A 57139-nucleotide genomic window follows, 5' to 3' on the forward strand; every position below is an offset into this window, starting at 1 on the left:
TGGATAAAAGAGTTTTTAAATTTAAGGTCTGTATTTTTAAAAGAGAAATTTGCTATTTTACAAATTTTAAAATTCCATTCACTCGCAAGAATTGACTACTAAAATTTGGCTTCGCTTACAGCTTAGCTCAAATTTTAGAGCCGAAATTACTCGCTCATGAAATTTTAAAATTTGCTTGAGTTTTAGATCGCATGCAGTACTTCGCATAAGTTTTAAATCAAAAATTCGCTATTTTTTGTAAATTTTTTAGACCCATCATTTGCATATAAAAGCTAAATTTCTTAAAATATGCCAAAAATTAGGAGCAAAAATGCTATCAGGTGAGCTACTTAAAAGCCATTTTGCTAAATTTGATCTAGTGGAAATGCTTAGTGGGTTTTTAGAGCAAAGTCATTTTGACAAAGAAAAATTTAAAGCACTTAAGCAAGACGGCTTTAAAAGCTTAGACAAGAGCCAAAGGGATGAGCTTCTTAAAATAGCAGGTTTTAAGGCGCATATTGACGCGAAATTTCAGGGCTTTTTACGTGAGCTGATGCAAAGCAAGTTCCTCGTTGTAAGCGGCGTGGAGTATAAATTTAGCGAGCTTGAAATTTACACCTGCTTTGATGCAAACACCTACAAAAGATCGTGCGAGGTGGGCGAAATTTACTTTCACAACTTTGGTTTTGACATCTCTTTTAAGAGCGAGCCAGCGCTTTATGGCGGCATTTTGGTAAGGAGTTTAAAGGCATTAAAAGAGCGAAATTTCATCTTTGGACCAAGAAAATGCGCCCTTTGCATTTTAAATGCAAAAGTTAAAAATTTAAATTTTGATCTAAAAGAGGCTGATTTTAGAGAGGATGAGGTCGCTTTTACGCCAAGGATTAGGTCGTTTAAAGATGAGAGCGAGCTTCAAAATGACGCTTTAAGGGCGGTTAGTGGCGAGTTTAGAGTGGCACTTGAAAGTGCAAAAGAGTATAAAAAAAGAGTTGAAAATGCCTATAAAAAGGGGTGAAATTTATCTTTTTATCGGCTTTGGGGCTGAGAAATTTAGCCCCAAAATGCTAGATAGAAAAGAGCGTAGAAGGCTTAAAAAATATCCAAATTTGGCAAATCAAAACTCATTTAAACTCTCTCGCTATTTAAAATTTAAAGCAAAAAAACGAGGCAAAATTTGCCTCTCTCACAAAGAAAATATCGCTGTTTTGGCTATCTCAAAAGAAAAAGTTGGCGTTGATGTGGAGGAGCTAAAAGAGCGAAATTTTGATGGCGTGGTCAAATTTTGCTTTAACAAAAAAGAGAGCGAAATTTACGCAAATTCCAAAGATAAAATGCAAAAATTTTATGAAATTTACACTGCAAAAGAGGCTGTTATAAAAGCCAAAAATTTAGCCTTTAGCGACCTTGCTAGCGTTAAATTTGACGAGATGAAGAGAAGATACTTGATTATTAATAATCTATTTATCATTTGCCTTGCATTTAAGCATTGCAAAGATATAATTGTTAAATTTTTATGATTATTAAACACTAAAAAGGTAAAAAGTGCTTGTAAAAAAGATAGCTATGATCCTTGCGGTAACGCTTCTAGCTCTTGGCTGTGCGAAGAAATTTGATGCGCCAAAGCTGGCGGATTTTAGCTTAAAGGCATTTGAGGTTAGTTCATCAAAAGGGCCACTAATGCTCTATGTACAAAATAGTGAGAATGAGTATAAATTTAGCCTTGTAAATGCACTTGGCGCACCAGAAGCCAGGCGAGTTTTAAAGGATGGCACGTTTGCAAATTTAGGCTTCCTGCCGCCAAATAGCGCCTACAACGAACTTTTTATCAAGGTTCTTGAGATGATAAAAGATGAAAAAAATGAGCAAAAATTTATGATATATGATCAAATTTATGAGGTAAAAAGCGTTGATATACGTTAGCAAGCCAGCCATTATCAGCGCCGCAGGTAGCAGTAGCGATGAAAATTTAAACTCGCTTTTAAGTGGCAAGAGATTTTTAGCTAAAAGCTGCGAATTTCACCCGCAAAATGAGTTTTTGGTGGGTAAATTTAATGGCGTTTTGCCTAGCTTTTTAAGCAAAACCAAAGAACACTTCAAAACTCGCACCAACGCCTTGCTTTTAAACACGATGCTAGAGTTGGGCGATGAGATAAAAAGAGCGATAAAAAAATATGGCAAAAGCCGAGTGGGAGTAGTTCTTGGCACTACAACAAGCGGCGTTGAGGAGAATTTTGAGCCATTTAAAGGCTATATCGCAACTGGATTTTTTGATAAAAGTAGGTTTGGCATAAACAGAAACTGCCTTGCAAACGTGGCTGAGTTTGTGAGCGACTTTTACGAGCTTAGCGGCCCAAGCTACTGCGTATCGACTGCGTGTACCTCGGGTGTTAAGGCGGTTATTGAGGCTAAAAGGCTCATTGAAAGCGAGCTTTGTGATGCGGTCATTTGTGGTGGCGTCGATAGCCTAAATACGCTTACAATAAATGGCTTTAACTCGCTTAGCATCCTAAGTAGCGCCCCAAGTCAGGCCTTTTCTAAAAATAGAGAGGGGATAAATATCGGCGAGGGAGCTGGGCTATTTTTACTAAGCCGCGATGAAATTTCAAACGTCGCAGTCGCCAGCTCAGCCTCAAACTGCGACGCTTTTCACATGACGCAGCCTGATTTTAGCGCTAAAATGGCGGTAAATTGCATAGAGGACGCGCTAAAAAGAGCTGGCATGTGTGGCGTGGACTATGTAAATTTACATGGCACCGGCACGCAGGCAAATGACAAAATGGAGGCAAAAGCTGTAAATTTAACACTTGGTGCCACCTTTGCAAGCACGATAAAACCACAGATCGGTCACACGCTTGGGGCTGCTGGAGCTATTGAGAGCGCCATTTGCACCATGCTTTGCATGGAGGAAAATAGCACCTTGCCACCGCACGTCTATGACGGCGAGTATGATGAGGAGCTAGAGCATATAAATTTAGTAAAAAGCGGCACGAAATTTGACGTTAAGGCGGCGATGTCGCTATCTTTTGCCTTTGGCGGAGACAATGCCGCGATAATATTTAAAAGAGTGAGATGATGATAAGTGATTATTTGCCGCACAGCAGCGCCATAACCTTGATCGATGAAATTTTAGAATTTATCCCTTGCGAGAGCATAAAAGTAAGAAGCGTGATAAATGAGCAAAATCCCTTTTTAGAAGAGGGGAGATTTCACACGCAAAAGGCGATAGAGATGATGGCTCAAAGTCTTGGCATCTACGACTCAAAGATGCGTGAGCTAAGGGGCGAGAAGGCGATATTTGGCTTTTTGCTTGGTAGTAGAAAATTTGAAATTTTTAGGCCATATTTTAAAGTGGGCGATGAGATAGTGATCGTCTCAAAGTGCTCGATCCAAGATGAGAGTGGATTTGGCGTTTATGACAGCGAGCTTTTTGTAAATGGCGAGCTTGGCGCAAGGGCGGTTTTAAACGTGATGAGTCCTGATGAAGAATTTGTAAAAAAGGCACTTAGTGAGTAAGAGAGTATTGATAACTGGATCAAGTAGAGGCATAGGAGCTAGCATCGCTAGGCGCCTTGCTGGTGAGTACGAGGTGGTGCTTCACGCAAGAAGTAAGAGTGATGAGCTTTTAAAGATGGCTAGTGAGCTTGGGGCTAAATTTATGACATTTGACGTGGCTGACACTGCCGCAGCCAAAGAGGTGATAGAGGCTGACATGGAGGCAAATGGCGTCTATTACGGCGTTATTTTAAATGCTGGCATAACAAGGGATAATACCTTTGTGGGGCTAAGTGATGAAGAGTGGTTTGACGTGATAGATGTAAATTTAAATGGCTTTTACAACGTCCTAAGACCAGCGCTAATGCCTATGATAAGGGCTAGAAAGCCAGCTAGGATAGTGACGCTAAGCTCTGTTTCAGGGGTTATTGGCAACAGAGGGCAGGTGAATTACTCAGCTAGCAAGGCAGGCATCATAGGAGCTAGCAAAGCCCTTGCAGTCGAGCTTGCCAGCAGGGGCATAACAGTAAACTGCGTGGCACCTGGGCTTATAAAGACAGATATGAGTGAAGAAATTTTAAATAGCGACTTCTTAGACGAAGTGCTAAAGGCCATACCTGCAAAAAGAGCTGGCGAGGCAGACGAGGTGGCTGGACTTGTTAAATTTCTACTAAGCGACGAGGCTAGCTACATCACAAGGCAGGTTATCGGCGTAAATGGAGGACTTTGCTAATGCGTGTATTTGTCACAGGTATCGGCGCAGTCAGTGCTTTTGGCAACAGCTGGGATGAGATGAGGGCTAAATTTCTTGCAGGCAAAAATGCCGTGAGATATATGAGCGAGTGGGAGGGCTATAAGGAGCTAAACACACGCCTAGCAGCACCTATCATAGACTACAAACACCCACAGGAGTGGGACAGAAAACAGCTAAGAAGCCTTGGCAAGGTCTCATGTTATAGCGTGCATGCGGCTGGACTTGCATTAAAAGATGCTGGTTTGCTAAATGGCGAAGAGTTGCAGGCTGCAAATTTAGACCCAAGCGTGCAAGATGGCAGAATGGGCGTGGCAAGTGGCTCAAGCACTGGTAGCACCGACTCTATCCTTGACATGGCAAAGCTAGTTTTGGACATGGATAGCGGCTTTAACGCAAATACCTACATAAAAATGATGCCTCACACCACAGCGGCAAATATCGCGCTATTTTACTCACTAAAAGGGCGCATCATCCCTACATCTTCGGCATGTACGAGCGGCTCACACGCCATTGGCTACGCTTATGAGAGCATAAAAAATGGCAGTATAGATATGATGCTAGCTGGTGGGGCTGAGGAGCTTTGCGTGAGCGAGGCGTACGTCTTTGACAAGCTCTACGCGACTAGTGTCAAAAACCACGCGCCAAATTTGACACCAACGCCGTTTGAAAAAGATAGGGATGGCTTGGTACTTGGCGAGGGGGCTGGATTTTTAGTGCTTGAAAGCGAAGAGAGCGCCTTAAAAAGAGGAGCTAAAATTTACGCTGAGGTCGTTGGTTTTGGCTCTACGTGTGACGGCACGCACATCACTAGACCACAAAGTGCTACGATGAAAGCGGCGATGAGCCTAGCACTCCGCGCGGCAAAACTAGAGCCAAAAAGCATAGGCTACGTAAATGCCCACGCCACCGCTACAAAACATGGCGATATAGCTGAAAGTATCGCTACAAACGAGCTTTTTGGAGATGACATCGCCATTAGCTCACTTAAAAGCTATCTTGGTCACACGCTTGGCGCTTGTGGCGGGCTGGAGGCGATAGCAAGCATAATGATGATGAGAGAAGAGCTATTTTTCCCAACTATAAATTTAAACGTAACTGATCCTGAGTGTGCAAAGCTAAACTACTTAAAGGAGCCAACGCCGATAAAGACGGACTTTGTGATGAGTAACAACTTTGCATTTGGCGGTGTAAATACATCTTTGATATTTAAAAGAGTAGATAACAAATTTTAAAAAGGATAGAAAATGAAAAGATTAGTTTCATTAGTTGCCGTTTTGGCATTTGCTTCAAGCCTTAGCGCTAGAGATGACGTGAAGTATCACTCACTAGACTTCTTAAATGGACCAAAGGCTAAAGAATTTTTGCTACCAAACATTAGCATCAGCTTTGGCACAGGATACACTGGCAAGGTGATCGTAAGAGATCTAACGTCAAACAAAAAGACAAATGGCTTTAACAAAAGCGACGAAGAGGCTTGCCAGATCGCACTTCTCTCTGCTCTAAAGTCATTTCAAGAAAGAGCGGTGAAAGAGGGCGGCACGAAGGTTGTAAATTTGACTGGATATTACAAAAAACAGCCATTTAACTCTAAAACTCAGTTTCAGTGCGGCAGCGGTTCTTTGATGTCTGGCGTCACACTAAGAGGCGACATCGCGAAATAATGAAATTTCAAGTTGATTTTTATGACGCTATAGCTTATGGTGAGATCAGCGAGGATCTAGCTATATACAAAAAAGAATTCGATCTAGCAAAGATCCCGCCCATGCAAAGAAGAAGGCTAAGTAGTGCTGCAAAGTGCGCTTTTAGCCTGCTTAGTAGTTTTGAGAGTATCGATATGCCAGTCATTTTTAGCTCTTATGAGGGTGAGATAAATCGCTGTTTTGAGCTAGAAACTGCGCTTGCAAAGGCTGAGCCAGTATCGCCAACGTCGTTTTCGCTCTCTGTGCATAACGCTATCTCGTCGCTTCTTAGCATCGAAGCTAAAAATCACAATGAAATTCTAGCCATCTCTTCATTTAGCCCAGTAGAAGACGCGCTGCAAGCTGCGTTTTTAAGGCTAAATGACGGATATGAAAAGGTGCTCATCCTTGCCTATCATGAGTCGATATCGCAGAGCTATTTTGATGAGAAAAAGCCATCATTTATGCTAGCACTTGTCGTCTCAAAGGCAAAAGATAAGAGAGTTTTAACTCTAAAAAGAGTGGAAAAAGAAGAAGAAATTTCAGAAAATTTACTGCAAAGCTTCATCATAAATTTTGACCCAAATTTGGCAAAAACGTGGCAAAGTAGCAGTCATTTCGCGTCTTGGAATTTTAGCTATGAGCCTTAAAATTTTAAGAGCTGGATTTTTATTTTTCTTTTTTGCGCTCATTTGCATAAGTGGCGATATGTTGCTAGTGCCAGTCGTGCTTTTGGGGCTAAATAAATTTAAATTTATGCAAAATTTATGCCGAGATCTTGTTAGAGTTTCTTGGGGATTTTTTATAAAAGTTACTAAAATTTGTGGGTATTTGGACTATAAATTTGATCTTACAAAGCTAAATGGCGGCTCAAATTTAGTCATCGCAAACCACCCTTCGCTGCTTGATGTGGTCTTTTTGGTCTCAAAATTTAAAAGGATAAACTGCATCGTAAAGGGTGAGCTTGGCAAAAATATATTTTTATTTGCGGCTATTAGGGCGTGCAACTACATACCAAACACAAATAACGAGGAATTTTTACAAAAAAGCGTAGATGTTTTAAAAAGCGGCGAAAATTTGCTCATTTTCCCAGAGGGCACGCGCACGAAAGAGGAGATCATCTTTCATAAAGCAGCCGCATATATGGGCATAAAAGGCGCGTCTAACGTGGTTTGCGTTGGTATAAATATGGCTCCAAGAAGCCTTAGAAAAAATGAGCCATGGTACAAAACGCCAGATGAAAAGATAAAGTACGTCTTCAAAGAGCTAAAGAAATTTGAAGTTAGTGAGTTTTTAAAAGATAGACCAAGCCCCGTAAGGGCGAGGGCACTACACGAAGAGATAAGTAAAATTTATAAGGAGGAATTTAGTGAAAGAACTAGTTAATGAGATAAAAGAGCTGATCATCACAAGCTTAAATTTAGAGGATATGAAGCCAAGCGATATCGACGAGAACGCACCGCTTTTTAGCGAGGGGCTCGGGCTTGACAGCGTCGATGCACTAGAGCTTGGGCTTGCTGTGCAGAAAAAATATGGCCTCGTACTTGACTCAAAGACAGCAAATTTAAAAGAGATATTCTTTAGCGTATCTTCTCTTGCAAAATACATTTATGAAAATAGGAAATAACGATGAGCGAAGTAGAAATTTTTGAAATTTTAAAGAAGGCTTTGATAGAGCTTTTTGAGATAGATGAGAGCAAGATAAAGCCTGAAACTAGGATATATGAGGACTTGCAGATAGATAGCATAGATGCTATTGATATGATTGATTACATCAAGCGCCAAACTGGTTATAGACTGATGCCAGAGGACTTTAAAAACGTAAAAACGCTTGATGATATCGTAAAAGCCGTAGCAAAGAAATTTGAAGCATAAGATAGTAAAAGTAGCGCTAGTTTTAGCAAGCATCGCCTACCCTTTGGTGCTATTTTTTTGGCAAAAGGGTGCAACTCTTATCTTTTGCGCTCTTTGCGCTATTTGGCTGGCTAGAGCTTATTTTGAAAGCGGTAAAACAAGGCAGGTTTGCTTAGCAGCTGGGCTATTTTTTGCCATTTGTGCTATTTTTAGAAGTGTAAATTTAGCGCTTTTATACCCAAGTATCGTAAGTCTTGGCTTTTTGGCGGTATTTTTTTACAGCTTAAAGGGCGAGGCGGTCATAACAAGGCTTGCTAGGCTAAAAGAGAAAAATATAGACGAAAAGGTCGTTAGCTACACAAGAGGGCTAACTAAAATTTGGTGCTGGTTTTTCGTTTTTAACGCTGCTTTTGCCTTTGTTTTGGCGCAGCTTGAGGATAAAATTTACTGGAGCATTTACTGCTCATTTGTATCTTATATCTTGATGGGGGTTTTGTTTTTTGGCGAAATTTTATATCGTAAAATTTTTATTTTAAAGAGGGAAAATGGATTTTAAAAAGTGTCTAAAGGCATTTAAATTTGTGGACATTAGCAAGGATCTTTACGAGTACGCGGCTACTTTTGGAGCAAATTTAAAAGAGAAAAATTTAAGCGAGATAGAAATTTATTTAAGCCAGAGCTTTGACTTTTGCGCAGCTTTTTTTGGAGCGCTTGGGGTTGGCGTAAAACCTATCTTGCTTGCAAAGCCGATATATAGTGGGGATAAATTTGTCATTAATGATGAAAATTTTGGTGATTTTTTAGACTTTAGCAAGAGCATGGAGCTAAAATTTGATCAAAATTCTACATTTTTTCTCCAGACATCAGGCTCAAGTGGAGCTAGTAAAAATATCCAAAAAAGCCTTGGCGCTATGATAGATGAGGGGCTATTTTTAAAAGATGAGCTGGGATTTGGCGAGGGGGATAAATTTTTTGCTAGCGTCTCGCACCAGCATATGTTTGGCCTTACATTTAAGATCTTTTTGCCGCTCATCTCTGGTGCAAAAGCCGTTAGCAAGGAGCTAAACTACCCAGAGGCAATCTTTGAGCTAGACCTTACAAATTTAACCTTCGTAACAAGCCCAGTCCTACTTCAAACGCTAGTTTCTAGCCCAAGAGCAGCTGAAATTTCAGGGCTAAAAAACATCATCTGCGCAGGCTCAGCACTAAAGAGCGAGCTAAGAGCAAAGATAGAAAGCTTAAGCAGCGCTAAGATAATTGAAATTTATGGCAGCACCGAAACTGGCATAGTTGCTAGAAATTTAGGCGATGAGCTTTTGCTTTTTAGCAAGGTAAAGGCTGGTCTTAGCGAGGACGAGGCGCTAAATGTGAGCTCGCCTTGGTGTGAGTTTTTCCAAACTAGCGACTGGGCGCAGATAGATGGTAGCAGGCTCACGCTAAAAGGCAGGATCGATAGGATCGTTAAGCTAAACGACAAAAGGGTCAATCTAATAAGTATCGAAAATAAGATGTTTGAAAGCGGCCTTTTAAAAGACTGCTACTGCGACACGCATCCTAAATTTAAGCGTCTAGCTGCGCTTTTGGAGCTTAGCGATGAGGGCGTGAAGCTCTTTAGAGATAGCGGCAAAAAGGGCGTCGTAGCAAGGCTAAATGAGCTTTTAAGGCCTGAGTTTAAAAATAGCGTTAGGTATTTCAAGATCGTTAGTTCGCTTTGTAAAAACGCTCAGGGCAAATTTTTAAAGGCAAATTTTAAAGCTCTTTTAGAAAAAAATGAAGAGCTTTCTTGGGAGAAAAGTAGCGAAGAAGGCGTTTATAAATTTAAGACAAAGCTTAGTCCTGCGCTTAGCATTTTTATGGAGCATTTTCCCAATTTACCGCTTTTGCCTGGCTTTGTGCAGCTTGATTTTGTGTTTAAATTTGCAAGAGAGCTTGGCGCAGAAATAGGCGATCAGTGCGTGGTGGAGAATTTGAAATTTTTAAAATTTGTAAGGCCAAATGACGAACTTTGCATAGAAATTTCGCAAAGAGATGAGAAGATTTACTTTGAGATATTTTGTAACGGCGCTAGAAGTGCTATTGGCAGGATAAAGCTGGGCTTATGAAGACGCTCTTTCTCATACCATTTTACAACCATCCAGAAAAGATAAAAGCCCTTTGCGAGGCGCTTGCAAGATATGATCTACACATTTTAATAGTTGATGATGGCTCAGATGAAGCTTCAAAAAAAGCTTTGCAAAGTTTGAGCGAATTTGGCGTAGAAATTTTAACTAGAGCACAAAATGGCGGCAAGGGAGCTGCACTAAAAGACGGCTTTAGATACGCTTTGCAAAACGGCTACACGCATGCATTTCAGATCGACGCTGACTTTCAGCACGACATAAGCTTGGTAGAGAAGTTTTTGGAGCTTAGCAAAAGATATCCAAATGACCTAATCATGGCTGATCCAATATACGGCGAAGACGCACCAAAGTCGAGGTTTTATGGCAGAAAGATCACAAATTTTTGGGTCAAGATCAACACTTTAAATTTTGACATCAAAGACGCGATGTGTGGCTTTAGAATTTATCCTCTAAAAGAGCTTGAGAGCGCAACCCTCCAAAGTAGCTCAAATAGGATGGAATTTGACATGGAGATCTTGGTAAATGCCATAAGATCTGGCGTAGAGATCAAGTGGATAGCGCTAAAAGTGAACTACGAAGCTGGCGGCGTTTCGCACTTTAAAATGCTAAAAGATAACGCGCTAATAAGCCTCATGCACGCAAGATATTTTTTTACTTTAGTGCCATTTTTGCTTGGCAAAGTCTTTAAAGGACAAAAATACGCATGGTGGCAAAAGGGCGAGAGATCAAACGAATTTTTCCTGCGAGTTAGCCTATTTTTAACTAGAAATTTGCCTATATTTCTCATAAAACCTATCGTTATCATCGTCGTTTGTTTTTACTATCTCTTTTCAAAAGTTGAGAGAGAAAATATAAGAGAATTTCTTTTAAATGTAGAGAAATTTAGCGGTAAAAAGCCGGCAACTGGCGTTTTTAGCAACTTTTATGACTTTGGCATAGCAATATGTGATAAATTTCGCATCTGGCAAAATGGCGTGCTTGAAAGCGAGCTAGAGCTTAGTAAATTTAACAGCATCAAAGATGAGTTTGAAGCTTCAAAGCGTGGTAGGATCGTGCTTACAAGCCATCTTGGAAATGTAGAAATTTGCAAGGCACTCTCGCTTAGATCGCCAAATTTTCGCATGATCATCTTGGTTTATAGCAAGGGTAGTGAGAATTTTTATAAAATTTTAGAGCAGATCAGCAAGGGTCAGATCAAACTAATAAGCGTTGAAAAGCTTGACGCGGCCGCGATGATGCAGCTAAAAGAGGCGGTTGAAGATGGCGTAAATATCGGCATAATGGGCGATAGGACGCCGCTTAATGGAGATAAATTTATAAGGCTTAGCTTTCTTGGTAAGGAGGCTAAATTTAACTACGGCCCATACTTGCTAGCTGGTATTTTGGGAGTAAAGATGAGCGCGCTTTGGTGCATAAAAAAGGGCGATAAATTTGACATCGAGCTAAGTGATATCGCTGATGAGATAAAGCTTAGCAGAGACCGCAAGACAAGCGTCCTGCCATACGTGCAAAGCTATGTAAGGCAGCTTGAAGCAAGAGCGTGCAAGAACCCGTCGCAGTGGTTTAACTTTTTTGATTTTTGGAGATGAGAGTGAAAATTTCACACGTTAGCACATTTAAAGTGGCATTTTTTGACGTTGATAGTATGGAGGTGATGTGGCATGGCAACTACGTCAAGTACCTAGAAATGGCGCGCTGTGAGCTACTTGACAAGCTAGGATACAACTACATCGCTATGAAAAAAGACGGTTACGCCTTTCCTATCGTAAAACTTGACGTAAAGTACGTGCGTCCAGCCTTTTTTAACGACATTATAAAGGTCACGACGACGCTTAGCGAGTGCGAAACGTTTTTGAAATTTCACTACCTTATAGAAAATGAAAAGGGCGAAAAACTAAGCGAGGCAAATACCGCGCAAGCCGTCATAGAGATGAAGAGCTTGCAAACTTGCTTTGAGATGCCAGAAGCCCTAAAAAAGGCGCTTAAAGCCTACAATGAAAAGGAGAAATGATGAGAAAAATAGCTCTTTTTTTAGCCATTTTTATATCTTGCTTTGGCTATGAGTTGGGTGAGCTTAAAAATATAGTAAAAACAGATGGAGTAAGCGGAAATTTCACGCAGACAAAGAGTCTGGCTGGCTTTAACAAAAGTATAAAAAGCTCGGGCGAGTTTAGGCTTGAAAAGGGTGGCCTTTACTGGGATACGCTTGAGCCTGTTACTTCAAAGGTTTTTATAAACAAAGATGGCATCTTTAAAAACGAAAATGGCAAGCTTGAAAAGACGAGTGCAAATTTTGATGAAAAGCTATTTTTGGCTATTATCAGCCTCGATGAGAGCGAGCTTAGGAAAGAATTTGATATAAAAACAAGTGGCAGCCTAAAAGAGTGGAGCATAGAGCTAAGCCCTAAAAATTTACTCTTTAAACAAATTTTTAAAACTATAAAGATAAGTGGCGACAAGGCGGTAAAAAGGATCGAGCTTGATGAGATAAGCGGCGATAAAACGCTAAATGAGTTTAGTATAAAATGAAAAAACTAGCCACGATCTTGGCTTTTATCTTTGTTTTTTTAGCCTCGCTTGGATATTCGCTTGCGAGCCTAAAAAACGTCCAAACTGATATCTTTTCACTGATAAATTTCAAAGACGCCAAAGAGGCAAAGGTGCTAAAAGAGGTGCAAGATGAGATGGCGTCAAATTTTTTGGTACTGGTAAATTCTAAAGAGCTAGCCAAAAACGTGCAAAGCTTGGCGCTTAAAAGCTCGCTTTTTAAGAGCTTTGAGGCGAACATCGACTTAAATTTAAATGATATAAAAAGTGACATCAATCGCTCAAAGATCGCTCTTTTAAGTAGGGGTGATTTGGAGCTTTTAAAGAGTGACAAAAACGCCTTTTTCAAAAAGCGCGCAGAGGAAATTTTTAACAGCTTTAGCTTTAGACTTTTAAATATAAATGATGATTTTTTCTCGCTAAGTAGCGGTTTTAGCGCAAAAAATGGCAATGTGAGCTTAAATTTAGCAGATCTCATGCTTGAGGTAAAGGACGGCAAAAAGAGCTTTTTCTTGCTAAAAGGCGAGCTAAAAAAGGGAGCTTCGAGCGAGGGGCTAATAAATTTTTATAACGAGCTAAATGCGCTAAAAGTTGGGCAAAACGAGCTTTTTGTGCATTCAAGTGCGCTTTATCAGGCATTTTCAAAGCAAAAAAACGAGAACGAGAGCCTTTATATGAGCGTGGTTTCGCTAAGCCTAACCGCTATATTTTTGATGCTTGCTTTTAGAAATTTGCGAATTTTTTATGTGATATTTATCGCCGCATTTGGCTTTAGCGTGGCATTTGCAGGCACTTTGCTCTGCCTAAATGAGCTAAATATCCTTACTATTTTAATAAGCACTAGCCTCATTGGCCTCATGTTTGACTACGTCTTGCACTGGCTTAGCAAAAACGAAGGCGAAGTGATCAGGGCTAGTAGCATAAAAAATATGCTAAAAATTTTCTTGCTAGGCCTACTTATCACGCTTAGTGGCTATCTGGCTTTTACTTTTTCTGATCTTAGGCTACTTAAAGAGGTGGCGCTATTTTCGGCATTTGCGCTAGTTGCTGCGTTTTTAGCTAGCTACTTTTTTATGCCTTTAGTCTTTGAAGGGGTGAAATTTTATAGATCAAAGATTTTTGACGCGTTTTTAACTAAATTTTGTGATCTCTCAGGCGCGGTTGCAAGGTATTTGGGGGTTAAATTTCTAGCTATCTCACTTATTTTGCTAGCTATTTTTCTTGTTTTTGATCTTAAAAATTTATCAAAAAGTGAAAATGTAAAAGACTACTCAAATATGCCAAAGAGCCTGTTAGCGGACTCTTCTTATATCTTAAGTCTAACTGGCAACAACCAAAATACGATGATAGTGACAAGATCAAGTGGAGACATTTTAGGAGGTGAAAAGAGCCTTTTAGATGAGCTAAAAAAGAGAAATTTGATAAAAGATGAGAGCTCACTAAGTGATATGTTTTTAAGTAAAAGCGAGCAGAGTGAGCTAAAAGAGGCCTTTAAAAAGGTGCTTGATGATGAGCAAATTTACGCGATTTATGAGAAATTTGGCTTTAGTAAAGATGAAGTGCGAAGTGAAATTTTAAAGGTTTTGGGCAAAAAAGAGCTTAGCGCGAATGAAATTTTAGCTCTAAAATCTATGAAGGATTTTAAGAAATTTATGCTTGATGAAAATGCAAGTGTGGCTTACGCGAGTGGCTTTGTAAAAGGGACGCAAAGTGATGAGCTGCTCGAGCGCTACAACGCTTTTAGTCTAAATTTCGCTAGCTCACTAAATGAGAGCCTAACTCAGGCAAAAGAGCTTGCTCTAAAACTAAAAATAGCAGCGCTTGTGGTCGCGTTTTTGCTGCTGTGGGTTTATTTTAGTGCGCTTATCTCGGCACTTGTGATGGGCGTCATCATCTTTGGCGTGCTTCTTACGCTCTTTATCTTTGCCGTTTTTGGCGTAAATTTAAGCATCTTTGGCGTCTTTGGGCTCATCCTTGCAAGCGCTGTGGGGATTGATTACATGATATTTGCGCTAAATGAGAGCCTTAGCGAAAAAGAGCGAATTTATGGGATATTTTGCGCATTTATCACGAGTTTTATCTCGTTTTTTACGCTCTCTTTTAGCCAGACCGCCGCTCTTAGCGTCTTTGGGCTAAGCGTTAGCCTTTGCGTGCTGATATATGGGCTATGTGCTAGCGTTTTATCTTGTAAAAATATAAAAATTTAGCTTTGTTTTCACGCCCCAAGCGTTTGGCTAGCTCGGGGCTTTGGTGATATTATTTTATGACGGCTAGTTTGCCTGTGCCTGCGTTTTGATTTACTTCGTTTTGGACGTTTGAGACTTCGAGGAGCTCAAATTTATATGGAGGCTCAAATGGCGGCTTAGTTAGCTTTTCGCAAACGCTGCCCTTTTTAGAAAGGTCTATGTTGCCACTTTCAAAAATGGTGCCTTTGTTGCACTTGTAGCTTATCTTGACGCCATTTGTAAAGTAGTTGTTTTGAGCGTATATTAGCGAGCCAAAGCGCACTCCAATGGCGTATTTTTGGTCATAAAAGCCATCTTTTGAGTCGTAAAAGTTGTTATAGACGTGCACCTTTGCATTGCGTGCCATAGGTAGGCGTTGCGCGCAGTTGTCAAAAATGTTATGAGCGACCGTTATAGTCCTTGTTTCGCTGCTGCCGTCTGAGTCTCTTGAGCCTATTAGCATCGTTTTGTCGTGGTTTTCAAAGATGTTGTGCGAGATCGTGATAGCCGCACTATCCCCCTTGATGTCGCATAGTCCGTCATAAGTTTGCCATTTAGTAAGCTCTCCGCCTGCTAAATGCACATGACCAAGCTCAACTGTGTCCTTAAAATGGCAGTGATCTACCCAGATGTTTTTGCTTGACTCTATGCTGACGCCGTCATATTGCGCATTAAAGCCGTCATTTTTTTGTATATCTGGAAATGGATCAAAAGCATCTAGGATATTCATGTTGCGGATCGCGATATTTTGGACATTTTTTAGCAAAAGTGAGCCACCTTTTATGCCTGAGTTTTCGCCTAGGCCGATTATTGTGGTGTTGCTAGCTACCGGCACTACGATGAGCTTTTTGTATTCGTTGGCTAAATTTTTGCGAAGCGCTGCTAGCTTTGGATCTTGCGAACCATCTAAAAATGCACGGCATGAAGCGCCGTAAGCCTGCATAAATTTGGCATAAGAGCTAAACTCGCCACCGCTAATCTCACTTATAAATTTATCCAGCCCCAAGCTATTGCCATTTTGCGGGATCTTGCCTTCGCTAAGGTCTATGAGCCCATCTATGTAGATGACGTAACCACCCATTTTGGCGTATTTTACGAGCTCTTGTCTATCTTTTACGGTGACTTCTTTACTCTCTTTGCCAGCGTATCCGCCAAAATTTTGCTCAGCTCCAATGCTAGCGTAACCAAAGGGCGAGTCGCTTGCTTTTATCTCGCCCGCTTGTGTATCAGCACCAAATGCAAATAACAAAGAAACAGCTAGAAACAATATCTTTTTAAACATCTTTAGCCTCCTAAATTTGGCTTTTTATTCTTGATATTTTATTGTAAATATCACCGCTGGATTTTATTTTAGCTCATTAAATTTAGTGTAAGCCTTTTATAAATTTTCAGTAAAGGCAAATTTTACGCGAAAAATATCTCGCTTTTTAGACGAAGCAAACATAGATAGGCACTTAGCACGCTTTGCTCTCTTACGTAGTTGCGCTCCCCTTTTAAAAGCAGCCTCTCAACCTCGATGTTGCCGTTTCTATCGCCAGCTGCGACATAGACCGTGCCAACTGGCTTGCTAGCTGTGCCCCCACCAGGTCCAGCTATACCGCTAATAGCAAGCGCAAAGTCCGCATTTGTCGTGCTTAGCGTGCCTTTTACCATTGCTTTTACGCAAGGTTCGCTCACGGCTCCGTAAGTATCTAAAATTTCATCCTCAACGCCCAGCCACTCGTGCTTTATGTGATTTGCATAAGTTACTAACGAGCCATCAAAGCTAGCTGAGATGCCGCCATATCTTGCAAATTTAGCCGCCGCAAGCCCAGCCGTGCAAGACTCAGCAAATGAAATTTTAAGCCCCTTTTGCATGAGCTTTTTTGCTACAAATTTGATCACATCTTTTTGTGGGATAAATTTTTGCGAAAATAGCGTTTTTACCCCTTGTAAAAAGCTCTCGATTTGGCCAAATTTATTGCTTTTTGCCCTTACTAGTATCAAATTTGGCAGGATCTGTGCAAGAGTGATATCGACCTCATAAGTTTTAGCAAGTGGTAGCATAAGGATCTTCGCGCTATCTGCGTCGATGTCTATTAGATGAAAGTAGCTAAAATCAGGCTCATAGTCGGTTAGAAACTCGCCCAGTTCTTCATTTGGATTAGCTTTTATGAGATTTATCTGAGCGTTATTTAGGCTGGCTAGAAAGCTATTTTTTGAGTAGTCTAAGCTATCTTTAAGTGCAAGGGTTGTGCTATCTTTTAGCTCAAGCGAGCCCCCAGTTAGCGTCGCTACGATCTTTGCAGCGATGGCAAAATTTTCATCCGAGCTAAAAATGCTTACAAAGTCGTAATCTTTTGATAAATTTTCGATGATAAAAGGTAGCTCTTTGCTATTTTTTGGAGCAAAACTGACCACTCCAAGCTCGCCAAAATGATCCTCGTAACTTTGAAAAATGTAGTTTAGAAATTCTCTATTTATCTCAAGATCTTCGCCTATTATCAAGATACTTTGTCTCATTCTTAAGCTCCTTTTTTTGCCTCATTATACTATTTTTCAGTGTGATTTAACCAGCACAGGTGTAAAATTAGCAAATTTTAAAATCAAGGTAAAAAATGGACTACAAAGAGACACTTTTACTCCCAGAGACAAATTTCCCGATGCGCGGAAATCTCCCACAAAATGAACCACAAAGACTAAAATCATGGTACGAAGAGCGCAAGGTTTATGAAAAAATGAAGAAAAATCGCCAAAATGCGGTTAAAAACTTCAACATCCACGACGGCCCTCCGTATGCAAACGGCCACCTACACATCGGCCATGCGTTAAATAAAATTTTAAAAGATATCATCACAAAAACGCACTATTTTTACGGCGAAAACGTCCGCTACGTGCCAGGCTGGGACTGCCACGGCTTGCCGATAGAGCAGCAAGTCGAAGTAAAGCTTGGCGATAAGAAAAAAGAGCTTAGCAAGGTCGAGATCAGGGAGCTTTGCAGGCAGCACGCGAGAGAATTTATAGACATTCAGCGAAATGAATTTAAAAGCCTTGGCATCATCGGTGATTTTGAAAATCCATACATGACGATGAAATTTGAGTTTGAGGCTGACATCTACAAAGCGCTTTGCGAGATCGCTAAAAAGGGGCTTTTAGTAGAGAGAAGCAAGCCAGTTTATTGGAGCTGGGCAGCTAGATCGGCGTTAGCTGAAGCTGAGGTCGAGTACGAGGAGAAAGAGGACTACTCTATTTACGTAGCATTTGAGCTTGATGGCGACGCGCTAGAAAAGCTTGGCGTAAAAGAGGCAAGCGCTGTCATCTGGACAACTACGCCTTGGACACTTCCAGCAAATCAAGCCATAAGCCTAAAACCAGATGAAATTTATGTGCTAACGGCTGAAAATTTGATCTTTGCAAAGCCACTACTTGAAAGCGTTGTGCAGAGTGGCCTAAGCAAGGGTGAGGTCAAAAAAGAGTTTAGATCAAGCCTGCTTGAAAACACCCACGCGATAAATCCACTAAACGGCAGAAAGTCTAAATTTTTACTAGGTGATCACGTTATGATGGACGGCGGTACTGGACTTGTTCATACAGCTCCAGGTCACGGCGAAGACGACTACTATGTCTGTTTGAAATATGGCTTTAGCGAAATTTTGATGCCAGTTGATGATGGTGGCTGCTACGATGAGAGCATAAAACATCACGGACTATTTAGAAGTGACATGGTAGATGAGTTTGTCGGTATGCACATCTTTAAAGCAAATGAGAAAATTTTAGAGCTACTTGGCAAAAGCTTGCTTAGCGTATCTAAATTTAGACACTCTTATCCGTTCTGCTGGAGAACGCACAAGCCAGTTATTTATAGAGCCACAAAGCAGTGGTTTATAGCTATGGACGAGGCTAAACTAGGCGGAAAAACACTTAGACAAACAGCGCTAAAAGAGCTTGAAAAGGTTAAATTTTACCCAAGCGTAGGCATAAAAAGAATAGGCTCGATGATAGAAAATCGCCCAGACTGGTGCATCTCTCGTCAGCGTGACTGGGGCGTACCTATCGCGTTTTTCAGAGATAAAGCGACAAAAGAAGTTATATTTGATAGTGAAATTTTAGACCACATCGTGGCTATCTTTAAAGAAAAAGGCGCTGATGCGTGGTGGGCGCTAAGTATAGACGAGCTTTTGCCAAAGGGCTCAAAATATAAGGCTGAAAATTTAGAAAAAGTGATGGACATCCTTGATGTTTGGTTTGATAGCGGCTCGACGTGGCACGCGGTCTTGCAAAGCGACAACTACGACGCTGGCAAATACCCTGCAAGCATGTATCTTGAGGGCTCAGATCAGCACCGCGGCTGGTTTCAAAGCTCGCTTCTAGTAAGCACAGCTATAAATTCTCACGCACCTTATGAGAGCATACTAACTCACGGCTTTACAGTCGATGCTAAGGGCGAGAAGATGAGCAAGAGTAAGGGCAACGTCATCGCTCCACAAGACGTGGCTAAGACGCACGGCGTGGAAATTTTACGCCTTTGGGTTGGCATGAGTGATTATTCAAGCGACCTAAAAATAAGCGAAGATATATTAAAACAAATAAGCGAGCAGTACCGCAAAATCCGCAACACTATCCGCTTCTTACTAGCAAACGTAAATGATCTAGAAAGCCTAAACACAGAGTTTAACATCCTTGATAAATGGATATTAGCACGCGCTAAAAAGGTCTTTGACGAGGCGAGCGCTTGCTTTAGAAACTATGACTTTTCAAAGGGATTTAACATCCTTTTAAATTTCTTATCAGCCGATCTTAGCGGCGTATATCTTGACGTTTGCAAAGATAGGCTCTACTGCGACGCAAAAGACGCTCCAAGAAGAAGATCAGCTCAAAGTGCGATGGCGATCATCACAAAGGCACTTTTGCCGCTCATCGCTCCAACGCTTACTTACACCGTTGATGAGGTGATGGACTACGCTCCAAAGATCATCAAAGGCGAGGCAAAAGACGCGTTTGATCTAGTCTATGAGCCAATAAAATTTGACCTTAGCTTTGAAGATGAGCTGCTTTTTGCCAGCAGGGAGAAATTTAACGAGATCGTGGACGTTCTTAAAAAGGACAAAAAGATAAAATCAACCCTAGAGCTAAGCCTAGAGACAACTAACCACAACATCACAGGCTACGACGAGCGCGAAGTGGCTGATCTTTACATGGTAAGCTCAGTTAGAGCTTATGATGATAGCGAGCCATTAGCTGAGTTTGAGCTTGAGGGCGATAAATTTAAGATCATAGCAAGCAATCTTCACAAATGCCCAAGATGCTGGAAATTTAACGCTAGCAAAGAAGATGCTCTATGCCCAAGATGTGAAGAGGTCATAAGTGCTAAGTGAGCCAGTAAGCGCAACTATCATAGTCGCAACGATCGCTGCGGTGGTCGTTGCTAGCTTGTTTGGCATATTTTTGGTTAATAAATTTAAAGGATAAAAATAGTGGTAACTTTAAAAGAAGCTTTGAAATTTTCAGCTGAAGAGATAAAAAATTTAAGAGCCGAGCTTGAGGCGAAGATCATAAAAGAAAAAGAGCTTGGCGCTTATGTCGAGCAGCTAGCAAATTTAGAGATCGCAAAACTAGGCGAGGGCGTGCCCATCGCTATAAAAGACAACATCCAAGTAAAAGGCTGGAATGTCACGTGCGCTTCTAAAATTTTACAAGGTTACGTAGCACCTTATAACGCAACCGTTATCGAGAAGCTGCTTAGTAAAAATTTAGCTCCATTTGGCCGCACAAATATGGACGAATTTGCGATGGGAAGCACGACTGAGAGCTCATTTTACGGCAAAACACTAAACCCACTAAACCACGCTCACGTCCCAGGTGGCAGTAGCGGCGGCTCAGCAGCAGCAGTCGCAGCTGGCCTTGCAGTAGCAGCACTTGGTAGCGACACTGGTGGCTCGATCCGTCAGCCAGCGGCATTTTGCGGATGCGTAGGGCTTAAGCCAACTTATGGCAGAGTGAGCAGATATGGCCTTGGCGCCTACTCAAGCAGCCTTGATCAGATAGGTCCGATCGCTCAAAACGTAGAAGATGCAGCCATTTTATATGACGCGATCGCTGGACACGATCCAAAAGATAGCACGAGCGCAGATGTGCCATTTGTGAGCGTTAGTGACAAGATAGACGGCAACAAAAAGCTAAAAATTTGCGTCATCAAAAACTACGTAGAAAACGCAAGCGAGCAGACAAAAGCTGCTTTAAATTTAGCCATAGAAAAGCTAAAATCACACGGACACAGCGTAACTTACACAAATTTTGAAGATTCAAAATATGACGTTGCTGCCTACTACATCATCGCAACCGCAGAGGCAAGCGCAAATTTAAGCCGCTACGATGGTGTGAGATACGGCAGACGCGCAGATGCTAAAAATTTAAAAGAGCTATATGTAAATTCACGCTCAGAAGGCTTTGGCGAAGAGGTAAAAAGAAGAATTTTGCTTGGTACATTTGTACTAAGTAGCGGATACTACGATGCTTACTACATCAAAGCGCAAAAAGCAAGAGCGCATATAAAAGCTCAGTACGAGAAAATTTTAGAAGAAAACGATCTTATTTTCATGCCAGTTGCTCCAAGCACAGCTTATAAATTTGGAGCACACAGCGATCCGCTTCAAGCCTATCTAAGCGACATTTACACGATCAGCGTAAATTTAGCAGGCCTACCAGCTATCTCTGTGCCAGTTGGCAAAGATGATCAAAATTTAAACGTGAGCGCCCAGCTCATCGCAAAAGCGTGGGACGAACAGACCTTGATAAATGGTGCTAAGAGCCTAGAAAATTTAATAAAAGGATAAAAATATGAAGATAGTAAAGAGAGCTTTAACATTTGAGGATGTGCTTCTTGTGCCGCAATACTCTGAAATTTTGCCAAAGCAAGTTGATGTAAAAACCAGGATCAGCAAAAATGTCACGTTAAATATCCCGATCGTCTCTGCTGCTATGGATACGGTGACTGAGCATAGAACTGCTATCATGATGGCAAGGCTCGGTGGTATCGGTGTCATCCACAAAAATATGGACGTCGAAAGCCAAGCAAAAGAGGTCAAACGCGTCAAAAAAAGCGAAAGTGGCGTCATCATCGATCCTATCTTTATAAATCCAGAAGCGACCGTGGCTGAAGCTCTAAGCCTTATGTCAGATCTTCATATTTCAGGCGTTCCAGTCATCGACAAAGACCGCAAACTAATAGGAATTTTAACAAACCGCGATTTAAGATTTGAGACAAATATGAGCACTTTGGTAAAAGACCGCATGACAAAAGCACCGCTTATCACTGCACCAAAGGGCTGCACGCTTGATGATGCGGAGAAAATTTTCTCTCAAAATAGAGTTGAGAAGCTACCTATCGTCGATAAAGACGGCAGACTTGACGGACTGATCACCATAAAAGATCTAAAAAAACGCAAAGAGTATCCAAACGCAAACAAAGATAGCTACGGCAGACTTCGCGTGGCTGCGGCTATTGGCGTGGGTCAGATAGACCGCGCTAAAGCACTTGTTGATGCTGGCGTAGATGTCATCGTCATCGACTCAGCTCACGGCCACTCAAAGGGCATCATCGACACTTTAAAAGAGGTAAAAGCAAATTTTAAAGTTGATGTCGTAGCTGGCAATATCGCAAATCCAGCAGCTGTAAAAGACCTAGCAGAAGCAGGAGCTGACGGCATAAAAGTGGGCATCGGACCAGGTTCGATTTGCACCACAAGGATCGTTGCTGGCGTTGGTGTGCCTCAAATTTCAGCGATTGACGACTGCGCAAGCGAAGCAGCAAAATACGGCATCCCAGTTATCGCTGACGGCGGTTTAAAATACTCAGGCGACGTGGCAAAAGCCCTTGCAGCAGGTGCAGCTTGCGTTATGGCAGGTAGCTTACTTGCAGGTTGCGAAGAGAGCCCAGGCGAGCTTATAACATTCCAAGGTCGCCAGTACAAAGTATATCGCGGTATGGGATCGATCGGCGCTATGACAAAGGGCAGTTCTGACCGCTACTTCCAAGAGGGCACCGCTCAAGACAAGCTTGTGCCTGAAGGTATCGAGGGCCGTGTGCCATTTGCTGGCAGCATAAAAGATGTGATCCATCAGCTAATAGGCGGCCTAAGAAGCGCTATGGGCTATGTTGGCGCAAAAGATATCCCAACTCTTCAAGAAAGAGCTGAATTTGTCGAGATAACAAGCGCAGGACTAAAAGAGAGCCACGTCCATGACGTAGTTATCACTCACGAGGCACCAAACTACAAAGTTAATTAGTGTTAAACCTGCAAACTAGAACTATTAAATTTAACGAGCCACTCTATCTTGAGAGTGGCCGTATGCTATCAAATTTCAAGCTTATTTACGAGACTTACGGCACGCTAAATGCTGATAAAAGCAACGTTATCGTGATCTGTCACGCCCTAACTGGCTCACACCACGCTGCTGGTACATACGCAGGCGATGAGAAAGCTGGCTGGTGGGACGGGCTAATAGGCAGCAAAAAGGCGGTCGATACGGATAAATTTTACGTTATTTGCGTAAATATCTTAGGCTCATGCTTTGGCTCGACCTCGCCGCTAAGCGTTGATCGAAGTAGCGGCAAAGAGTATAGGCTAAATTTCCCAGTCCTTGCCATAAGCGACGTGGTAAAGGCGCAGATGAGGCTATTTAGCGAGCTTGGCATCACGAGGGCAAGAGCCGTGATAGGCGGCAGTCTTGGCGGCATGCAGGCACTTTGCTACGCTATCGAGTTTCCAGAATTTGCGCAAGATATCATAATGCTTGCAAGCACCTATCAGACCAAGCCATGGGCGATAGCGTTTAATAAAATCGCCATTGAAGCCATTTTAAACGATGAAAATTTCAAAAACGGCGAATACGACGCGGAATTTATAAGAAAAAATGGGCTAAAAGGCATGGCTTATGGCAGGATGGCAGGGCACATCAGCTTTTTAAGCCCTTATAGCATGGATAAAAAATTTGGACGCAACTACGTCGAAACTGACGGCCTTTACGATCTTTTTGGACATTTTCAGGTGGACCGCTATATGGAGTACAACGGCTACAACTTCCCAAAGAGGTTTGACCCGCTAAGCTACCTATACATCGTAAAGATGATGAATATCTTTGACTGCACAAGGCACTACGATAGCCTAAAAGACGCCCTTGCGCCGATAAAAGCAAATTTGCATCTAGTCGCTTTCAAAGGCGATCTACTCTTTCCGCCAAGCTGCATGAGAGAAATTTATGACGCACTTTGCCAGATGGGCAGAGGCGCAAAGACAAATTTTGTAGAGATAGATAGCAACTACGGCCACGACGCCTTTTTGGTCGAGATAGAAAAATTTGATGGATATATAAAAAATATATTAAAAGGATAGAAAATGGAGCAAAAAGAGCAAAGTTTTGAAGAGAAATTAGCCCTTGCAGATAAAATTTTAAACGATCTAAATAAAGATGATGTGAGCTTAGAAAACAGCATAAAGCTGCACGAGCAGGGCAAAAAGCTCTTAAACGAGGCAAGAGAAATTTTAGAAAACGCAAAACTTAGCATAAAGCAGGTGGATGATGAGTAAAATTTGCGCCCTTCAGCTACCAACGCAGCCTTTAAGCGAGGCGAGGCTTGATTATTACCTTAAAATTTGCGCGGACGAAAACGCAAGGCTGGTTGTGCTTGGCGAATACGTGCTAAATAGCTTCTTTAAAGAGCTTGCCACCATGCCAAAAAGCCTCATAAAAGAGCAGAGCGAGCGCAAAAAAGAGGCGCTCTTTGCGATGGCAAAAAAGTATGATCTAAACATCATCGCGCCTATCATAAATTTAAAAGGCAAGGAGATTTTTAAGAGCCTAGCCAAATTTAGCCAAACTCAAGTAAAGCTATATGACCAGCAAATTCTCATGCCTTATGCACACTGGAACGAGGCGAAGTTTTTTAGCAATGCAAGCGAGGAGCTAAATTTACCTATCTTTACATACGATAAATTTAAGGTTGGTGTCATGTTTGGCTTCGAGGCGCACTTTGACGTGTGCTGGGCGTATATGAGCGCTAAAAAGGTCGATATCGTGCTTGTGCCAACGGCTTGCACGTTTTTTTCTCAGGCGCGCTGGGAGGAGCTTTTAAAGGTTAGAGCCTTTACAAACAACGTTTATGTGCTTCGCGTAAATCGCGTGGGAAGCCACAAGAGCGAGGATGAGCAGTGGAGTTTTTACGGCGACTCGATGCTTATTAGTCCGTTTGGCGAGGTTAAGAACAGGCTTGGCAAAAATGAAGAGATGATGATCGACGAGCTTAGCAAAAAGGAGCTTAGCGAGGCTAGAAGCACCTGGGGCTTTATGCAGATAGAGGCTAAATTTAAAAGATGAAGCGCTGCGCCTGGGCTGAGAAGAGCGAGTTTAGCAGGAGCTATCACGACTATGAGTGGGGCAGGGCGGTCAAAGATGATAAGAAATTCTTTGAAATGCTCATTTTAGAGGGCTTTCAAGCAGGGCTTAGCTGGGACTATGTGCTACGAAAAAGAGCTGGACTTGCTCAAATTTTAGACGGCTTTGACGCAAAAAAGATCGCTAGCTATGACGAGGCAAAGCTTCAAAGCCTTTTAAGCGACGATCGAGCGATCAAAAACCGCCTTAAAATTTACTCTCTGCCAAAAAATGCCAAGGCTTTTTTAGGGCTTTGCGCCGAGTTTGGCTCGTTTTATAACTACATCTATAAATTTACAAATGGCAAGCGCGTGATAAACGACATAAAAAGTGCCAAAGATATGCCAGCAAGCAGTGAGCTCTCAGAGTGCATCTCAAAAGATATGAAAAAGCGTGGCTTTAAATTTGTAGGCGCTGTGATCATCTACTCGCTTTTACAAGGCGTTGGCGTCATCGATGATCACGAAAATGAGTGCTTTTGTAAAGGAATTTCGGAGTGAAATTTGAAACGAAGTGACGTTGAAAAATATATAAAAGAGAAATTTGACATTTTAGGCGAGCAAATTTTTCCGAAGTATCCAAAATTTAGTGTCTTTAGTCACAAGAAAAACAAGAAGTGGTTTGCGCTACTTATGCAGTTAAGCGCTAGCAAGCTAGGTCTTGAAAGCGACGAGATGATCGAGGTTTTAAATCTAAAATGCAGCCCAGATCTAGCCATGGTGCTAGTTGATGAGCGGCAAATTTTTAAAGCATATCACATGAATAAAAAGCACTGGATAAGCGTAAATTTAAACTCCAAAATCTCGCAAAAAACAGTTTTTGACCTGATAGATGAGAGCTTTAGCTTAAGCAAATAAAAGCCATTTTCAGCCTTAAATTTAGTAGTTTTTGTTAAAATCACGAAAAACTTAAGGATAAAATTTGCAAGAGCTAAACAACGAGATCAGAAAAGTCCATTTCATAGGCATCGGCGGTATCGGCATCTCAGCCATCGCTAGATTTTTACACGAAAAAGGCCACAAGATAAGCGGCAGCGACATAAAAGAGAGCAAGACGACGCTTGAGCTAAAAGATGAAGGCATCGAGGTCATCACGCCGCACTGCAAAGAGGCGATAAAAGACCAAGACTTCGTGGTCTATTCAGCCGCGATAAAAGAGGACAACATCGAGCTAGTGGAGGCCAGACGAAAGGGCATAAAGTGCTTTTCAAGAAAAGAAATTTTGCCTTATGTGCTTGAAGATAAGTGTGTCTTTGCGGTAGCTGGCGCGCACGGCAAGAGTACTACTTCAGCGATGCTAGCAAGCCTTATTGAAGGCTCAGTCATCATCGGCGCCATCTCAAAGCAGTTTGGCTCAAATATGCGCTACGCAAAGAGCGACAACGTCGTATTTGAGGCTGATGAGAGCGATTCAAGCTTTCTAAACTCAAATCCATATCTAGCTATCGTCACAAACGCAGAGCCAGAGCACATGGAGCACTACGACTACGATCTAGCTAAATTTTACGCAGCTTACAAGGGCTTTTTGGAGCGCGCAAAGGTTAGAGTGATAAACGCTGAGGACGAGTTTTTAAACACTCTTAAGCTTGATGCGATTAGGCTTTATCCAAGCACCGATATCACGGAGCTTACGATGGTGGTAAGAGACTATCAGCCATACACTAGCTTCAACCTTAAAAATTTAGGCAAATTTGAAGCCTTTGGCATGGGCGAGCACATCGCTATAGACGCATCTTTGGCTATTCTAGCTGCGATGCACGAGACGCCGCTTAAAGATATAAGAGAAAATTTACTAAATTTTAAAGGCATCAAAAAGCGTTTTGACATACTTAGCGCAAACAAAAATTTCGTCCTAATAGACGACTACGCACACCATCCAACCGAGATAAAAGCGACGCTAAAATCAGTCTTTGAATACGCCAAAATTTTAGGTATAAAGAGCATCACAGCGATATTTCAGCCACACCGCTACACAAGACTTAGCACAAATTTACCTGGCTTCAAAGAGTGCTTTAAGGGCGTTGATGAGCTTGTCATCTTGCCAGTTTATGCAGCTGGAGAAAATCCGATCGAAGTTGATATGAAGAGCGAATTTAGCGAGTATAACCCGATCTTTACCGACAAGGTTGAGAGGGTTGAAGAGGGGATAGAATTTACAGATGAATTTGGCGTGAAAAACCGCCTAAGTGATGGCATCGTAGTTGGCTTTGGAGCGGGCGATATCAGCGTGCAACTAAGAGGCGGATATTAATGGATCTAAGCAACTTTAAACCCCAAGATGAAAATGAAATTTTAAAAGAGATAAAAGAAAAAGAGCTTAGTGAAGAAGAAATTTCAAGCCTTATAAATTTAGGCAAAAAAGATATCTTGATAGCCCTTGCAAGGTCACAAAAGCTAAGTAGCGTCCAGATAAAAGATATGCTGCCAAATGCTCCGTATCTAGCAGTTTGCTTGCTGGTTGAAAAGCAAGATATCAGCGAGGTTAGAGCTGAAATTTTAGAAAAGATCAAGCCTCATGCTGAGCTTTACAAAGAGCTCATCGCAAAATATAAAGGCGTGAAATGGTAAGAAATTTGATAATAATCGCTGGCGTGATGCTACTTTTTGGAGCGATCTGGGCGATAAAAGATGAAAAGATCAGCAAAGGCGTTAAGGCGCTCGTTAGCGCAGTGCTTGTAGCGATCCTTGTTTGCGTCTATTTTTACGAGCAAAATTTATCAAAAAATGAGGACACCATCTCAAAGCTAGTTAGCGATTTTAAACAAGGCAAAACACTAAAATGTGGCGAATACAACGTTAGCGCTGAGAAATTTAACTACGAATTTGGCACGGCGTCATTTTTGCCAAAGCGAGAATTTAGCGATCTTTCAGGCGTCATCGTGCCTATAAAAAGTTGTGAGCAATGACTGAAGAGATATTTTTAAAGCTAGATCTTGGCGAGTATCTGGATAAATTTAACTCCTTTTTAGCAAGGCAAAAACCGCTATTTTTACAAGGCGACAGCAAAATCCACTTTGAAAACATTAGTGAGCTTTCAAAGTATGATTTTAAGGCGCCTGATGAGATAAAAGAGCTTGATGACGCACTTATGAGGCTTAGCAAGCAAGCAGTGCTTCACATCAGCGAAATTTACGAGTTTGCAAAGATCATTAAGTATTTTTCATATCTAAAAAAGCAAAAATTTGAAGGCAGGCTTGGCGAGTGGATCGCAAAGGTTGAAATCCCCGAAGCGATGAGCCATATGGCAAACAGCTTTGATGAAAACGGCGAGTTTAGCGACAGCGTGGATGAGAGATTTGCTGCGATAAAGCAGGCGTTTAGCGAGAAAAAGCGCCAGATCGACGCTGAACTTAAAAAGCTTATCTACTCAAAGCACATCACGCCCTATCTAGTCGATACCCAGACGCACTACATCAACTCACAAGAGGCACTTTTGGTACGTGGTGGCTTTAATCACGCCCTAAAAGGCACCGTGATCGCTAGAAGCTCGGGCGGCTACTTCTACGTCGCACCTGCAAGCACCGAGCGCCTAAAAAAGGAGCAAAGCGAGCTACTTGATAGAAAAGAGGAGATCATTTTTGAGCACTGCAAGAAATTTAGCCTGCAGATGGGCAAGAGCCTGCTCTTTTTGAAATTTATAAATAATGCTTTTGATCAGTTTGACGCATACCAGGCTCGTGTAAATTTGGCTAGATCGCGTGACTATGAGTTTGTTTTGCCAAACAGCTCGCATGTTATCAAGCTTGAAAAGTTTGCCCACCCAGCGCTAAAAAATCCAAAGAGCGTGAGCGTGGATTTTAGTAAAAAGGTGCTTCTCATTACCGGTGTAAATGCTGGCGGTAAGTCGATGCTTTTAAAATCAATCATCTCAGCCACGCTTCTTGCAAAGTATCTGCTGCCTATGCGTATCGACGCAAACCACTCAAGCATCGGCTCTTTTAAAGAATTTGACGCGATCATAGAAGATCCGCAAAGTGTAAAAAACGACATCTCGACCTTTGCTGGTAGGATGGTGCATTTTGCAAGGCTTTTTACTAAAAAATCGATCATCATCGGTATCGACGAGATCGAGCTTGGCACCGACTTTGAGGAGGCTGCGAGCTTGTATGGCGTCATGATAGAGCGCCTCATCACTCAAGATATCAAAATGATCATCACGACCCACCACAAGCGCCTTGCGATGTTGCTAGCTAAAAATCCAGAGGTTGAGCTAGTGGCAGCACTTTACGACGAGGCGGCTCAAAGGCCTAAATTTGAGTTTTTAAAGGGCACGATCGGCAAGTCTTATGCCTTTGAAACGGCGGCAAGATACGGCATATCTCAAAATTTAGTGGCTCAGGCAAAGAAAATTTACGGCGAAGATAAAGAGAATTTAAACGAGATCATCACTAAGACGCTAAATTTACAAACCAAGCTTGATGAGGGGATAAAAGAGGTCACGGCAAAAGAGGAGCGGCTGGAGCGCTTGCTTGAGGAGCAAAAAGAGCTAAAAGAGAGAAATGAGATCAAGCTAAATGCGACTATTTCGCGCCTTGAAAAAGAGTATTATGAAGCGATAAATGCGGCAAAAGCTGTTATAAATTTCAAGGACATTAAAGACAAGCAAAGGGCGCTAAACGTGGCAAATGAGAAAAAAGCTGCCATCGTTAAGCCTAAAAAAACTGAGCGAGAGAGCCTAAAAGTAGGCGATAGAGTGAAGTATGAAAATATAAAAGGCACGGTTTTAAGCATCTCTAAAAATGACGCTATGATCGAGTCAAATGGCATAAATCTGCGCGTGCCACTCGAGCTTTTAAGAAAAAATGGCAACGAAGTAGTCTTGCCTAAAAAAGGTGGCGTAAGTTTAAGTGTAGATAAGCCAAAAACGGCTTCGCTCTCGCTTGATCTGCATGGCATGAGAGCTGACGAGGCGATAGCAAAGCTTGATAAATTTATCTCAGATAGTCTTGTTATGGGATTTGATGAGGTTAGCGTATTTCACGGCATCGGCACTGGCAAGCTTGCCTTTGCTGTTAAAAATTTCTTAAAAGAGCATCCAAGCGTGAAAGAATTTCATGATGCACCGGCAAATCAAGGCGGATACGGTGCAAAGATCGTTAAGCTTTGAGCTAAATTTTTAATTAAAAAATGAAAGAAATTTTTTATTTAGCTTGGATATAATCCAGTAGAAAAATTTAAATTTAAGAAAGGAAGTTTAAACTTTATGCCAGGTGACGAATCGCAAAAAAAGCACTTTAGTATGGTTAAAACCGTCACTTTGGTCGTGGTTTTGCTTTTTGCATTTTTCTTAACTGAAAATTTAATCGTCTATTCGTATAAATACAACAACGCACTCTCTACAAACAACTTTGGCCTCAAAAAAAAGACCGAGTATCTAACATATCAATATGTAAATTATCTTAAAAATATAAGTAAATTTAATATTATAGATTTTCAAAATTATATAACCGATAACGCTTTTGGCGAAGTCTTTTTGCTAAAAGAAAATGGCAAAAATGGCTTTAAGATAGAGGCCTCTTCAGACAAAAGCCTCGTAAATAAAGACTACGAAGACAAGAGCTGTGGCGACATCTATTCGCATGATTTTCAAAAGAATTATTTCAAGGCTGAAATTTTGCCAGAAAATAGCGCCAAAGTATGTATGTTTGTCGCAGTAAATGAATATATTTTAGGCTTTAAAGCGCATATAGATCAAAGGATAACTGGCACTAGCGATGAATTTTATTTTCAGTGGCTGATGAAAAACATGACTCTTACTTTGATCTTAAGCTCGATCGGTCTATTTTTAGGGCTTGCGGTCTGTCTTTGGTTTGTATTTAAGTATCTAAACATCAAATTTGACTATCTAAAAGTAAAAGAAGAGAGCACTATTAAGATCGCTGAACTAAAAGAGAGGCTATACATCGATCCGATGACAGGACTTTTTAACAAGGCAGCACTCATAAAAGATGTGAGCGAGTATAAATATCCAAAAGTGATACTTATGGATATCGATGATTTTGGCAAGATGAACGACTACTACGGCAAATACGTGTGCGACCAGATACTAAAACAGATGGCAAATCTCATCAAAGAATTTGCCAAAAATGAGAATATGAAGGCTTATTGTATCGAGGCGGACAGGTTTGCTTTGGTCGAAGATAATAACGACTTTATCGACAGATACGAGGAGCTAGCTGAAAATTTACTAGATATCTTTAAAGGCAGGATGCTTAGCATAAAAGATGAAAATGGCGCAGAGGTCGATGATATAGAAATTCACAACACCATAGGCTTTGCGCTTGATAGCGATCAGACTCTAAGAAAGGCAACCATCGCGTTAAAATCAGCTAAGACGCTTGATAAAGACTATGTTTGCTACTTTAAAGGGCTAAGCCAAAAAGATGAATACGCAAATCAGATCGAGCGCTCAAAGCTGATCCAAAACGCTACGATAAACGACAACATCGTGCCGTATTTTCAGCCGATATTTGACGAGAAGAAGATCCCTATAAAATATGAATGCTTGATAAGAATTTTAGACCGCGACGATGTCATCTCGCCAAGCGTATTTTTGGATATCTCAAAGCGTATCAAGCGTTACGCAGACCTTGAAAAACAGCTCATTAAAAAGTGCTTTGAGCACCTCACTGAAGATCCAAATTTGGTTCTTTCTATAAATTTAAGCAGCCGAGATATGATAGATGGCGACGTTAGCGCACTTGTTTTAAATTTACTAAACAAGCACAATGTCGCTGGCAGGATAGTTTTTGAGATAGTCGAAGACGAGGAGCTAAAGAGCGCTGAGCGCGTCTCAGTCTTTGTTGAGCGTGCAAAGAGCATGGGCGCTATGATAGCGATCGACGACTTTGGCTCTGGCTACTCAAATTTCTCTTACATCATAAAGATCAAGCCAGACTACGTAAAGATCGACGGCTCTATCATCAAAGATATCGATATCAATAAAGACTCATACGCCATCGCAAGCGCGATCGTGGCATTTGCAAAGGATCTTGGCATAAAAACGATCGCAGAGTATGTTCATTCTAAAGAAATCTTTAACGTCTGTAAGGAGATAGGCATCGACGAATTCCAGGGATTTTACTTGGGAATTCCTTCTAAAAAGGCGTTTTAGTGGTAGTTAGCTTTTTAAAAGAGCTTTTAAGCTTTCGCTCTATCACGCCAGATGATGCAGGCAGCTTGGAGTTCATCGCTAAATTTTTGCCTGATTTTGAGGCTAAATTTATAGAAAAAAACGGCACAAAAAATCTCATACTTTCTAAAATTTATGGAGAGGGCGAACATCTAGCCTTTGCAGGGCACGTTGATGTCGTGCCCCCAGGCGATGGCTGGGAGAGCGAGCCATTTACCCCACTAGAAAAAGATGGCTACATCTACGCAAGGGGCGCGCAGGATATGAAAAGTGGTGTGGCCGCCTTTGTTTGCGCTGCTAAAGATGCAAAATTTGACGGCAAGCTAAGCCTTATCTTAACAAGTGACGAAGAGGGCGATGGCACTTACGGCACGCCTTTAGCGCTTGAATATCTGCGTGAGATAGGGGATCTGCCCAAATTTTGCGTCGTGGCTGAGCCAACTTGTGATAAGAAATTTGGCGATAGTATAAAGGTCGGCAGACGTGGCTCGATAAATGGCAAGATCGTGATAAAGGGCGTTCAAGGACACGTGGCATACCCAGAAAAATGCATAAATCCAGTAAATTTAATAGCTCCACTTTTAAGCAAGATAGCTGACCATGATATGGACGGGGGGAGTGAGTTTTTTAGCCCAAGCAAGATCGTGGTGACGGACATTCGTGGTGGCATGCAGGTTTGCAACGTCACGCCAAGCGAGCTTAGCATAATGTTTAACGTTAGAAACTCAAATTTAACTGACGCAAATGACGTTGAGAGCTATCTTAGAAGCGTTTTGGATGGGCTTAGTTACGAGCTTAGTATAAAGCAAAGCTCGAAGAGATTTTTAACGAACAAAGATAGCAAGATCGTAAGAAATTTAATGGCATCTGTCACAAAGATCACTGGCGTTGCGCCACTTTTAAATACAAAGGGCGGCACGAGCGATGCTAGGCATTTTGCTGAATTTGGCGTAGATGCGATAGAATTTGGCGTCATAAACGATCGCATACACGCCAAAAACGAACGAGTTAGTATCAGCGAAATAAATAAACTTTATGAAGTTTTTAAAGACCTTATAGAAAATTTTCACTAATCTCTTTTTCATTAAATAGTTAAATTTAAACGCCACTTCTAGCGTTTTTTAGAATAAATTTTCAAAAAACGGCTACGTTTTGCCTGAAAATGAAACCACAGCAAAGGCTACCATATTTTTGCCGCTGATCATCGCTATTTTACTTTTGATAACACTTATCTTTGGTCTAAAACTTGGTGAAAATGGCGCATTTATGCAAAGAAGTAAATTTTGCTCAGTGGGAGCTATCAGCAAAATTTTTGAGCGTAACTTTTTGATGTTTTATGGCGTCATCTCTATCATTGTCTGCGCAAGTATCACAAATTTAGTGCTAAACCAATACAAATTTGGCTTTGATGCTCAGCCCTTTTTGTTTTAGGTATGGGAGCTGGAGCTGCGATAAGTCACAACTTCGTGCTTGCAAGCTCAGGAGCTGGCATCACACTTTTTGCTCCTTAAGCTGTAGCAGCCATTACATCTACGCTATTTACGTTGAATTTTTTACCAAAAAAGCTTAATTAAATTTAGCTGCTTTTGTAGGTTTTTGCTTATAAATTTTGAAGTTAAATTTTGGAGAAATTTAGCCACCAAAGATGGCTAAATTTGAAGTTATCTTAGGATTTGAATTTTTGCTTTTGCGCGGAGTTTTTCGAAGTAATCACTCATTAATTTTTCTTGCTCGCCTTGGTAAAGCTCGTTTATAACGTTATCTTTTACATCAGCAAAGCTTGGTGTGTATGAGCCGATCTTCTCTTTTACTAAAAACATATCAAAGCTGTCAGGTCCTTGCAAAGGCTGTGTGTAGTCGCCGTTATTTGTGCTTGAGATGATCGCAGCAAGTCTTGGATCTATGCTTTGATAGTCCAAACTCACCTCTTGTGTTTGCACGCCGTCTAGTAGCTTCGGACTTGTCTTTTGAGCTTCAAGCAGATCAGGGTCTTTTGCTCTATAAACTACGACTCTAGCGGTGCTAAAGACCTTAAATTTATTAGGATTAGCGTCAAAATATGCCTTTGCTTTTTGCTCGTTTATATTTTTGCCAGCCTCAGCAGCTATGCTTTTATAAAGCTTTTCTTGAAGCATCTTGTGCTCTAAGTTGTTTTTGAAGTCCAAAAAGTCCATGCCTTGAGCTTGGATAGAGCTTCTAAACTGCGAATTTGTCATACCATTTTGCTTTGCGATCGCCTCGATCCTGTCGTTTAGCTCAAAAGGCGTCACGCTTAAATTTAAGTTTTTTATCTGCGCATCTTCAAGCCTATCTCTGATAAGCAAATTTAAAGCATCCTGCTCTGTTGTCTTTAGTTGTTCCTTCAAGCTATAAACCTCGTAAAGCGTAATAGGCTCGTTCTCCACGATAGCTGCGATGCCGTTTATCATCTGAGCTGAATATAAATTTAAGGCACTTAACACGCCAGCAGCCAAAAAGAGCAATTTTTTCATAATGAAACCTTTATTTAAGTATTTAGTAAATATAATTTTGGGCAATTATAACATAAAAATAAGGCACAAAATGATAGTTACTAGATTTGCTCCGTCGCCTACTGGATACCTACATATAGGCGGACTTAGGACAGCTCTTTATAATTATTTATACGCAAGAGCTAACAATGGAAAATTTCTGCTCCGCATTGAAGATACTGACTTAAAACGAAACTCAGAAGAAGCCACGCAAGCTATAAAAGAGGCATTTGCTTGGTGCAAGCTAGATCACGACGGCGAAGTGACCTATCAGTCAAAGAGATTTGATCTTTACAAAGAGTATGTCAAAAAGCTGCTTGATGAGGGCAAAGCCTACAAATGCTACATGAGCAAGGACGAGCTTGAAGAGCTTAGAGCTAGCCAAGAGGCTAGAAAAGAGCGCCCAAAATATGATAATAGATATAGAGATTTTACTGGCACGCCTCCAGCTGGCATCGAGCCAGTCATCCGTATAAAAGCCCCACTTAGCGGCGAGATCGTCATACATGACGGCATAAAGGGCGAGGTTAAATTTAAGGTTGAAGATATCTTAGATGACTTCATCATCGCAAGAAGCGACGGCACACCGACATATAACTTCACAGTCGTGATAGACGATGCGCTAATGGGCGTCACAGACGTTATCCGCGGCGATGATCACCTATCAAATACCCCAAAACAAATTGTTCTATACGAGGCGCTTGGCTTTAAAACGCCTAAATTTTACCACGTCGCTATGATAAACGGCGAGGACGGCAAAAAGCTTAGCAAAAGGCATGGCGCGACTGACGTTATGGAGTATAAAAAGATGGGCTACTTGCCTGAAGCGCTCTTAAATTTTCTCGTTCGTCTTGGCTGGAGCCACGGCGATGATGAGATTTTTACTATCGAGGATATGCTTAAATACTTCAATCCAAACGATATCAACAAAAGTTCAAGCACCTATAACGCTCAAAAGCTTGACTGGCTAAATTCTCACTATATAAAAACTTTGCCTTACGAGAGGCTAGCGCACGATATGCTTGAATTTGGCGTGGATTTTAAGGCTTTGGTAAAGGGCGAGCTACTGCTAAATTCACTCCGTGAGAGATCAAAGACCTTAATAGAAATGGCAAATAGCGCAAATGCTATCATCAACGCTCCAAAAAGCTACGACGAGAAAGCTTGGGCTAAATTTATAAATGAAAATAGCAAAGAAATTTTGGCAAAATTTGCTCAAATTTTAGACCGTGACCTTGACGCAAAGGGATATGAGGAGCTAACTAATAAATTTTTAGAGCAAAATGGCTTAAAACTAAAAGACCTAGCTCAGGCCCTAAGGATAGCGCTAACTGGCTCAAGCGTGAGCCCAAGTATCTTTGAAGTGCTTGAAGTAGTAGGCAGTAATGAGATCAAAAACAGAATACAAAATTTATTAAAGGAAGAGAAATGACACATGTAACTAAAGAAGAGGCACTAAACTACCACATCGGCGGTAAGATCGAGATCAAGGTAAAAACACCTTGTGAGACTTCAAGAGACCTTTCAATGGCCTATACACCAGGCGTTGCTGAGCCATGCCGTGAGATAAATGCAGACACTGAGCTAGCTTACAAATACACAAATAAGGCAAATTTAGTAGCTGTCATCACTGATGGCACGGCTGTTCTTGGTCTTGGTGACATCGGCGCTATCGCTGGTAAGCCAGTTATGGAGGGCAAGGCGGTGCTATTTAAGAAATTTGCAAACGTTGATGCCTTTGACATCGAGCTAGATGAGCATGATCCTGATAAGATCGTTGAGATTTGCAAGGCTCTTGCTCCGACATTTGGCGGTATAAATTTAGAAGATATCCGTGCTCCAAAGTGCTTTGAGATAGAAAGAAAGCTTCAAGAAGCAGTTGATATCCCTGTAATGCACGACGATCAGCACGGCACAGCGATGATAACAAGCGCTGGCATTATAAATGCGATGGAAATTTCTGGCAAAGATATATCTAAGATAAAGATCGTAGTTAGTGGCGCAGGTGCAGCCGGCATCGCTTGCGCAAAGATGTATAAAGCACTTGGCGCAAAACACATCGTGATGATAGATAGCAAAGGTGTCATCCACTCAAAAAGAACAGATCTAACTCCAGAGAAGGTCGAATTTGCGCTTGAGACCGAGGATAGGACTTTGGCTGATGCGATGAAAGGCGCTGATATGTTTTTAGGTCTTTCTAAGCCTGGCGTTGTGACAAAAGAGATGGTTGCGTCGATGAACAAAGAGCCTATCATCTTCGCTTTGGCAAACCCAGTGCCTGAAATCTTCCCAGAGGACGTCGTAGCTGTAAGAGATGACGTTATGATGGGCACAGGCAGAAGCGACTATCCTAACCAAGTAAATAACGTTTTGGGCTTTCCATTTATCTTTAGAGGGGCGCTTGACGTTAGGGCTAAAAAGATCACTGAAAATATGAAAATGGCTGCAGCTAAAGCGCTTGCGCAGCTTGCAAAAGAGCCAGTGCCAGCTGAAGTTTTAAAGGCAAGTGGTGTTAGTGAGCTAAAATTTGGCAAAGAGTACATCATCCCAAAACCATTTGACAAGCGCGTGCTAACAGCGGTCGCTCCAGCAGTTGCTAAAGCTGCGGTTGAAGATGGCGTAGCGAGAGTAAAAGATTTTGATGTTGAGGCTTACAAAGCCAAACTTGCAAAAGGTTTTTAATCAAATTTAGCCCAAATTTTGGGCTAAATTCTCCTCTTGGCATTTTGTAAAAGACAAACCTTGTAAAACAGTAAATTTAAGGACAAAAAATGCAAAACGTGAAGCTCATCTCACATCCATTGATCGAGCATAAATTAACAATCTTACGTGATAAAAACACCCAGCCTTTTCAGTTTCGCATGCTAGTTGATGAGATCAGCTACCTTATGATCTTTGAGGCGACTAGAAATTTAAAGGTAAAAGATGTCAAAGTCCAAACACCAGTTGCGGTGGCAGACGCAAAAAGGCTCACTACAAAGGTGATGATATGTCCTATCTTAAGGGCTGCTCTTGGCATGCTTGATAGTGTCTTTACCATCATACCAGATGCGAGTGTTGGCTTTTTGGGCTTTCAGCGAAACGAAGAGACAGCGCAGGCTGAGTTTTTCTACGCAAAGCTTCCAAAAGACGCAAAAGAGCGCATGGCTATCATCATAGATCCTATGTTTGCGACTGGAGGCACGGCGATAGACGCGGTTAAGTTCTTGCGTGAAAAGGGCGTTAAAGAGATCAAATTTATCTCTATCATCGCTGCACCTGAGGGGCTAAAGAGATTTAGTGAAATTTACCCAGACGTTGAGGTCTATACGGCTTCTATCGATGAGAAACTAAACGAGAAAAACTACATTGTTCCAGGTCTTGGTGACGCTGGCGATAGAGTTTTTAACACTCTTTAAGGGCTAAATTTGAACAAAAGACTTTTGCCAGCTCTAGTCGCCTTTGTCATTGCTATCATCGTTGGCACCTTCTTTTTTTCAAAAGAGGGCGGCGAGGCAAACAAAAACGCTCAAATTTTACTTGAGCAGCTAAACAAAGAGGGGCAAAAGAGCCAGAGTCTCGCAGAAAATGGCTCATATACCTCAAAAGATGAGGTCGCACTTTATATCTATAAATTTAACAAGCTACCAAAAAATTTCATAACCAAAAAAGAGGCAATGGCTCTTGGCTGGGACGCAAAAAGCGGAAATTTATGGCAGATAAGCGGCGGCAAAAGCATCGGTGGAGATAGATTTTCAAACCGAGAAAAGAGGCTGCCTGAGGCTGATGGTAGAAAGTGGTTTGAGTGTGATGTAAATTACAATGGCGGCAGGCGTGGCGCTGAGAGAATTTTATACTCAAACGACGGGCATATCTACTACACGCCCGATCACTACGAGCATTTTTATCTGCTTTATGAGAAGAGGATGCAATGAAAAGCGTGATCTTAGATGCTAAAAAGATGCTCGAAAAAGAAAAAATGCATGAGTATTTTGCTAAGAAATTTGACCTGCCAGAGTACTACGGCAAAAATTTAGACGCGCTCTTTGACTGCCTTTGTGAGATAAATGAGCCAACGCTTATAAAGCTAAAAAACGAAAGTGCTTTGGATAGTGGCACAAAAGAGAGCTTAACCCAGCTATTTCGCGACGTTTGCAGTGAAAACGCGCTAGTTAAATTTGAGCTTGTAAAAGATGAAAAATGATATTTGGAAAGATTGATTATCTAAATTTACTCCCATTTCACGTTTTTTTAAAATCAGCCCCACTAAGCTCTCAGATAAAAAAGGCGATCGAGTTTAAAAAGGGTGTGCCAAGCAAGCTAAATAGAGCCCTAAATGCCAGAAAGATCGACGCTGCGGTTATTTCAAGCATAGCCAGCAAAAAGGCAAATTTAAAGAAGCTAAATTTTGGAATAGTCGCCAAAAAAGATGTAAAAAGCGTGCTTGTGCGCAAAAACTCAGCCCCAAAGCCAGATCCTGCCTCAGCTAGCTCAAACGCCCTAGCCAAGGTGCTTAAGCTAAATGGCGAGGTGATCATAGGCGACAGGGCGCTAAAAGCATACTTAAGCGAGGGCAAAGAGTGCTTTTATGACCTTGGTCAAATTTGGCACGAAAAGACAAATTTGCCCTTTGTTTTTGGTAGGTTTTCTTACGTAAAAAATGGTTCGTTTTACAAAAGACTAGTCGCAAAATTTTTACAAAAAAATGTAAAGATCCCAAACTATATCTTAGCCAAGTATGCTAAAAGCCGCGGCATAAGCGAGCAAGATATCAAGTGGTATCTTAAATTTATAAGCTACAAGATCGGCCCAAAAGAGCAAAAATCACTCCGAAAATTTTTTAAAGAGCATAGGTTTTTAAGAGAGGTAAAGTAGTAATAAGACTAGGTAAATTTGCTAGCATCATTTTTTATTATATTTGACCTTATAAATGGCGAAGATAACGAGGTTGAATACGCTATTTAATAAATTTTAAATATATTTTTAAATTTTAAGCTAGTATTAACTTTAGCGTGAAATTTATGTTATAAAGATTTACTACAATTACACACAAAGCAAATCATTTTTGTTATTCCTTTTACTGATTTAAGCCTTGGTTTTTGCCAAGGCTTTTTCTAAATTTTATAAGCTTTATGAGTAGAGTTTATAAAATTTATCTAAAGGAGATGTTATGAAAAAGACTTTGAGTTGTGTTGCACTAGCCTCTGTGCTTTGCTCGAGCGCTTTTGCGATAGGCGGTCCAAGCGGAGCTAAGCTTGACTACGCTATTACCGGAGCTATCGGCGAAGTAGTGGTAAATCCTTATGACACAGCACCACTTACAGCAGTCATCAAAAATGGCGGCTACACACTAAGCAACGCTAAGGTCACTATCGTGCCAAAGCAAGGCGGTCAGGTGATAAGCTACAAAGTGGCTGACAAGCATCTTCGCACACATGGCGGCATCCCAGTTTTTGGCATGTATCCTGACTATCAAAACACCGTTGAGGTCGAGTACGACAAGAGCTACAAGGGCAAGACTGAGCATATAAAAGAGAGCTATAAAATTTACGCCCCAGCTATCTATCTAGAGAGCTCTGGCACGCCAAATCAAAAGGGCGCACTATTTGACAAGATCGAGGTTACTAAGCCAGCGAGTGCTAAATTTGCAAACCGCCTCTACTATGTAAATAACTTTGTAAATAAAACAGGCAAGGGCACAAAAGTCGTTTGGAACAACCCAGCCGGCGGTGCGATCGAGTGGAACTACAGTCCAAATAACTTCATCCTTGATACAAAAGGCGAGGTTAGATGGTATCTTGAGCCAAGTAAAATTTACGATCTTAAACAGCCATTTCACGCTGGCGTTATGATGGGCTTTAAGCAAAATGACGACGGCGCGATGACTTGGGGGTACGGTCAAAGATACGCAAAATACGACATCATGGGTAGAGAAATTTTCAACCGCGAGCTACCAGCTAGCTACAACGACTTCTCTCACTCAATGGACGTAGCACAAAACGGACACTACTTCTTGCGCGTGGCAAATGCCGACTACAAAAGAGCTGATGGCAAAAACGTAAGAACAGTGCGCGATGTGATCGTTGAGCTTGACAGAGATGGCAACGTAGTTGATGACTTTAGACTATATGAAATTCTTGATCCTTACCGTGATATCGTGCTAAAAACGCTTGATCAAGGCGCAGTTTGCTTAAACATAGACGCTAAAAAAGCAGGCCACACAGCAAGCTCTGATGAGCTTCAGTCTATGGATACGCATGATAAATGGGGTGACATAGTTGGCGCAGGTCCTGGACGCAACTGGGCACACGTAAATAGCGTGGATTACGACCCAAGTGATGATAGTATCATCATCTCAAGCCGTCACCAAGACGCAGTTATAAAGATCGGCCGTGACAAACAAGTGAAATGGATCATGGGTGCTCACAAGGGCTGGAGCGATAAATTTAAAGATAAGCTTCTTCAGCCAGTTGATAGCAAAGGCAATAAGATCGTCTGCGAAGATGAGTACTCAAAATGCCCAGGATACGAGAGCGACAAAGGTGGCTTTGACTGGCAATGGACGCAACACACGGCATTTAGGATAGATAGCAAGTCTAAAAAAGGCGAAATTTATCTAAGTGTATTTGACAACGGCGACACAAGGGGTATGGAGCAACCAGCCATCGCTGGCATGAAGTACTCTCGTGCGGTCGTTTATAAGATCGATGAGAACAAAAAGACCGTTGAGCAGATCTGGGAGTACGGCAAAGAGCGCGGTAAAGAGTGGTATAGCTCGGTTACTAGCCTTACACAGTATCAAGATGACCTTGATAGCGTGATGGTCTATTCAGCTGTTGCTGGCATGCAGTTTGACATCGCAAAAGGCCGCCCAGTAGGACTTCCTAGCCCGCACATCGATGAGTTTGAATGGGGCGCAAAAGAGCCTAGCATCGAGATAAAGATGACAAATGCTATGGGGTATCAAGCGTTTCCATTTAGCTTACAAAAAGCGTTTGAGAAGTAAATTTTTTCCTCCTTTGCTTCGGCAAGGGAGGGCTTTTAGTTTTGTGTGATCTTAAAATTTATTTGCTCTTTTATAACAACCTTTGCATTTTTCTCTCTTTTACAAAACTCTAGAAAATTTAATCCACTTTTTGTATCGTCATTTAGCCCAATGCAGCCAAAGCCCTTCTCATCATGCGGATAAAGCGCTAAATTTAGGTTTGGAAAGATAAAAAAGCACCACTCGTTTAAGGAGTATGTATAGAGCATGAGTAGTTTAGCTAGATCTTTGATCTCATCAAATTTTAAAGCATCTATCCTAAGGCAGATGGCAGGCAGCAAAATCTCACCATTTAAACCAAGATCAAAGTGCTCATTTGGCTCTTGCAAGATGCCTAGCTTTTTAAATTTATCGTGCAAATGTTTTATTGCAAGCGCTTCATCGCTCAAGTTAGTATCATCGTAGTTTAAGGCGCTTATGACAAATACCTCTTTTTTAAATTTATAAAAATATTTATCAAATAGCTTTAGTGCAGTATCTACGCCAGAAGTCCAGTTTTCATCCTCTATCTCAAAAAAACCTATCCAGTTTTTAGAGTGGCTAAAGGAGTTAAAATTTATATCGCTAAGCTTTAGAGCCTTATTTATCAAGCTTGATGATTTTTCCATTTTGTTTAATGCACTCTTGCAAGAGCTCTATAAACTAAGAGCCTCTCGCATAGAAATTTCTATCTTTTTCTCATCAAGGCTGCCATTATAAAATAAATTTAACGCTAAAACCGCTTGATACAAGAGCATATCAGCTCCGTCTTTACATGCTAAATTTTGCCTTTTTGCCTCTTTTAAAAATGGCGTTTGCTTGCCGTAAATAACATCAAATGCAAATTTAGCACTTTTTAAAATGCCATCTAAAATCTCTTTTGGTGCTGGCAAAAGATCGTCTTTTAGCCCTGCTGAGGTCGAGTTTACCACTAGATCAAATTTATGCTCTTTATAATCATCCCAGCTAAAACACTCGTATTGATCTTTAAATTTATCAAGCCTAGCCTTGCTTCTATTTAGTATGCAAACATCTATGTTTTGCGATCTAAGCGCGTAGGCTAGGGCGTTTGCAGTGCCTCCAGCTCCAAGAATGATGGCGCTTTTTGCCTCTTTGAAATTTGATATCGCTTTTAAAAAGCCAGGTGCGTCAGTGTTGTAGGCATAAATTTTCTCATTTTTTAGCACTAAAGTGTTTGCAGAGCCTATTTTACGTGCTGCTTCTGAGGCGTCATCGGCTAAATTTAGAGCAAATTCTTTATGCGGGAGTGTAACATTTGCGCCGTTTAGTTTTAGGGATTTAAATTTATTGATTAGCTCATTGCCATCTTTTAGCAAAACCCTAGTATATAGGGCATCAAGAGCTAGATCGGCAATGGCTTTGTTGTGTAGTCTTGGAGATACCGAGTGAGCTATCGGATCTCCAAAAACTGCGAATGTTTTCATTTTGCTCTAAAGACAAAAGCGTCTTTATTGACATCTTTTCTTATGTCATTTACAGCTTTTTGTAGCCCTTTTTCATCAAATGGACCAACTAAAATTTTAGTTAGCTCGCCAGCTTTTATAGTTTTGTAGCTATAACCTTTGGCTGCTATTTTTTTCATATAGTCGGCATTTGGGTTAAATTTACTAGTCGCAAATACTTGAACATAAGAGCCTTTTGCGACGCTCTCAGCTTTTGCTGGAGCTTCAGCTTTTTTCTCTACTTTTTCTGCTTTTGCAGGAGTTTCAGCCTTTTTCTCTACCTTTGTTTCAGGTTTTTTCTCAGCTTTAGTTTCAGCTTTTTTCTCAGCTTTTGCCTCAGTTTTGGCTGGCTTTGCTTCAGCTTTTTTCTCTACTTTAGCTTCGCTTTTTGTTTCAGCTTTTTTAGCTGGAGCCTCTACCTTTGCCTCAGCTTTTTTAGGTGCTTCAGTTGGTTTTTCAACAGCTTTTACTATCTCTTTTGGCTCTTCAGTTTTAGGAGCTGATTTTGCACCTTCTTTATCTTTTAGCTTTTTGATCATATCTTCAAAATCATCTTGTTGCTTGTTTTCAGGCACGATAGGCACTTGCTCGAAAAGTTGTGTATCGCCTTTTTTAACATCTGAATTTGTATCTTGCGCAGGCACCTGCGTATCGACTGGTTGCTCTGCTGGCACTGGAGGCAGAACTAGTCTTGAGTCGGCTTCATTTTGTGCTTGTGTTGAGTCGCTTGAGTTTATAAGCTTCATGGCTACGATGATGATTAAAAAAAGTATAACAAGAGCTGCTATGAACATAAGAAGTTTCTTTAGTTTTGCGCCCTTTGCCTCATCATCTTTTTCTAAAAGTATATCTTTTAACTCTTCGTTTTCCATTATTTCTCCTTACATATATTTTGACCAACTTGCCCCACGCTCTTTTTGATAGAGGTTATATGGCAAAGTTAGGATGTTAAATTCTTTTGGCATATCTTGATTTGGGAACATTCTCCACTCTTTGGCTAACTTTTGTGAGAGCTTTGCGCTTAGCATATTTGCAAGCGTGCAAGCTTCATTTAGCGTAGTGTGACCTTTATGCACATAAAGGTGCAAATGTCCTGGCGTCTTGGTCTCGTAGGCTGTGAAATTTATAAAGCCTTCTTCTCTTAAAAGAAGCTGCGCTCTATGCCAAAACCTATCTGGAGTTCTGCCGTTGTAGTCAAAGACTATATTTTCGACCTTATCACTTGCATTAATCAGCGAGTGGGCGATTATAGCTTTGCCCTCCTCATGCTCTTTCATGACACTATAAGTTAGTGGTTCATTGATCTTTTCAAATTTATCAAAGAAAATTTTACCCTTGTACTCTATCTTATTGACGATCGTGTCACGTTTGATGTAGTAGTGGGTCGTTATTATCTTTATAAGAGATGTATCAATACTTTGCATCAATATGTCGCTTTATCGTAGATTATAAATTTATGAGCAAGATCGACTAGTTCGGCTTTTATCTTCTCTTGCAAAGAGGTGTTGTTGATGTCACTTAGAACGTCAGCGATCTTGTTTGCTATTAGCTCAAACTCAGCTTCTTTCATACCACGAGCCGTAAGAGCTGGGCTACCTACACGTATACCGCTTGTGATAAACGGACTTCTTGTCTCGCCTGGGACTGTGTTTTTATTTACTGTTATGCCAGCATTTCCAAGAGCGATGTCCGCGTCTTTTCCACTAAATTCGCGCTTTAGAAAGCTCATTAGGATTAGGTGGTTATCAGTGCCGCCGCTTACTAGATCAAAGCCTCTGCTTATTAGCACTTCGCCAAGTTTTTTAGCGTTTGCTTTTACTTGTTTAGCGTAAATTTTCCACTCAGGGCTAAGGTTGTGCTTAAAGCCAACTGCCTTTGCAGCGATGACATGAACTAGCGGACCGCCCTGGATGCCTGGGAAGATAGAAGAGTTTATCTTTTTAGCGTACTCTTCGTTGTTTGTCATGATGATGCCGCCTCTTGGGCCTCTTAGAGTTTTATGCGTAGTTGAGCTTACGACGTCGCAGTGTGGGAAAGGATTTTGATGCTCACCGGCTACGACTAGGCCAGCGATGTGGGCAACGTCTGCAAAGAGTATCGCGCCAACAGCGTCAGCTATCTCTCTAAATTTCTTAAATTCAATCTCTCTTGTATATGCGCTTGCGCCACAAACGATCATCTTTGGTTTTACTATCTTTGCGATATCCATAACTCTATCGTAGTTTATGCGACCATCAAGCTCGACGCCATAAAAAAAGCTCTCATACATCTTGCCAGAGCTGCTTACCTTTGCGCCGTGAGTTAGGTGTCCGCCGTGGCTTAGATCCATGCCTAAAATTTTATCGCCTGGATTAAGCAAAGCACCATAAACGCCTTGGTTTGCCTGAGAGCCTGAGTTTGGTTGAACGTTTGCAAATTCACATCCAAAGAGCTCTTTACATCTATCGATCGCGATTTGCTCGATCTCATCGACAAATTCACAACCACCATAGTATCTCTTGCCAGGGTAGCCTTCAGCGTATTTGTTTGTTAGGATTGAGCCCATCACCTCCATAACATCTGGATATGTGAAATTTTCGCTAGCGATCATCTCTAGGTGGTCGCACTGGCGTTTTAGCTCTAAATTTACTAGGTCAAAAATTTCTTTATCGTAGCTTTGCAAACTCATTTTTCATTCTCCTTTGTCTCAGTTTTTAGTGGTCTCATCGCTGGGAAGAGAACAACGTCGCGGATTGATTTTTTATCTGTTAGAAGCATCACAAGCCTATCTATGCCTATGCCTTCGCCTGCAACTGGCGGCATGCCGTATCCTAGGGCTTTTACATAGTCTTCATCCATCTCGTGAGCCTCGTCATCGCCTGCGTTTTTAGCATCGATTTGCGCTTTAAAGCGGTTGTATTGATCTATTGGATCATTTAGCTCGTTAAAGCCATTTGCTAGCTCACGACCAGCGATAAATAGCTCAAATCTCTCTGCCACATCAGGATTTGTGTCGCTTCTTCTTGAAAGTGGGCTAATAGAGATCGGATAGTCGATAACAAAAGTTGGGTGTATTAGCTTACTCTCTACGTAGTTGTCAAAGAGTTCAGCCTGTAAGTGGCCAAGGTCAAGCTTCTCATTTGCCTCAAAGCCGTCAGCTCTTAGTTTTGCTAAAATTTTAGCCTTATCGCTTACGATATCTTCAGCAAGTCCGCCGATCTCAACTAGGGCTTTTTTATAGCTTATGCGTTTAAATGGCTTGCTAAAATCAATCTCCATACCATCAAAATTTATTACTTTCTCCATGCCAAGTTTTTCTAAAATGACATTAAATAAATCCTCTGTGATGCCCATTAGATCATGGTAGTTGTGATATGCCCAGTAAAACTCTATGCTTGTAAATTCAGGGTTGTGAGTTAGATCCATGCCCTCATTTCTGAAGTTTCTATTCATCTCATAAACAGCTTCAAAACCGCCAACTACAAGGCGTTTTAGATATAGCTCAGGTGCGATTCTTAGGTATCTCTCAACTCCAAGGGCGTTGTGAAATGTCACAAATGGTTTTGCATTTGCGCCGCCAGCTATTGGGTGAAGCATCGGAGTTTCAACCTCTAAAAAGCCCTTTTCTTCAAAAAATCTTCTAATCGTGCTTATAATCACCGAGCGCTTTTTAAAATCAGCCCTAACTTCAGGGTTCATTATCATATCAAGGTATCTTTGGCGGTATCTTGTCTCAACATCAACTAACCCGTGGTACTTCTCTGGAAGCGGACTTATCGATTTTGTAGCTAAGCTAAGCTCATTTACATGCATTGAAAATTCGCCAGTTTTTGTTATAAAAGCGTAGCCTCTAACATAGACGATATCGCCTATTTCTACATATTTTTTAACGATTTTAAACCACTCTGGGTCAAGCGTCTTGTTGCTAAAGTAAATTTGTAAATTTCCATTTTCGTCTTCTATGTTTGCAAAGACCGCTTTGCCAGCGTCACGGATCAGCTTTATCCTGCCTGCAAGGCCAACTAACTGCCCCTCTGCTTTTTTCTCTTCTGTATCTTTTATATAGTTAAATTTAAGTCTAAATTTAGAGATATTCATATCTCTTCTAAGAAAATGTGGATATGGATTTATGCCTAAATTTCTAAGCTCATCTATGCTTTCTAATCTTTGAATTTCGTGTTGGTTGTCAAATATCACCTTACTTTCCCTTTATATTATTTTTTGAACATTTTTCGCAAATTCCATAAAGCTGCATCATGTGACCAGTTAGTTTAAAGCCATGCTCTTTTGCGATGCTTATTTGCCTTTTTTCTATCATAGGATCTTCAAATTCTATGATAAGACCGCACTTTCTGCATATCATGTGGTCATGGTGTGGCTTTGTGGCAAGCTCAAATTTCTTGCCTTGTGAACCAAAGCTGATAGATGTTACCATCTCTGATTCTTCAAGTAAATTTAGCGTCCTATAAACAGTTGCGATGCCGATATTTAGCTCAGGGTAGGTCTCTTTTATAAAAAGATATAGCCTCTCTGGCGTAAAGTGTTCGTCGTTGTTATAAAGCGTTTTTAGTAAAATTTCACGCTGTTTTGTATATTTTAAACCGTTGTCGCGAAGAACTCTTTTAAATTTCTCAAGCAAGGCATCATATTCTAAATTTTCTATCATTTTTCTTCCCCTTTGGTGACGTTTGTGTCGGTGTTTGTGCTTGCATTTGCATCCATTGATATAAATGCATCACTCTTGTTTGTATCCTTTGGTCTTACTACCATCTCATCTAGCTCATTTTTGATGTTTTTAACATCGATATTTGTTATCCATCTACCAGTTTCAAGTAGGAGCGGATAGACCTTGCTGTTTGTGAAGTATGGCTCGATCATTTTATTTAGTGAAGTGCCTGACATCACGGCAACGACTGCTGAAAATGTGAGGAAAATTTTGCCACTTCCCATGACAAATCCACCAAGTCTGTCTAAAAAGCCAAGTCCGCTTACTGAAACTATCTTTGATAAAAATTTGCCAACTAGCAGACAAACTAGCCAAAAGACTAGCCAAAGTCCGATAAATGCGACAAATTGTAAAAATGAAGGATTTTCAAATTTATAGATATTTTTGCTTATGAAGCTCTCAGCTACATCTGAAAATCTACTAGCGACAACTAGACCGCCGATAAGTCCGATAAGTCCAAAAGTCTCTTTTATAAGCCCGTTTATTATGCCTTTTACGCCAAGTATCAAGACAAGGGCGATGACGATAATGTCAAACCAAGTTACTAAATCCATCATACAGTTCCTATCAAATTTTGAAGTTCTTGCTGGCTAGTCGAGTAGGCTAGCGCGTTTTCTTTTGTGATCAAGCCCTCTTTTAGCGCTTTCATCAGTGCTTGAGTCTGCGTGCTCATGCCAGTTTGTTGCTGATTTAGCTGCATTTGAGAGTAAATTTGATGCACTTTGTTTTCGCGTATCAAGTTTGAAATCGCCATGTTGTTTATCAAAATTTCATGCACAGCGCACCTTCCGCCGCCTATTTTTGGGATCAGACTTTGTGAGATGACAGCAGTTAGCGAAACGCTGAGCATGTTTCTTACTTGAAGCTGCTCGCTTCCATCGAAACTATCAACGATCCTATTTATAGTTTGTATAGCCGAGTTTGTATGAAGCGTACCAAAGACTAGGTGTCCAGTCTCAGCTGCTGTAATGGCCGTAGAGATCGTCTCTCTATCTCTCATCTCGCCCACAAGTATGATATCTGGGTCCTCACGAAGTGCAAATTTTAGCGCCTTTGAGTAAGAGTGCGTGTCGGTGCCGATATTTCTATGTGAAAATAGGGCTTTTTTGTTGTTATGTACAAACTCGACTGGGTCCTCAACGGTGATGATGTGCTTTCTATAATTTAAATTTATCTCATTAAGCATCGCAGCAAGCGTCGTTGATTTACCACTACCTGTTGGTCCAGTAACCAGGATAAGACCCTTTTCGCGTTTGATGATATATTTGAAAATTTGTGGTGCATTTAGATCATCAAGCGAAGGGATATCGATAGGTATGATACGAAAAGCTGCCGCTAGATCGCCATTCATCGTGTAGTAGTAGTTGCCACGGAAGCGTCCGATATTTGGAAGCTCTATGGCAAAGTCAAGCTCTTTATTATTTTCAAGCTCGCTTTTTTGGGCGTCAGTGATCAGAGCGTAGCATAAATTTTCTATATCTTTGCCGCTTAGAACGCCAAATTCAAGCGGCCTTAAAGTGCCATCTATCCTTATCTGAGGCTCAGACCTTGAGACTAGGTGTAGGTCACTGGCTTTATTGAAAACAACGGTTTTTAGAAGCGTTTGGATGTCACCAGAGAGATTGCTCTCTGATGTTTTGGCTTGAGCGTCTGAGCTTTGCGCTCTTAGTTGTTCGATTAGATCCATATTTTACTCTATGATCTTTGGTACGGCAAAAAAGTGTCCTTCGCGTGAAGGGGCGTGCTTTAAAATTTCATCGACAACGTCACTTAAATGTGGCTCATCTTCTCTTAATGGAGTGCCACCTTTTATAGAGCTAACTACGGCCTCATCGCTGCTTAGATCAAGCTCGTTTAAAACATCGACAAAAGATACGATTTCACTTAATTGCTTCTTGATCTCTTCTCTTTTTTCATCATTAATTTGTAATGCGGAGAGTTTTTCTAGTTTATTTAAGAGAGTGTCGTCTATTTGCATTATTAAGCAACCTTTTAATTGATTTTGAGGCATTATATCACATTCAAGCTTTAATTTTGGGCTACTTTTAATTTAATTATGCTAAAATCTGCGAATTAAAATTTTTCAAAAGCAAGGAAAAACGTTGGCTATAAAAGAAGACTTAACCGAGATAAAAAAAGAGATCGACGCCCAAGAGCAGTTTCTTGAGAGTATGATCAAGGGAGAGCGTTTTTTTAGGAAATACAAAACTTTGCTGATCGTGCTCTGCGTGGCAGCTATCGTCGCACTCATCGGATTTTACGCTAGTAAGGTTTTAAACGACAACAGAGTTGAGGAGGCAAATTTAGCCTATTCAAAGCTTATCTTAAATCCAAATGACGCAAGCGCTTTAAATGTTTTAAAGGAGAAAGAGCCAAATATGTATGCACTTTTTTCACTTGGACAAATGCTTGATAAAAACGATACAAAAGGCATTAGCGAGCTTGCAAATTTAAAAATAAATCCGATCATAAAAGATATCATCCTTTCACAAACTGGCGATGCAAATACTCAAATTTTAAGCGAATACAACGCACTTTTAAAAGGTTTTGAGCTTTTAAAACAAAACAAAATCAAAGAGGCAAATGTGGAATTTGACAAGATCGCACTTGACTCACAACTACAAACTTTAGTTAAAAATTTAAAACACTATCAGGGAATAAAATAATGAAAAAACTTACACTATTCTTGGCTTTTGCCTTGGCTTTAGTTCTAAGCGGATGCGGCACAAAAAGACAATATTTTGAGCCTGCGCAAACTTCTGGTGAGATATCTTTGTCAAAAGATCTTCCTTCTTACATCAAATCAGCAAATGCAAATGGCGCAACGCTAGATAATGGCAACATCATCACTAAAAATGGGCTAAATAAAAGCGTTACTTTGCCTGAAAATTTCAACTTCTTAAACGAAAACAACGGCTTTGTCATCTCAGCTAGCATAAATGGCGATCTAAATGTGACTGATCCTAGCGGCCACAGCGTTTATAGCGGTAAATTCCCAACTGCGATCGTAGCAGCCTCGCTTGATCAAAACCAACTTGCAGCTATCAGCGCATCAAACCATATCTATCTAATCGACATCAACACAGCTACAACGCTAATGGAGTATAGCTCATCTGACATCGCTGCGGTTGATTCAAGAGTTGTGGCACCTTACTTTATGAGCTCACTCATCGTCTATCCAGCACTTGATGGTAAAATTTACATCGTGCAAAAAGATACTGGTAGAATTTTGCGCGACGTTGTCGTAAGCTCTGAAAATTTCTTTAACAACATCATATTTTTAGGCGTTGAGGGTGATAACCTAATCGCAGCAACAGCCAAAAAACTAATCGTCATCAACCCAAGTCAAACAGTTTATTATGACGGTGAGATCAAAGACGTGCTAGTTCATAACGATGAAATTTACATCTTTAAAAAAGATGGTACGATCGTAAGAACAGACCTTATGCTAAAAGAGCAAAATAAGGTAAATTTCAAATTTGCTATCTTCTCAGCGGCTACTATCATCAACAATAAGCTCTATGTCATCGAAAAAACAGGCTATGTTATAAAGACAAATTTAGACCTTAGCGGAGCTGAAATTTATGAATTTAGCGACGAGATAAAAGATAAAAGCTTCATGGGTAATGGCGCATTTTACTACGATAACGAGTATGTTAATCTAGGGCAATGAACCAAAAAATTTGGGAGCTTTTTGAAGCTAAAAAGATCTTGCTAAGGGATCTAAAAAGGCTTGACCTTAGCGAATTTACCAAGAAACGCTCGCTTGAGGCGTTTTTTGGTGTTGATACAAAAAATTTCTACGAGATCGTTTTTTTAAGAAGTGCAAAGAGCAGGCTTTTGCTCAAAGAAGCCAGCGAGATAAATGAAATTTGCACTAAATTTGAAGAGAAATTTCAAACCAAGATCAAAAAACGAGTGATCTTTTACAACTCTCAAATTTGTTCAAAGTCCATAAACTACTTCAAAGAAGAAGGCTGGAGCTGTTATGATTTTGTGTGATATAGGCAACACCAACGCCTCTTTTTTGCAAAATGGCAGGATCACACACATAAAAGTTAGCGAATTTAAAAACTACAAGCCAGACGAAAAGGTCTATTTTATCTGTGTAAATGAAGAAATTTTGCGCATGATAGATAAGGACGAAATGTTTGTAAATTTAGAGCCTTACTTCGAGATAGACACGATCTATCAAGGTCTTGGAGTAGATAGAAAAGCAGGTTGCTATATGATAAATGATGGCGTTATAGTAGATGCTGGAAGTGCTATAACCGTTGATATAATGGCAAACTCACTTCATCTTGGTGGCTACATCTTGCCAGGCATTGCAACTATGTTAAATGCTTACAAAAGCATCTCGCCACGCCTTGATGTGACACTAAATTCGCAAATCGACATCGATGCATTGCCTCAAAAGACGAGCGATGCTGTGAGTTATGGCATCATAAAGCCCATTATCACGCTCATTTCAAAGTTAGCAGGCAGCAAAAAAGTCTATTTTACTGGCGGAGATGGTGACTTTTTGTCTAAATTTTTTAAAAATGCCATTTGCGACAAGATGCTGATCTTTCGTGCCATGCAAAAAATAATCGATGAGAAAAAGGAAATTTTAAAATGATAACAGTAGCCTTGCCAAAGGGCAGGATCGCAGAAGATACACTTGAAATTTTTAGAAAAATTTTTGGTTCGAGCTTTATGTTTGAGGATAGAAAACTCATACTTGAAGAGGGAAATTTTAGATTTTTAATGGTTCGCAACCAAGACATACCAACATACGTCACTGAAGGAGCTGCAGATATCGGCGTGGTCGGCCTTGACGTACTTGAAGAGCATAAGCCAAATGTAGTGAGGCTACTTGATCTACAAATAGGCAAGTGCAAGGTCTGCATCGGCATAAAAAACGAAGATGAGCTTGATTTTTCAAGGTCTGAGCTAAAGATCGCTACTAAGATGCCAAATATCACTAGAAACTACTTTGCCAAGCTTGCTGTTGGCGTCAAGATCATCAAGCTTTATGGCTCGATCGAGTTAGCACCGCTTGTTGGGCTAAGCGACGCGATCGTCGATGTGGTCGAAACTGGCTCAACCATGAAACAAAATGGACTAAAAGTAGCTGGTGATATCATGGAAAGCTCAGCTTACTTGATCGCAAATAAAAATAGCTTTATCATCAAAAAAGATGAAATTTTGGAGCTTTATCAAAAGATAAAAGATGAAATTTCAAAGTAAAATTTGAAATTTCGACTTCTAAATTTAAAAATCTTTAAATTTATCCATTTTAAAGCTAGTAAATTCAACTGAAATATTAAATTTATGCCGCTAGCTTTATCCAAATTTTAAAAACTTTGCTATTAAAATTTAAGCTAAGTAAGATAGAGCAAAAGCCGTAGCTGTCACTAAATTTACAAGTTAAATTTGAATGTATTTTGTTGGGCGCAAATATGTTTTGTGGTTAAGCTTATGGACTATCATGATAAATTTTATTTCGAAACCAAATTTGATGTAGGTAAAGCCACTTTAAATTCTAAAAACCAGAGCTAATTTTATAGAGGTTATTTTTAAGCAAAATATTTAAATTTCAAAACCTATTTTTAAAAAACCTTGCTATTAAAATTTGGACATATTAAAAGCCGTAGTTACTACTAAATTTAAAAGTTAAATTTGAAGATATTTTATTGGATGGGCAGATACGCGTTTTTAGGTTGGGCTTGTGCATCGCTATGATAAATTTTTAAATTCTATTTCAAAGTGATGAAATTTAATATAGATAAGACCAGCCTAATTTTAAAAATTGAGCTAATTTTGTAAAAGCTATTTAAAAGCAAGATGCTAAAAATTTCAATGTGATTATAATATAGCTGGTTGTGTCTGAGCTAGTATTTAAAAGCAAAGCATTTAAATTTCAAAGCCTAATAAATTTAACCTAAATTTTCCCACCAAACATCTCATACATCGCTTTTTCTTCGCCCCAAAGTTCGCGGTGCTTTTTGATGGACGACTTGATAGCGTTTATGAGATAGAGCACGTCCTCTTTTGTGTGCGTGTAGTGCATGCTTACCCTTACAAAACCTGGTTTTTTCTCCAAGACCTTATTCTCTTTAAGTCCCAGCAGGTCAAAAGCATAAGGTCCAGCGCACATCACGCCAGCGCGGCTTTGTATGCCGTAGTTGTTGCTAAGAGTTGCGGCAAAGTCATAAGGCGAAATGTCGCGCACATTAAATGAAAAAATAGGCAGCTTTTCTGCATTTTTAGGGCCATAAATGGTGATATCCTCGATGCTGCTAAGCTCTTTTTTAAAGAAATTTGCCAGCTCATCTTCGCGTGCTTTGATATTTTCTACTCCGACACTCGCTTGCAAGTTGTAAGCTAGGCTTGCTCGCACCAGCCCCAATATGGATGGCGTGCCTGCCTCTTCAAGCTGCTCGACATTTTTTATAAAAAGGTGCTTTGATGGCGTAGCAAGCGCGATGGTGCCGCCACCTGCAAAGCTTGGTATATCGCTTGTATAAAGCTCTTTTTTGATCGCCAAAAGCCCACAACTACCAACTCCACCAAGTAGCTTGTGAGGCGAGAAAAAGGCTGCGTCAAAGTATGCGGCGTCTAAAATTTCATGCGAGCTGCTTGCTGCGCAGTCAAATGCCACCACTCCGCCAAATTTCTTAACGAGTGAGTAAATTCTCTTGTAGTCGGTTTTCACGCCTGTGACGTTTGAGGCGGCGCTAAAGCAGGCGATGATCTTTCTTTTTGCGTTTAGTTTTAGCGTCCTCTCAAGCATCACGTAGTCTATCTCGCCGTTTTCATCAAGCAAGGTGCGCTCGCAGTCGCAAAGTCCCTCGCGAAAGCTGATCTCGTTTGAGTGGTGTTCATAAGGTCCAACCAGCACGAGTGGTAAATTTACGCTTCTTAAATTTGCTTCGCCGATCAAGGCTCTTGTGGTTGGTGGCAGATAAATTCCCATTATCTCCTGAAATTTCTTTATCGCAGCCGTTGCACCTTGTCCTGTTGCTATTAGATAAAAGCTATCATCAAGCCCCAAAAGCTCCTTTAGCTCAGCCCTTGCGTTTTCATAGCGTTTTTGCGTTAGCACAGCGCTTGAACTGCTGTCTGAGTGGGTGTTTGCGTAGGTTTTTAAAAATTTTGAAATTTCATCTTCGATAGGTGCGTAGGCAAGGCCTGAGGCCGTGTAGTCAAAATAGTAAATTCCATCTTTTAAAATGATATTTTTTCTTACTTCATCTATAGTTGGCACGATTTTCCCTTTGGTTAAAAGCGCGATTATAATGAAATTTTGTATAAAGTGAGGTTACAAGCGGGCAGGGCGCCCACTCGCGTGTGTTTATTTGTTTAAGAAGTTTTTCTCTAACCACTCGTTAGCTTTTGCTTCACTCTCAAATCTTTGGCTCTTAGCAACTTGGTTTGCACCCTCATAAAAACGGATACGAATGCCGTCTTGAACGCTATCGATCTTGATTCTAGTGATCTTATCTTTGTTTAGATAAGTCCTGTCATTTAGTTTTACATACATGTTTTTCTCCTTTTAAAAATTTGGTTTATTTTTTATCGTTTTTCTTCTCGTCTTGTTTTAAAAATAGCTCTTTAAAGCGCTTATTTGCGTAGTCTTCGATGTCGTTTTGAAGCTGTTTATAGGCGTTTATAAGCTCGTGTGCTCTATCATTTAGCGTAGTGCCAGCGCTATCTCCGCCACCTTGCTTGGTCGTAAAGAGATCTTCTTTTAAATTTTTTTGCAAAATTTGTAGATGCGACCAGCATTTTTTATAGTTCATACCTAAAATTTCAGCTGCCTTTGATATCGAGCCAACCTCGGCTATAACGTCTAAAACTTCGGTTTTGCCCTTGCCAAATATAAGCTCGCCCTCGTCGTTTTCTATCCAAGTCTTTGTCTTTACTCTCATCTTTTTGCCTTTCTTTTCCTTAAAACAGCCTAGCTGACAGTACTTCACGTCAAAGCCGTAGTCTCTAAGCGTCGAGCGCATGGTCTTTAGCCCGCCGTTAGCCGCCGCCATCTCTCTTGCATCTTTGCAAAAAACTCTGCCCTTTTCGTCGCTCACTTCTTTTAGTTTTAGTGACAATGTAAATTTACCGCGGTCTTTATCTAGGCCGCCAAACTGCCCAAGCTCGCAGTTGTCTATCTTGATGCCAAGCCTGGTTGCCTCGTCGCTTACCTCGCCGACTTCTATGCCAAGCTTGTTTGCTATCTTAAAAGCCGTACCACAGTCAAGTTTGCCGCTTTTATTTAGCGTTTGTTTTATTAGCTCTTCTAAATTTTTACTCATAAATTCTCTCTTCGCCGCTATAAACGTTGATATTTTCGCCCCTTGCAAAACCACAAAGTGTAAGCTCAAATTTACGAGCGATCACTACGCCAAGGCTAGTCGGCGCTGTCCTTGAGATAAGCGCTGGGACGCCGTGCATAACGGCCTTTGCGACCATCTCTGAGCTAAGTCTGCCACTCACCATCAAAAATGAATTTGCTAAGTTAGCTCCGTCTAAAACGGCCTTGCCAACGGCTTTATCGATCGTATTGTGCTGAGCGATATCCTCGCCTATGTAAAATTTATCTTCGCTCACAAAAAGCTTTGCCGTATGCACGCAGCCAGTCATCTCATAAAGCTCGCACTGCGTGTAAAACTCACTCATTTGAGCAAGGATCATATCTTTGTTAAATTTAGCCCCGCTTTTTACGGCTCTTGCCGCCATCGCCTGTGGGTCGATATTTGCCGTTGAGCTTCTGCCACAGCCGCTTATTATGACCTTTTCTTCATCAAACTGCTCTAGGCGCTTTTCGTTCACTTTGGCGCTTACATAGACGCTTAGCTCGTCGCTTGAGAGCTTAACTTCTGTTATGTCCTCTGGCTTTGTGATGACGTTTTCACTGATCAAATAGCCCACAGCAAGCGCCTTTTGATCCGTTGGCGTTGCCATAACGGCACCAAATTTTTTGTCATTTATGTAAATTTCAAGCTTGATCTCACGCACCAAAATATCATCAACCTGTGCTTTTTGCTCGCCTTTATATTTGATGATCTGCGTTTTATAAATCGGTTCCATCTTGCTCCTTGAAGTTTTCACAAATGATAGCCCAAAAAGCTAAATTTAATTTGGATTGTAGTAAAAACTTGCTTAAACAAAGCAAAAAGCTTAAACGTATTTTGATACGAAATAAACGTTATTATAATTAAAATTTGATATGCAAAATAGGCATATTTCTTAAAGTATAAAATTAGAGAAAATAACAAATTTTATAGG

Annotated in this window: 62 protein-coding genes; 45 read left to right on the forward strand and 17 right to left on the reverse strand. The window is 40.8% G+C overall.

The window, feature by feature from the left end:
* Nucleotides 1-310 precede the first annotated feature (310 nt).
* Genes CVT14_RS07085 through CVT14_RS07170 form a run of 18 tightly spaced genes read left to right on the forward strand, consistent with a single transcriptional unit; the run spans nucleotide 311 to nucleotide 14632 of the window.
* Nucleotides 311-994, forward strand: coding sequence for a hypothetical protein (locus CVT14_RS07085; protein ID WP_021088860.1), 684 nt, complete (start codon nucleotides 311-313; stop codon nucleotides 992-994).
* The gene (locus CVT14_RS07090; RefSeq protein ID WP_021088965.1) at nucleotides 975-1496 is read left to right on the forward strand and encodes a 4'-phosphopantetheinyl transferase family protein; all 522 of its coding nucleotides are present in this window, start codon (nucleotides 975-977) and stop codon (nucleotides 1494-1496) included. Before CVT14_RS07085 ends, CVT14_RS07090 begins: the two co-directional genes overlap by 20 nt.
* Nucleotides 1497-1521: 25 nt before the next feature.
* Nucleotides 1522-1899, forward strand: a complete 378-nt coding sequence (locus CVT14_RS07095) for a hypothetical protein (RefSeq protein WP_021088972.1) — start codon at nucleotides 1522-1524, stop codon at nucleotides 1897-1899.
* A complete protein-coding gene (locus CVT14_RS07100) occupies nucleotides 1886-3052 on the forward strand; it encodes a beta-ketoacyl synthase N-terminal-like domain-containing protein (protein ID WP_107849995.1) in 1167 nt (388 codons plus the stop codon). Before CVT14_RS07095 ends, CVT14_RS07100 begins: the two co-directional genes overlap by 14 nt.
* Entirely contained in the window at nucleotides 3049-3492 is a 444-nt protein-coding gene (locus CVT14_RS07105; RefSeq protein ID WP_021088914.1) for a 3-hydroxydecanoyl-ACP dehydratase, read from the forward strand. Before CVT14_RS07100 ends, CVT14_RS07105 begins: the two co-directional genes overlap by 4 nt.
* Nucleotides 3485-4204, forward strand: a complete 720-nt coding sequence (gene fabG / locus CVT14_RS07110; RefSeq protein ID WP_103613588.1) for a 3-oxoacyl-ACP reductase FabG — start codon at nucleotides 3485-3487, stop codon at nucleotides 4202-4204. The genes CVT14_RS07105 and fabG overlap by 8 nt, the downstream gene beginning before the upstream one ends.
* A complete protein-coding gene (locus CVT14_RS07115) occupies nucleotides 4204-5457 on the forward strand; it encodes a beta-ketoacyl-ACP synthase (RefSeq protein ID WP_107850029.1) in 1254 nt (417 codons plus the stop codon). Before fabG ends, CVT14_RS07115 begins: the two co-directional genes overlap by 1 nt.
* Nucleotides 5458-5469: 12 nt before the next feature.
* Entirely contained in the window at nucleotides 5470-5886 is a 417-nt protein-coding gene (locus CVT14_RS07120) for a hypothetical protein (protein ID WP_021085308.1), read from the forward strand.
* Nucleotides 5886-6554 carry a beta-ketoacyl synthase chain length factor gene (locus CVT14_RS07125; protein ID WP_107849996.1) on the forward strand — a complete coding sequence of 223 codons (669 nt, stop codon included), beginning with the start codon at nucleotides 5886-5888 and terminating at the stop codon, nucleotides 6552-6554. Before CVT14_RS07120 ends, CVT14_RS07125 begins: the two co-directional genes overlap by 1 nt.
* Nucleotides 6481-7290, forward strand: coding sequence for a lysophospholipid acyltransferase family protein (locus CVT14_RS07130; protein WP_234403119.1), 810 nt, complete (start codon nucleotides 6481-6483; stop codon nucleotides 7288-7290). Before CVT14_RS07125 ends, CVT14_RS07130 begins: the two co-directional genes overlap by 74 nt.
* Nucleotides 7274-7531, forward strand: a complete 258-nt coding sequence (locus CVT14_RS07135) for a phosphopantetheine-binding protein (RefSeq protein WP_012140381.1) — start codon at nucleotides 7274-7276, stop codon at nucleotides 7529-7531. The genes CVT14_RS07130 and CVT14_RS07135 overlap by 17 nt, the downstream gene beginning before the upstream one ends.
* Nucleotides 7532-7533: 2 nt before the next feature.
* Nucleotides 7534-7779: an acyl carrier protein gene (locus CVT14_RS07140; protein WP_012140380.1), complete on the forward strand. Its 246-nt coding sequence runs from the start codon at nucleotides 7534-7536 to the stop codon at nucleotides 7777-7779.
* The gene (locus tag CVT14_RS07145; RefSeq protein ID WP_021088930.1) at nucleotides 7769-8314 is read left to right on the forward strand and encodes a hypothetical protein; all 546 of its coding nucleotides are present in this window, start codon (nucleotides 7769-7771) and stop codon (nucleotides 8312-8314) included. Before CVT14_RS07140 ends, CVT14_RS07145 begins: the two co-directional genes overlap by 11 nt.
* Complete coding sequence (locus CVT14_RS07150) at nucleotides 8304-9860, forward strand: AMP-binding protein (protein WP_107849998.1); 1557 nt, start codon at nucleotides 8304-8306, stop codon at nucleotides 9858-9860. Before CVT14_RS07145 ends, CVT14_RS07150 begins: the two co-directional genes overlap by 11 nt.
* Nucleotides 9857-11467 (forward strand): glycosyltransferase family 2 protein, encoded by a 1611-nt coding sequence (locus CVT14_RS07155; protein WP_107849999.1) that lies wholly within the window; start codon nucleotides 9857-9859, stop codon nucleotides 11465-11467. Before CVT14_RS07150 ends, CVT14_RS07155 begins: the two co-directional genes overlap by 4 nt.
* The gene (locus tag CVT14_RS07160) at nucleotides 11464-11889 is read left to right on the forward strand and encodes an acyl-CoA thioesterase (protein ID WP_107850000.1); all 426 of its coding nucleotides are present in this window, start codon (nucleotides 11464-11466) and stop codon (nucleotides 11887-11889) included. The genes CVT14_RS07155 and CVT14_RS07160 overlap by 4 nt, the downstream gene beginning before the upstream one ends.
* On the forward strand, nucleotides 11889-12407 hold the full coding sequence (locus tag CVT14_RS07165; protein WP_107850001.1) for a LolA family protein: 519 nt from the start codon (nucleotides 11889-11891) through the stop codon (nucleotides 12405-12407). Before CVT14_RS07160 ends, CVT14_RS07165 begins: the two co-directional genes overlap by 1 nt.
* Nucleotides 12404-14632, forward strand: coding sequence for a hypothetical protein (locus CVT14_RS07170; protein ID WP_107850002.1), 2229 nt, complete (start codon nucleotides 12404-12406; stop codon nucleotides 14630-14632). The genes CVT14_RS07165 and CVT14_RS07170 overlap by 4 nt, the downstream gene beginning before the upstream one ends.
* A gap of 49 nt (nucleotides 14633-14681) precedes the next feature.
* On the opposite strand, the gene CVT14_RS07175 is transcribed toward CVT14_RS07170, so the two are convergent.
* Nucleotides 14682-15932 (reverse strand): polysaccharide lyase family 1 protein, encoded by a 1251-nt coding sequence (locus CVT14_RS07175; protein WP_107850003.1) that lies wholly within the window; start codon nucleotides 15930-15932, stop codon nucleotides 14682-14684.
* 122 nt (nucleotides 15933-16054) lie between these two features.
* Nucleotides 16055-17152, reverse strand: a complete 1098-nt coding sequence (locus CVT14_RS07180; RefSeq protein WP_107850004.1) for a CinA family protein — start codon at nucleotides 17150-17152, stop codon at nucleotides 16055-16057.
* A 95-nt stretch (nucleotides 17153-17247) separates the two neighbouring features.
* On the opposite strand from CVT14_RS07180, the gene ileS reads away from it, so the two are divergent.
* From ileS to CVT14_RS07255, 15 genes are all read left to right on the forward strand, one after another.
* Nucleotides 17248-20004: an isoleucine--tRNA ligase gene (gene ileS, locus CVT14_RS07185; RefSeq protein WP_107850005.1), complete on the forward strand. Its 2757-nt coding sequence runs from the start codon at nucleotides 17248-17250 to the stop codon at nucleotides 20002-20004.
* A gap of 99 nt (nucleotides 20005-20103) precedes the next feature.
* Nucleotides 20104-21462 (forward strand): Asp-tRNA(Asn)/Glu-tRNA(Gln) amidotransferase subunit GatA, encoded by a 1359-nt coding sequence (gatA, locus tag CVT14_RS07190; RefSeq protein WP_107850006.1) that lies wholly within the window; start codon nucleotides 20104-20106, stop codon nucleotides 21460-21462.
* Nucleotides 21463-21466: 4 nt separating this feature from the next.
* A complete protein-coding gene (gene guaB / locus CVT14_RS07195; protein WP_009294929.1) occupies nucleotides 21467-22915 on the forward strand; it encodes an IMP dehydrogenase in 1449 nt (482 codons plus the stop codon).
* Nucleotides 22915-24021 (forward strand): homoserine O-acetyltransferase MetX, encoded by a 1107-nt coding sequence (gene metX, locus CVT14_RS07200; RefSeq protein WP_107850007.1) that lies wholly within the window; start codon nucleotides 22915-22917, stop codon nucleotides 24019-24021. Before guaB ends, metX begins: the two co-directional genes overlap by 1 nt.
* Nucleotides 24022-24024: 3 nt before the next feature.
* Nucleotides 24025-24216 (forward strand): exodeoxyribonuclease VII small subunit, encoded by a 192-nt coding sequence (gene xseB / locus CVT14_RS07205; protein ID WP_004317712.1) that lies wholly within the window; start codon nucleotides 24025-24027, stop codon nucleotides 24214-24216.
* The gene (locus CVT14_RS07210; protein WP_021092110.1) at nucleotides 24209-25003 is read left to right on the forward strand and encodes a carbon-nitrogen hydrolase family protein; all 795 of its coding nucleotides are present in this window, start codon (nucleotides 24209-24211) and stop codon (nucleotides 25001-25003) included. Before xseB ends, CVT14_RS07210 begins: the two co-directional genes overlap by 8 nt.
* Nucleotides 25000-25560: a DNA-3-methyladenine glycosylase I gene (locus CVT14_RS07215; RefSeq protein ID WP_107850008.1), complete on the forward strand. Its 561-nt coding sequence runs from the start codon at nucleotides 25000-25002 to the stop codon at nucleotides 25558-25560. Before CVT14_RS07210 ends, CVT14_RS07215 begins: the two co-directional genes overlap by 4 nt.
* 3 nt (nucleotides 25561-25563) lie before the next feature.
* Complete coding sequence (locus tag CVT14_RS07220) at nucleotides 25564-25917, forward strand: MmcQ/YjbR family DNA-binding protein (RefSeq protein WP_107850009.1); 354 nt, start codon at nucleotides 25564-25566, stop codon at nucleotides 25915-25917.
* An 85-nt stretch (nucleotides 25918-26002) separates the two neighbouring features.
* On the forward strand, nucleotides 26003-27310 hold the full coding sequence (gene murC, locus CVT14_RS07225; RefSeq protein ID WP_107850030.1) for a UDP-N-acetylmuramate--L-alanine ligase: 1308 nt from the start codon (nucleotides 26003-26005) through the stop codon (nucleotides 27308-27310).
* On the forward strand, nucleotides 27310-27627 hold the full coding sequence (locus CVT14_RS07230; protein ID WP_103639117.1) for a hypothetical protein: 318 nt from the start codon (nucleotides 27310-27312) through the stop codon (nucleotides 27625-27627). The genes murC and CVT14_RS07230 overlap by 1 nt, the downstream gene beginning before the upstream one ends.
* A complete protein-coding gene (locus CVT14_RS07235; protein ID WP_103650317.1) occupies nucleotides 27621-27965 on the forward strand; it encodes a hypothetical protein in 345 nt (114 codons plus the stop codon). Before CVT14_RS07230 ends, CVT14_RS07235 begins: the two co-directional genes overlap by 7 nt.
* Nucleotides 27962-30166, forward strand: coding sequence for an endonuclease MutS2 (locus CVT14_RS07240; RefSeq protein ID WP_107850010.1), 2205 nt, complete (start codon nucleotides 27962-27964; stop codon nucleotides 30164-30166). Before CVT14_RS07235 ends, CVT14_RS07240 begins: the two co-directional genes overlap by 4 nt.
* A 96-nt stretch (nucleotides 30167-30262) precedes the next feature.
* Nucleotides 30263-32173, forward strand: coding sequence for an EAL domain-containing protein (locus CVT14_RS07245; protein WP_107850011.1), 1911 nt, complete (start codon nucleotides 30263-30265; stop codon nucleotides 32171-32173).
* The gene (gene dapE / locus CVT14_RS07250) at nucleotides 32173-33264 is read left to right on the forward strand and encodes a succinyl-diaminopimelate desuccinylase (RefSeq protein ID WP_107850012.1); all 1092 of its coding nucleotides are present in this window, start codon (nucleotides 32173-32175) and stop codon (nucleotides 33262-33264) included. Before CVT14_RS07245 ends, dapE begins: the two co-directional genes overlap by 1 nt.
* Nucleotides 33265-33343: 79 nt before the next feature.
* Entirely contained in the window at nucleotides 33344-33622 is a 279-nt protein-coding gene (locus CVT14_RS07255) for a hypothetical protein (RefSeq protein WP_232527090.1), read from the forward strand.
* Nucleotides 33623-33852: 230 nt separating this feature from the next.
* Here CVT14_RS07255 and CVT14_RS07260 read toward each other — a convergent pair whose 3' ends face one another.
* The gene (locus CVT14_RS07260) at nucleotides 33853-34683 is read right to left on the reverse strand and encodes a peptidylprolyl isomerase (protein ID WP_107850013.1); all 831 of its coding nucleotides are present in this window, start codon (nucleotides 34681-34683) and stop codon (nucleotides 33853-33855) included.
* Between the two features lie 70 nt (nucleotides 34684-34753).
* Between CVT14_RS07260 and gltX the strand changes: the two genes are divergently transcribed.
* The 7 genes from gltX to CVT14_RS07295 all read left to right on the forward strand — a co-directional run bounded on the left by gltX (nucleotide 34754) and on the right by CVT14_RS07295 (nucleotide 41686).
* A complete protein-coding gene (gene gltX, locus CVT14_RS07265; RefSeq protein WP_107850014.1) occupies nucleotides 34754-36133 on the forward strand; it encodes a glutamate--tRNA ligase in 1380 nt (459 codons plus the stop codon).
* Nucleotides 36130-37383: a malic enzyme-like NAD(P)-binding protein gene (locus CVT14_RS07270; RefSeq protein ID WP_107850015.1), complete on the forward strand. Its 1254-nt coding sequence runs from the start codon at nucleotides 36130-36132 to the stop codon at nucleotides 37381-37383. Before gltX ends, CVT14_RS07270 begins: the two co-directional genes overlap by 4 nt.
* Before the next feature lie 89 nt (nucleotides 37384-37472).
* Nucleotides 37473-38099, forward strand: coding sequence for a uracil phosphoribosyltransferase (gene upp, locus CVT14_RS07275; protein WP_004317747.1), 627 nt, complete (start codon nucleotides 37473-37475; stop codon nucleotides 38097-38099).
* Nucleotides 38100-38108: 9 nt separating this feature from the next.
* Nucleotides 38109-38615 (forward strand): ribonuclease domain-containing protein, encoded by a 507-nt coding sequence (locus tag CVT14_RS07280; RefSeq protein WP_103596619.1) that lies wholly within the window; start codon nucleotides 38109-38111, stop codon nucleotides 38613-38615.
* Complete coding sequence (locus CVT14_RS07285; protein WP_103596620.1) at nucleotides 38612-38884, forward strand: barstar family protein; 273 nt, start codon at nucleotides 38612-38614, stop codon at nucleotides 38882-38884. Before CVT14_RS07280 ends, CVT14_RS07285 begins: the two co-directional genes overlap by 4 nt.
* Nucleotides 38881-39555 carry an MqnA/MqnD/SBP family protein gene (locus CVT14_RS07290; protein WP_107850016.1) on the forward strand — a complete coding sequence of 225 codons (675 nt, stop codon included), beginning with the start codon at nucleotides 38881-38883 and terminating at the stop codon, nucleotides 39553-39555. The genes CVT14_RS07285 and CVT14_RS07290 overlap by 4 nt, the downstream gene beginning before the upstream one ends.
* 295 nt (nucleotides 39556-39850) lie before the next feature.
* Nucleotides 39851-41686, forward strand: a complete 1836-nt coding sequence (locus CVT14_RS07295; RefSeq protein WP_021088977.1) for an aryl-sulfate sulfotransferase — start codon at nucleotides 39851-39853, stop codon at nucleotides 41684-41686.
* Nucleotides 41687-41721: 35 nt separating this feature from the next.
* Here the strand turns inward: CVT14_RS07295 and CVT14_RS07300 are convergent, their stop codons facing one another.
* The 10 genes from CVT14_RS07300 to gatC are packed head-to-tail and all read right to left on the reverse strand — an operon-like array spanning nucleotide 41722 to nucleotide 49850.
* Nucleotides 41722-42333: a hypothetical protein gene (locus CVT14_RS07300; protein WP_021089001.1), complete on the reverse strand. Its 612-nt coding sequence runs from the start codon at nucleotides 42331-42333 to the stop codon at nucleotides 41722-41724.
* Nucleotides 42334-42360: 27 nt separating this feature from the next.
* Nucleotides 42361-43149, reverse strand: a complete 789-nt coding sequence (locus tag CVT14_RS07305; RefSeq protein WP_021088953.1) for a shikimate dehydrogenase — start codon at nucleotides 43147-43149, stop codon at nucleotides 42361-42363.
* Entirely contained in the window at nucleotides 43146-44039 is an 894-nt protein-coding gene (locus tag CVT14_RS07310; RefSeq protein ID WP_021088963.1) for an SPOR domain-containing protein, read from the reverse strand. Before CVT14_RS07310 ends, CVT14_RS07305 begins: the two co-directional genes overlap by 4 nt.
* Nucleotides 44040-44048: 9 nt before the next feature.
* Nucleotides 44049-44591, reverse strand: a complete 543-nt coding sequence (locus CVT14_RS07315) for a DUF1882 domain-containing protein (protein ID WP_002941307.1) — start codon at nucleotides 44589-44591, stop codon at nucleotides 44049-44051.
* On the reverse strand, nucleotides 44591-45835 hold the full coding sequence (locus CVT14_RS07320; RefSeq protein ID WP_021088979.1) for a serine hydroxymethyltransferase: 1245 nt from the start codon (nucleotides 45833-45835) through the stop codon (nucleotides 44591-44593). Before CVT14_RS07320 ends, CVT14_RS07315 begins: the two co-directional genes overlap by 1 nt.
* Nucleotides 45832-47340, reverse strand: coding sequence for a lysine--tRNA ligase (lysS, locus tag CVT14_RS07325; RefSeq protein ID WP_223154912.1), 1509 nt, complete (start codon nucleotides 47338-47340; stop codon nucleotides 45832-45834). Before lysS ends, CVT14_RS07320 begins: the two co-directional genes overlap by 4 nt.
* Before the next feature lie 4 nt (nucleotides 47341-47344).
* Nucleotides 47345-47812: a Fur family transcriptional regulator gene (locus CVT14_RS07330; RefSeq protein WP_002941362.1), complete on the reverse strand. Its 468-nt coding sequence runs from the start codon at nucleotides 47810-47812 to the stop codon at nucleotides 47345-47347.
* On the reverse strand, nucleotides 47809-48426 hold the full coding sequence (locus tag CVT14_RS07335) for a CvpA family protein (protein WP_021085046.1): 618 nt from the start codon (nucleotides 48424-48426) through the stop codon (nucleotides 47809-47811). Before CVT14_RS07335 ends, CVT14_RS07330 begins: the two co-directional genes overlap by 4 nt.
* Complete coding sequence (locus tag CVT14_RS07340) at nucleotides 48426-49559, reverse strand: type IV pilus twitching motility protein PilT (RefSeq protein WP_103575144.1); 1134 nt, start codon at nucleotides 49557-49559, stop codon at nucleotides 48426-48428. The genes CVT14_RS07335 and CVT14_RS07340 overlap by 1 nt, the downstream gene beginning before the upstream one ends.
* A gap of 3 nt (nucleotides 49560-49562) precedes the next feature.
* A complete protein-coding gene (gene gatC / locus CVT14_RS07345) occupies nucleotides 49563-49850 on the reverse strand; it encodes an Asp-tRNA(Asn)/Glu-tRNA(Gln) amidotransferase subunit GatC (RefSeq protein WP_021085025.1) in 288 nt (95 codons plus the stop codon).
* Nucleotides 49851-49974: 124 nt separating this feature from the next.
* Here gatC and CVT14_RS07350 point away from each other — a divergent pair, with 124 nt between their 5' ends.
* From CVT14_RS07350 to hisG, 5 genes are read left to right on the forward strand one after another with little or no spacing between them, the layout of a single operon-like run.
* Entirely contained in the window at nucleotides 49975-50538 is a 564-nt protein-coding gene (locus CVT14_RS07350; protein ID WP_107850017.1) for a hypothetical protein, read from the forward strand.
* Nucleotides 50538-51545, forward strand: coding sequence for an L-seryl-tRNA selenium transferase (locus CVT14_RS07355; protein WP_103589950.1), 1008 nt, complete (start codon nucleotides 50538-50540; stop codon nucleotides 51543-51545). Before CVT14_RS07350 ends, CVT14_RS07355 begins: the two co-directional genes overlap by 1 nt.
* Nucleotides 51542-51874 carry a hypothetical protein gene (locus CVT14_RS07360; protein ID WP_021089005.1) on the forward strand — a complete coding sequence of 111 codons (333 nt, stop codon included), beginning with the start codon at nucleotides 51542-51544 and terminating at the stop codon, nucleotides 51872-51874. Before CVT14_RS07355 ends, CVT14_RS07360 begins: the two co-directional genes overlap by 4 nt.
* Nucleotides 51861-52490, forward strand: coding sequence for a type III pantothenate kinase (locus tag CVT14_RS07365; RefSeq protein ID WP_021088871.1), 630 nt, complete (start codon nucleotides 51861-51863; stop codon nucleotides 52488-52490). The genes CVT14_RS07360 and CVT14_RS07365 overlap by 14 nt, the downstream gene beginning before the upstream one ends.
* Entirely contained in the window at nucleotides 52487-53101 is a 615-nt protein-coding gene (gene hisG, locus CVT14_RS07370) for an ATP phosphoribosyltransferase (protein ID WP_021088904.1), read from the forward strand. Before CVT14_RS07365 ends, hisG begins: the two co-directional genes overlap by 4 nt.
* A gap of 694 nt (nucleotides 53102-53795) precedes the next feature.
* Here the strand turns inward: hisG and CVT14_RS07375 are convergent.
* The 4 genes from CVT14_RS07375 to fdhD form a co-directional block, all read right to left on the reverse strand.
* On the reverse strand, nucleotides 53796-55121 hold the full coding sequence (locus CVT14_RS07375; RefSeq protein WP_021088924.1) for an aminotransferase class V-fold PLP-dependent enzyme: 1326 nt from the start codon (nucleotides 55119-55121) through the stop codon (nucleotides 53796-53798).
* 87 nt (nucleotides 55122-55208) lie between these two features.
* Complete coding sequence (locus CVT14_RS07380; RefSeq protein ID WP_002941192.1) at nucleotides 55209-55397, reverse strand: hypothetical protein; 189 nt, start codon at nucleotides 55395-55397, stop codon at nucleotides 55209-55211.
* A 25-nt stretch (nucleotides 55398-55422) separates the two neighbouring features.
* Nucleotides 55423-56166 (reverse strand): winged helix-turn-helix domain-containing protein, encoded by a 744-nt coding sequence (locus tag CVT14_RS07385; protein ID WP_002941311.1) that lies wholly within the window; start codon nucleotides 56164-56166, stop codon nucleotides 55423-55425.
* Nucleotides 56159-56941: a formate dehydrogenase accessory sulfurtransferase FdhD gene (fdhD, locus tag CVT14_RS07390; protein ID WP_107850018.1), complete on the reverse strand. Its 783-nt coding sequence runs from the start codon at nucleotides 56939-56941 to the stop codon at nucleotides 56159-56161. The genes CVT14_RS07385 and fdhD overlap by 8 nt, the downstream gene beginning before the upstream one ends.
* Nucleotides 56942-57139 lie beyond the last annotated feature (198 nt).

Origin of the sequence: Campylobacter concisus, from assembly GCF_003048445.1 — a bacterium.
Lineage (GTDB): Bacteria > Campylobacterota > Campylobacteria > Campylobacterales > Campylobacteraceae > Campylobacter_A > Campylobacter_A concisus_BF.

Coding starts and splice junctions, on each gene's coding strand:
- CVT14_RS07085 (WP_021088860.1), top strand. CDS start 311: ATGCTATCAGGTGAGCTACTTAAAAGCCATTTTGCTAAATTTGATCTA.
- CVT14_RS07090 (WP_021088965.1), top strand. CDS start 975: ATGCCTATAAAAAGGGGTGAAATTTATCTTTTTATCGGCTTTGGGGCT.
- CVT14_RS07105 (WP_021088914.1), top strand. CDS start 3,049: ATGATGATAAGTGATTATTTGCCGCACAGCAGCGCCATAACCTTGATC.
- CVT14_RS07115 (WP_107850029.1), top strand. CDS start 4,204: ATGCGTGTATTTGTCACAGGTATCGGCGCAGTCAGTGCTTTTGGCAAC.
- CVT14_RS07120 (WP_021085308.1), top strand. CDS start 5,470: ATGAAAAGATTAGTTTCATTAGTTGCCGTTTTGGCATTTGCTTCAAGC.
- CVT14_RS07125 (WP_107849996.1), top strand. CDS start 5,886: ATGAAATTTCAAGTTGATTTTTATGACGCTATAGCTTATGGTGAGATC.
- CVT14_RS07140 (WP_012140380.1), top strand. CDS start 7,534: ATGAGCGAAGTAGAAATTTTTGAAATTTTAAAGAAGGCTTTGATAGAG.
- CVT14_RS07150 (WP_107849998.1), top strand. CDS start 8,304: ATGGATTTTAAAAAGTGTCTAAAGGCATTTAAATTTGTGGACATTAGC.
- CVT14_RS07155 (WP_107849999.1), top strand. CDS start 9,857: ATGAAGACGCTCTTTCTCATACCATTTTACAACCATCCAGAAAAGATA.
- CVT14_RS07160 (WP_107850000.1), top strand. CDS start 11,464: ATGAGAGTGAAAATTTCACACGTTAGCACATTTAAAGTGGCATTTTTT.
- CVT14_RS07165 (WP_107850001.1), top strand. CDS start 11,889: ATGAGAAAAATAGCTCTTTTTTTAGCCATTTTTATATCTTGCTTTGGC.
- CVT14_RS07170 (WP_107850002.1), top strand. CDS start 12,404: ATGAAAAAACTAGCCACGATCTTGGCTTTTATCTTTGTTTTTTTAGCC.
- CVT14_RS07175 (WP_107850003.1), bottom strand. CDS start 15,932: ATGTTTAAAAAGATATTGTTTCTAGCTGTTTCTTTGTTATTTGCATTT.
- CVT14_RS07180 (WP_107850004.1), bottom strand. CDS start 17,152: ATGAGACAAAGTATCTTGATAATAGGCGAAGATCTTGAGATAAATAGA.
- ileS (WP_107850005.1), top strand. CDS start 17,248: ATGGACTACAAAGAGACACTTTTACTCCCAGAGACAAATTTCCCGATG.
- guaB (WP_009294929.1), top strand. CDS start 21,467: ATGAAGATAGTAAAGAGAGCTTTAACATTTGAGGATGTGCTTCTTGTG.
- xseB (WP_004317712.1), top strand. CDS start 24,025: ATGGAGCAAAAAGAGCAAAGTTTTGAAGAGAAATTAGCCCTTGCAGAT.
- CVT14_RS07210 (WP_021092110.1), top strand. CDS start 24,209: ATGAGTAAAATTTGCGCCCTTCAGCTACCAACGCAGCCTTTAAGCGAG.
- CVT14_RS07215 (WP_107850008.1), top strand. CDS start 25,000: ATGAAGCGCTGCGCCTGGGCTGAGAAGAGCGAGTTTAGCAGGAGCTAT.
- CVT14_RS07230 (WP_103639117.1), top strand. CDS start 27,310: ATGGATCTAAGCAACTTTAAACCCCAAGATGAAAATGAAATTTTAAAA.
- CVT14_RS07235 (WP_103650317.1), top strand. CDS start 27,621: ATGGTAAGAAATTTGATAATAATCGCTGGCGTGATGCTACTTTTTGGA.
- CVT14_RS07240 (WP_107850010.1), top strand. CDS start 27,962: ATGACTGAAGAGATATTTTTAAAGCTAGATCTTGGCGAGTATCTGGAT.
- CVT14_RS07245 (WP_107850011.1), top strand. CDS start 30,263: ATGCCAGGTGACGAATCGCAAAAAAAGCACTTTAGTATGGTTAAAACC.
- CVT14_RS07260 (WP_107850013.1), bottom strand. CDS start 34,683: ATGAAAAAATTGCTCTTTTTGGCTGCTGGCGTGTTAAGTGCCTTAAAT.
- gltX (WP_107850014.1), top strand. CDS start 34,754: ATGATAGTTACTAGATTTGCTCCGTCGCCTACTGGATACCTACATATA.
- CVT14_RS07270 (WP_107850015.1), top strand. CDS start 36,130: ATGACACATGTAACTAAAGAAGAGGCACTAAACTACCACATCGGCGGT.
- upp (WP_004317747.1), top strand. CDS start 37,473: ATGCAAAACGTGAAGCTCATCTCACATCCATTGATCGAGCATAAATTA.
- CVT14_RS07285 (WP_103596620.1), top strand. CDS start 38,612: ATGAAAAGCGTGATCTTAGATGCTAAAAAGATGCTCGAAAAAGAAAAA.
- CVT14_RS07290 (WP_107850016.1), top strand. CDS start 38,881: ATGATATTTGGAAAGATTGATTATCTAAATTTACTCCCATTTCACGTT.
- CVT14_RS07295 (WP_021088977.1), top strand. CDS start 39,851: ATGAAAAAGACTTTGAGTTGTGTTGCACTAGCCTCTGTGCTTTGCTCG.
- CVT14_RS07300 (WP_021089001.1), bottom strand. CDS start 42,333: ATGGAAAAATCATCAAGCTTGATAAATAAGGCTCTAAAGCTTAGCGAT.
- CVT14_RS07305 (WP_021088953.1), bottom strand. CDS start 43,149: ATGAAAACATTCGCAGTTTTTGGAGATCCGATAGCTCACTCGGTATCT.
- CVT14_RS07310 (WP_021088963.1), bottom strand. CDS start 44,039: ATGGAAAACGAAGAGTTAAAAGATATACTTTTAGAAAAAGATGATGAG.
- CVT14_RS07315 (WP_002941307.1), bottom strand. CDS start 44,591: ATGCAAAGTATTGATACATCTCTTATAAAGATAATAACGACCCACTAC.
- CVT14_RS07320 (WP_021088979.1), bottom strand. CDS start 45,835: ATGAGTTTGCAAAGCTACGATAAAGAAATTTTTGACCTAGTAAATTTA.
- CVT14_RS07330 (WP_002941362.1), bottom strand. CDS start 47,812: ATGATAGAAAATTTAGAATATGATGCCTTGCTTGAGAAATTTAAAAGA.
- CVT14_RS07335 (WP_021085046.1), bottom strand. CDS start 48,426: ATGGATTTAGTAACTTGGTTTGACATTATCGTCATCGCCCTTGTCTTG.
- CVT14_RS07340 (WP_103575144.1), bottom strand. CDS start 49,559: ATGGATCTAATCGAACAACTAAGAGCGCAAAGCTCAGACGCTCAAGCC.
- gatC (WP_021085025.1), bottom strand. CDS start 49,850: ATGCAAATAGACGACACTCTCTTAAATAAACTAGAAAAACTCTCCGCA.
- CVT14_RS07355 (WP_103589950.1), top strand. CDS start 50,538: ATGAAAAAACTTACACTATTCTTGGCTTTTGCCTTGGCTTTAGTTCTA.
- CVT14_RS07360 (WP_021089005.1), top strand. CDS start 51,542: ATGAACCAAAAAATTTGGGAGCTTTTTGAAGCTAAAAAGATCTTGCTA.
- CVT14_RS07365 (WP_021088871.1), top strand. CDS start 51,861: ATGATTTTGTGTGATATAGGCAACACCAACGCCTCTTTTTTGCAAAAT.
- hisG (WP_021088904.1), top strand. CDS start 52,487: ATGATAACAGTAGCCTTGCCAAAGGGCAGGATCGCAGAAGATACACTT.
- CVT14_RS07380 (WP_002941192.1), bottom strand. CDS start 55,397: ATGTATGTAAAACTAAATGACAGGACTTATCTAAACAAAGATAAGATC.
- CVT14_RS07385 (WP_002941311.1), bottom strand. CDS start 56,166: ATGAGTAAAAATTTAGAAGAGCTAATAAAACAAACGCTAAATAAAAGC.
- fdhD (WP_107850018.1), bottom strand. CDS start 56,941: ATGGAACCGATTTATAAAACGCAGATCATCAAATATAAAGGCGAGCAA.